The sequence below is a fragment of the Enterovibrio litoreus genome, from assembly GCF_045679545.1.
Taxonomy (GTDB): domain Bacteria; phylum Pseudomonadota; class Gammaproteobacteria; order Enterobacterales; family Vibrionaceae; genus Enterovibrio.
The window spans coordinates 3400317-3457987 of record NZ_CP166194.1; the positions used below are offsets into that span (position 1 = coordinate 3400317).

The following is a 57671-nucleotide window of genomic DNA, read 5'->3' on the forward strand; positions in this document are numbered from 1 at the left end:
CTGCGGGTCGTGCTGCTGACGGCATGATATACGTTAAAAGCTTGCTTAACGCTGAAGGCGTGCAGCTTATTGTTATGAACCTCGTGAAAAACTTCACGGGATTTGCCCCACTAGGTACCGTGCTGGTCGCCATGATGGGTGTGGCGGTTGCAGAGCATTCGGGTCTGCTTTCTGCCACGATGCGATCGATGGTGATGGGCGCATCTCGCCGCATGGTTACCTTGACCATCGTCTTTGCAGGTATCATCTCTAACACGGCTTCAGAGTTGGGCTATGTGGTTCTCATCCCACTCGCAGCAATGATCTTCCACTCTCTGGGTCGTCACCCACTGGCTGGTCTTGCGGCGGCGTTTGCGGGTGTTTCTGGTGGCTATTCTGCCAACCTGCTGCTTGGTACGGTTGATCCACTGTTATCAGGCATTACCGAAACCTCTGCGCAAATGATCGACCCAACATACACGGTTGGCCCTGAGGCGAACTGGTACTTTATGTTTGCGTCGACCTTCCTGATCACCATTTTGGGTGCCTTGGTTACTGAGAAAATTGTTGAGCCCAAATTGGGTGAATACGATCAATCAATGGCGGCAGAAGATTTCGAAGCCAAAGAAGCAGGCAGGGTCACTGACATTGAAAAACGCGGTATGCGTAACGCAGGTATTGCGGCACTTATCGTATCCGCCTTGCTTGCACTCACCATCGTGCCAGAATGGGGCATTCTGCGTAACCCTGAAACGGGCTTGGTTGCAGGCTCTCCGTTCCTAAAAGGCATTGTTGCCTTCATATTAGTGTTCTTTGCGGTTCCAGGTTACGTCTACGGTAAAACCGTCGGCACCATGAAGACTGACCGTGATGTGATTGACGCGATGGCGAAATCCATCAGTGCGATGGGTCTTTACATTGTACTGGTGTTCTTTGCTGCTCAATTCGTCGCACTGTTCAAATGGACCAACTTTGGTCAGGTGATTGCTGTTGGCGGTGCCGACTTCCTGCAAAACATCGGTCTAACCGGCCCAATGCTGTTCTTCGCCTTCATCATTATGTGCGGCATCATCAACCTGACTCTGGGTTCAGCGTCTGCACAATGGGCAGTCACCGCGCCTATTTTCGTTCCTATGCTGATGCTGGTTGGCTATGCACCAGAAACGATTCAAGCGGCTTATCGTATTGGTGATTCAGTCACAAACCTTATCACCCCAATGATGAGCTACTTCGGCCTAATCTTGGCGGTTGCGTCACGCTACAAGCGAGATTTGGGTATAGGTACGCTGATCGCCACCATGCTGCCTTACACGCTGGTATTCTTGCTCGGTTGGAGTATCTTTTTCTACCTGTGGGTATTCGTTGCGGGCATGCCAGTGGGTCCCGGCTCAGCCACCTACTTTAACTTCGGCCAGTAAATTCTGAGATATAAAGAGAAACAGCCAGCATTTGCTGGCTGTTTTTGTTTGTGACTATTTGACCTTCAACAACGCCTAACCTTTGGTCTAGATGCCTCATTCTCTCTGACGACGGGTGAGATTTCATCACACATACCCAAGCACTTCTGGTGTGTCGTGATATGCTAAATAAAAACCCCTAACCGGAATGTACATGTCAATTGAACGCCCTTTTTTATTTTCTCGTGAAGACGAGTTAGCCACCACCATGACGGAACAGATTGCGCCATTTTGGGCAACTCGCCAGCAAGGGCAGATTATTGGCCAAGATGGCCTGCGTCTGCATTGGTGCGCCTTCACTAAGCCTGAACACACCCGCGCTATCGTGGTGGTCAATGGCCGCATTGAAGCGACTGAAAAATATAAGGAAGTGTTTTTCGATTTATTCCACCAAGGCTACGATGTTTATAGCTATGACCACCGCGGTCAGGGACAGAGCCACCGCTTAGTGACTGGCAGTGATATCGGCCATGTGGTGGATTTTGAGCACTACGTTGACGATCTCGAAACCTTTGTCGATGAAGTCGTGACACAAAAGCCTCATCAACAACGCATGATTTTGGCGCATTCCATGGGCGGTGCGATCGCCACCCTCTATGCGGCAAGAAAGCCAGCAGCCATTGACGCGATAGCGTTAAGCGCGCCAATGTTTGGCATTAATCTTTCGTCAACACTACAAAAGGTCGCCAAACCGCTGTGCCAACTGCTGTCCAAATTTCAGCATCCTGCAGGCTATGCGCCTGGTCAGGTTCCTTATTGGCTCAAACCGTTTAAGCACAATTTGCTCACCCATTCAGAAGCACGCTATCAATGGTTCCGCGAACTGTATGAGGACAATCAAACACTCAAGGTCGGTGGCCCAAGCAGCCAATGGATATGGCAAAGCATATCCGCTGCCGCCCGCACCATTGAGGCTGCCAGAATCATCGATATGCCCATGCTGGTGATGCAAGCAGCACGTGATGAAGTGGTTTGTAACCACGCCATGTTCCGTTTTCACCGAGAGCGTCAGGCACTCAATCTGCCGATACAGTTTGATATTGTGCCGAATTCTCGCCATGAACTCTTGTTCGAAAAGGATGTGACACGCGACATTGCGCTCAATCTGGCCCTGTCGTTTTTCGAGCGTCTATCTACTGCTCCTCTCGAGCAAACGACGTAAGCGCGTAATTGTCAGAGAGAAGTGGATAGATTAGAAGACGTGTCGGTTATTTCATCGAAACAGGAAAAAATAACCGACGATTTGATCCCTTTTCTTTCTTCTGCGCTTAGATACACTGAGTGCGTATTGAATTCTCTTCTCTTCGACTTGAGGTACACATGTACAGAATCGTTGCGTCCGATCTCGACGGCACCTTACTGACACCAGACCATAGTATCGCCCCTTACACTCGTGACGTCTTACAACGCCTTCATCAAAAGGGCGAGCATTTTGTTTTCGCAACCGGTCGTCACCATATCGATGTGGCACACATTCGCCAGAGCGTCGGCATCCCTGCATTCATGATCACCTCAAACGGTGCACGCGTTCACGATGAAGATGACAACCTCATTTTCAGCCGCAATGTCGAACCAGAGGTAATCACTGAACTGGTCAACATGATGAAGGACGATGAAACCATCACGATTCATATCTATCGTGAGAACGATTGGTTGCTGAACCGCGTTGACGAAGATTTGGCGAAATACCACAAAGATTCAGGTTTCAGCTTTACGCTGTTTGACCCAGAAAACCCGCCACTTGAAGACGTAGCGAAAATCTTCTTCATTCGTCATGATCATGATTACCTGACTGCCTATGAAAAGAAATTCATCGATACCTTCGGCGATAAAGTCAGCGTGGCTTTTTCTACGCCATTTTGTCTTGAAGTCATGGCGGCTGGCGTATCAAAAGGCGAAGCATTAAAGGCGGTGGCGGAAATCAAAGGCTTCAGCCTTGATGAATGCATCGCGTTTGGCGATGGCATGAATGATGTGGAAATGTTGACTGCGGCAAAAAAAGGCTTGGTGATGGCGACAGCACATCCACGCGTAAAAGCAACGCTGCCGAACAACGAAGTGATTGGCAGCAACGCCGACGAAGCCGTGGCACGCTATCTGGAAACGCACTTACTGGAAAATCAGCATTAACGACATGTATTGCTTAAAAGCGATGGCAACAAGCGTGTGCTATAACTAGACACGTAAGATGCAGTACGGCAGCGATTCCCCCCGCTGCCGTTTTCTTTTCAGTCACGTGACCTAATTCGCCAATTTCACTGACGCCCCCAGGCTACCTTTTGCGTGCTTCCGACATCGATAGGATCTCGTTCCACTGCATGTCAGTGACGGGCATGATGCTGAGACGGCTTCCCTTCTTGACCAGTGGCATCTCTTCCAGCACCGGATTCGCTTTTATCCGCGCCAAGGACACATAATTCAAATGCTGTCGGTATTCGACATCCACCATTATCCATCGAGGGTTTTCCGGCGAGCTTTTGGGGTCGAAGTAAGGGCTTTCGGGATCAAACTGAAAATGATCGGGATACGCAGCCTTCACCACTTCAGCGATACCCACCACGCCTACATCCTTGCACGAAGAGTGGTAGATGAACGCGAGATCGCCAACCTTCATCCCATCACGCATCATATTTCGTGCCTGATAATTGCGCACACCTTCCCAGCACGAGACCTTTTGCTGTTTTAAGGTGTCTATAGAAAAAGTATCAGGCTCGGTTTTTAATAGCCAATACGCCATAATCGCCCCATTGGTGTGAATGTCATCATCATGGTTTTACCCTTTTAGCCCATGAAAGAGAAGAGGAATCTCCGTTGCCAATTCTAAATCGCAGCCTTCCAAAACTGCTCGGCCTCACTGTTTTTATTAGCCTGCTTTCTGCCTGCAGCCAATCACCATCTGGGCCCGTTGAACTGGGAAACTCCGATGATTTACAAAAACAATCACCGCCTCAATCGGCACCAACGCCAGTACCACAGCGCTTTATGCTGCGTGGTGAAGTGACCTTAGGGCATGATGTAAGCGCCATCTCGCCATGCGGCAGTAATAGCCAATACTGGCTGCAACTTGCCCCATCACTCAGCCAGCAAGGCTTAGCCTTAAGCGCGAGCCCATACAGCACCATTTATGGCGAAGTGATTGGTGAGTTTGTCGCGCCATCGTCAGACGGCTTCGCAGCCGACTACCCCGCCACCTTCAAAGTCACGCAACTCAACCTGATGTCTGCAGAAATTGATGGCTGCCAGCAACCCCGTGACCGCACAGTCGCATCAGGCACTGAGCCTTTCTGGGGGGTGTCTGTTGAAAACAATACACTTCAATTTGACCGCTTAGGGTATGACAGCGAACGCTTCACGCTCACAGCTCGAAACATTAGCCCAGAAGCACGAATGTATCAGACCGATGGCGCGACACTGACACTTCGCCCAGCACTTTGTAGCGATGGCATGAGTGACAGCATCTATGGCTGGACATCCACTTTCACCAAGGGCAAGCAATCATGGCAAGGCTGCGCAACGTTATCGGCAGATGACCCCACCCAAGAGTGGGTCGGTAATTATCAAGGAGTCACCACACTTGGTGATACTCGCCTAACAACCACGGTCACCCTGAACCCAGATCATTCTGCCACCACGCATTATCAGCAAGCCAATGAGCCAGAACTCATCGAAACGGGCATTTGGCAGCAAGTAAACGCCAATGCTGTGCAAGTCATGATGACTCGCCATCAAGGCCAGTACCTGGTGAGTGAGCGTCTGTTTGAGCGAAATGGACTGACCCTGACTGCTGACAAAGAGATCGTCAACGGCCGCGAATACAGTCTCGGCGCGCAAGGGTTAACCTTATCTTTGATGGTCGGCAGCGAAATTGACGCGACAAACATTTCGCATGGTGCTGAACGATTAGCGGCGCATGGCGTAGAAGGTTCAGCGGAATTCAACCCAAAAGTTGATGCGGCGCTGAAAGCGTATTTGGGTGATACCGCCACAGAAGCCGCTGGTACGCGGTATCGCTGGTTAAGCGAAGATCTCAACAACGATGGCGACAACGAATTACTGGTCTTGACCGACTGGTGCGGTAGCGGCGGTTGTACCTTGTTAGTGTTTGCTAACCAAGATGGCGATTGGCGCTTCAATAGCCGCATAACCTTAGTGCATTTGCCTTTCCAGATGGGTAACGCCACACACAATGGCTGGCGTGATTTGATTATGCCTGTCGGTGGCGGCGGCGCTAAAGCCGCCACCCATGTGCTTCACTTTGACGGCAACCGTTATCCCTCGAACCCTTCGGTTGCCCCCGAGGTTAGTCTGCCTGACGCTACCGACACCTACCTGTTCTCAGATGGCATTTATCCACAACAGGAAGGCATTACGCTTAACTAATTGAACGGCGAGGAATACACATTGCCAACTAAACCTGCGCCGTGTGAACATTGCGGCTTTCATTACAACTGCTTGTGCGACCAAACTCCGTCGTTAAACAGCAATGTGCGTATTGAACTATTAATGCACGAAACCGAAGCCGACCGCCCCACCAATACCGGTCGGCTGTTGGAAGCGGCATTGCCGCATTGTCGACGACACATCTGGCACCGAAAAACACCGCCCGCAGAATTGCTAACCTTACTGGCAGACCCTGCCGTTCAACCCTATTTGGTTTTTCCAAGCGAAACGGCACGCCAATTAAAAGAAGTGACAGCAGGTTACTCGTCAGCATCATACGAAGAGCCCTACGCGAGGCCTCTGCATTTCATCATTGTTGATGCAACGTGGCAGCAGGCGCGCAAGATGCTGCGCCAAAGCCCTTGGCTGGAAGACATCCCAACGGTGGCACTGCCCGAAGGGCTAACAACCACCTATTCACTGCGCCGCAATCAACCTACAGGATCACTCTGTACCTGTGAGGTGGGTATTGAAATTTTAAGGGCGTTAAATGAAGAAGAAAACGTTCACGCTATGTCTACGTATTTTGAAGAATTTATGCGCGCTTTCGAGGCAGATCGCCAACATATCACGACATCACATTAGCATGTATCAAACTTGCAAACTGCTGAGGCAAACCTTAATGTTACGCAACGGATATCGCATGAAGGACGCGCAAATATGACCGTGGTATCGATGGCCAATAACACGCCAATTGAACAGCAGATCACTATGCTGGAAGCACAATTTTCCCGAAAAAGCGCATTAACTCGGCAGGTTGCTGACATTGGCTATGCCGAGCGCATTGAAGATTTAACTCGCCTGCAGCGCGTGCTGAAAACCCATACCGACGCGTTAGTTGATGCATTGTCTCAAGATTATGGTCATCGCAGTCAAACCGATACCCTAATGGCAGACATCATGCCTTGCTTTCAGATGCTTCGTTATACCAAACGCAAGCTCAAGCGCTGGATGAAGCCTTCGCGCCGCTCTGCGGGCCTCTTGCTTGCCCCCGCCAAAGTTGAAATTCACTATCAACCCCTTGGCGTCGTCGGCATCATCGTGCCGTGGAACTTCCCTATCACCTTAAGCCTGATCCCCCTGATGACCGCCATCGCAGCGGGCAACCGCGTGATGCTCAAGATGAGTGAATTCACGCCACTCACCAATCAGGTTGTCAAAACCATGCTCAAAGAGGCGTTTTCTGAAGACAAAGTGAGTGTGATTGAAGGTGATGTCGCCGTGGCAACCGCGTTTACCAAACTGCCTTTCGATCACCTGCTGTTTACTGGCTCGACCGAAGTGGGTAAGAAAGTGATGGAAGCGGCTTCCGCAAACCTCACACCTGTCACGCTAGAATTGGGGGGAAAGTCCCCCGTTATCATCGCGCCTGATATTGCACCGGAAATCGCGGCTGAGCGCCTGCTATTTGGGAAGAACCTCAATGCTGGGCAAATCTGCGTCGCCCCTGACCACATTTTTGTTCATGAAGATAAACTGGATGATGTCGTCGAAGCGCTTCGCGTTCAATGGAAAGCCGCCTACCCCGCAGGTATTCAAAGCGATGATCGCACGGCCATTATCAATGACCGCCAATTCGCCAGACTCGAGTCTTTGATTGATGATGCACAAAAACGTGGCGTCACCGTTATCCCGCTGAGTGAAGAAGCCATCTTGCCAGCAACACGAAAAATGGCCCTGCATCTGGTGATCAACCCACCCGCAGACAGCGCTATCATGCAGCAAGAAATCTTCGGCCCCTTGCTACCCATCATCACATATCACGATGTGCAGGATGTGCTCTCGACCATTCGAAACATGCCGCGCCCATTAGCGTTGTACTTAATGTCCTTTGATGATGATTTCACGCGCCATGTCATCCGACACACTCACTCAGGCTCTCTCGCCATCAATGACACGATTATGCAAGTCGCCGTTGATGATGCGCCATTTGGCGGCGTGGGCCCATCTGGTTTAGGTCACTACCATGGCATCGAAGGCTTCCGCACTTTCAGCCATGCCAAAACCGTGTTCAGCCGAGGCAAACTCAACCCCGGCAAGCTAATGACACCGCCATATGGAAAATGGTGGCAAAAGATCATGTTCACGTTGTTTTTGCGGTAAGCCATCCTCGAACAGACACAAAAAATGGCGCTGCTATTCCGTGGCGCCTTTTTCAAAATCCCCAAAAATTAAAAATAACAAATCTCGCGACATAAAACAGGTGTGCGTTATTTTTTAAAATATATTCAAGAACGTGAAATAAAACGTAGGTGCAACGTCATAGAAGCATCAATAAGCAAGGGGCGCGATGATAAATTGAAGTGCTGATATTTTTAGAGGGTGATTTTAATCTAGAAAAGAGGTGTAAATAGAAGGCATGGAGCGAGAGCGATTTATTGCAGGCGAAAAAAAACGCAGATGGATAACCACCTGCGTCCTTCTTTCGAAATTACAGAGCTACTACGTTAGCAGCTTGTGGGCCTTTTTGGCCTTGCTCAACTTCGAAAGATACTTTTTGGCCTTCAGCCAGAGTTTTGAAGCCTTCAGAAGCGATAGCACGGAAGTGAACGAATACGTCAGCACCGCCGTTGTCTTGAGTAATAAAACCAAAACCTTTCTCTTCGTTAAACCACTTTACTAGACCAGTTGTTTTGTTAGACATGATGTGTCCCTTAAATATTAATTCATAAGAAATTTCGCAAAAATGCGATGCACTGAAAGCTTGAATTATTGAATGTTACGATGAAGCTAAGGGAAACACAGAGGGCACAACAATTGGAAGGCAAACTGAATTTTTACTTTTACTTTTACGTCTTTCATTAATAACCCTGTTCAACAGAGCGAGATGGATAATACCCCAACGCCCATTTTTGTAAAGGTTTATTTTTAACGTTTAGCGAATAAAATTTGCGCACCCAGACCGAGGCCGGCCACCTCCTAAAAATGGACGCAACAGACCTCGATTCAAGTCTTTAATTTACTTACGGCTAATCACACATTCTGCCCAGCAACCCAGCCGGAACTCCACGCCCACTGGAAGTTGTACCCCCCCAACCAGCCGGACACATCCATCACTTCACCGACAAAATAAAGCCCTGCAACTTTTTTGGCTTCCATGGTTTTAGATGAAAGCTCATCGGTATCCACGCCACCTAAAGTCACTTCCGCCGTGCGATAGCCTTCTGTGCCATTGGGTGCGATGTTCCATTGATGCAGGTAATCTGCCAGCGATGCGATTTCTTTTGGCGTAAGCTGCTTGAGCGGCTTGTCTTCCATATCACCGCGCGTGATCATGGCTTCGACCAGACGCTTTGGCAACAAGCGGGACAGGCTGTTTTTCAGGCTCTGCGCTGGATGCTTCTCACGCATTGCGTTGATGGTGTCTGTCAGATCTAAATCCGGCAACAAATTCACCGTGACTTTCTCACCCGGCACCCAGTATGAGCTTATCTGCAACACCACAGGGCCAGACAAGCCGCGATGGGTAAACAGAAGGTTCTCTTTGAAAGTGACTCCACTTTCTGAGGTGATGGTGACGGGAATGGCAATACCGGACAAATCAGCAAACGCGACTTTGTCTTTGTCGTGCAAGGTAAATGGCACCAGGCCTGCGGTGGTCGGTATGCGCTTCAAGCCAAACTGCTCTGCAACGTGATAACCAAATGGGGTTGCACCGAGTTTTGGCATCGACAGCCCACCCGTTGCTACCACCAATGACTGGCACGCTACCGTGTCGGTATCGAGTTTTAAGGTGAAGCCATCTTCAGTCTTCTCAATGTCGTGCACATCGCAGCGATAGCGTTGTTCGACATTGGGCATATCGCACTCTTTTAGCAGCATTTCTACGATATCTTTCGCCGAATCGATACAAAATAGCTGGCCATGTTCACGCTCTTCCCACGCAATGCCGTATTCGTTAATCATGGAAAAGAAATCCCACTGGCTGTATTGCGCTAGCGCGGACTTAGCAAAATGCGGATTGCCGCAGACAAAGTTAGATGCCGTCACGTCGTAGTTGGTGAAGTTGCAACGACCACCGCCGGAGATCAAGATCTTCCTCCCCGGTTTTTTGCCGTTATCGACCACCAGCACGGAACGACCGCGCTTACCCGCCTGCGCCGCACACATTAAGCCTGCTGCCCCTGCGCCAATGATCACCAAATCAACTTGTTTCATCTCTACACTCTACTGCTTGAATAACGAACTGCATGAAATAGGGCGGCATTGTAGCCGCCCTGATCCGCTTGAGCCAGTGTGTTTATGACTCAGTGCTTGTTCGATGCTGCTTGGATGGCCTCAGGCACGGGAATGGCTGTTTCGGTCATCTCACCTTTATCAAAGCTGATGGTGCGCGATGGGAACGCAAAGTCTGCGCCATGTGCATGAACAATCTCGACAATCTTTAACATCACATCCTGCTTCACTTCGTGATAGCGCGACCAATTAATGGTTTTGGTAAAGGTATAGATGAAGAAGTTGAGCGAAGAGTTGGCAAATGCATCGAAGTTCACCATCAAGGTCGAACGCTGCTCAATATCAGGATGGTTTTCCAGCATGGTTTTGACGTCTGCCACGATGGCCGCCATTTTGTCGGCATCTTTGTAACGAAGTCCTATGGTTTCTTTGATGCGGCGATGCTGCATGCGTGAAGGGTTCAGCACCACAATGCTACTAAACACCGAGTTCGGCACATACAGGGGGCGGCTTTCAAAGCTGCGGATCATGGTCATTCGCATACCGATGCGCTCTACCGTGCCTTCGATGTTGCGATCAGGAGAGCTAATCCAATCACCCACACTGAAAGGCCGATCGAAGTAAATCATCAACCCCCCGAAGAAGTTGGACAGTAAATCTTTAGCCGCTAAGCCGACAATAAGGCCACCAACACCACCAAAGGTGAGCAAGCCTGTCAGGCTAATACCAAAGGCTTGTAGCGCCGTTAATACGCCCACAACGGCCAACAGCAAACGCAGTATATGCCCCATTGCAGAAACGGTGGTTTGGTCGCGTGTATCGGATTTCATCAAATACGCTTCGATACGATTAACCAGCCGCAGCAATATCCAAAGGATAACGCCAAAAACAAGCACCCGACGTGACACCACCAGCCAGCTTTCACTGACTTTCGCCGTGGCTTCTAGCAGGCTGTCGAGGACATAACTCGACGGCCAAAGCCATATCAAGACACTAATGGGCGTGCTCACGGTTTGGAGTAAAATGGTGTCCCACTCGGTTTTTGTCTTTTGAGCAATCGCGACCAAACGCCCAAAGACGACGTGCCACACTAACCAGGCAAACGCGGCCATCGCCAGTAGTATGGCAATGTGTTCAACCCATTCCAAATTGATGCCTTCGGAACTCGAATGCCACCACGCCATGAATCGATCCACGTCGATCTCCCCCTTTCTGTCAGGTGTTTTAATGTCGGTGTATTGTTTATTGATGTTGAGGGTAACAAAAAAAACGCCGACATCAGTCAGCGTTTTCGTAGATATGACTTACTGATGAGCTAAAGACCTGCGAACGCCACAAAAAAGAGTGAAACAACCAAAGCGAGTACGAGGGCAGTCGATAGGATAAACAAGTGTCTGACTTTGTTGCACTTGGCAATAAAAGCCTCATCATGATGGTGAAGATATTCCTGACTTCGAATGTAATGATATAAGCGTTTTTGACGACTGATATCACCTTGGGAAGAAAAGAAATTATTGCCACGGTTCATCTGCTGATAAAGCAGTGGGTTGGCTTCTCGCATCATCACGAGTAGAACGCGAAGCGAACTCACATAGCGCAGGATATTCGCCAGCGTAACGAAAAAAATCGCGATAATTAATGCGTCTCCGCTCATGGTCTCATCTCCCTTGTTGCCTATGAGAAGCCTGAGCGAAGACGGAATACGCGTCTTAAGCCACAGGGCTATCCATCACAGAAGTGGGTGCTTGTTTGGCCATTTCTGCCAAATCTTTATCAATGAAGAAGAGGGCTTTTCCGTCTTCCCCTACCAGTTCAATCTTGTCGATAACGCTCTTGAAGAGTTTCTCTTCTTCGTGCTGTTCGGCGACATACCATTGCAAGAAGTTAAACGTAGAATAGTCCTGCGTGGTAAACGCGACGTGTGCCAAATGATTAATTTTCTCAGTAATGAGTTGTTCGTGTTTGTATGTTTCACGAAATACTTCACCAAGTGATTCGAAATGGTGACGCGGCGCTTCAATCGTGCCCAATATTGGCATCGCTCCTGTCTCACTCACGTAAGTGAACAGACGCTGCATATGCTCCATTTCTTCTTGTGCATGCTTACGCATAAACTGCGCAGCACCTTCAAATCCTTTGTCCTCACACCACGCGCTCATCTGTAAGTATAGGTTTGATGAAAAAAACTCCAAATTAATCTGCGCATTCAGTTGCTCGATCATCGGTTTTGCTAGCATGCTCTGTGTCCTTTTTATTCAATCTAATAGGCATTCTGTCTGTCGAGAGAGTGCATTTCAACCCCCTCTAACAATCTGAGAGGACAAGTTCACTTGGCACACACCTGCATTGAGATCTCTGCAACAGTCTTGGTTTGGAGACGATGGTAGTTTTTGATTAGTTTTCATTGCAAGCATACTTGGAATTGCCTGCAACCCTGATTTTTACGAGAAAGATTGCGTAGTAAACGCTACTCATCACTAATATTGATCATGTAGGCAGTACACAGCGTGCAAATTAGGAGTTAAGCCATGGGCTATAAACACATTTTGGTGGCAGTCGATCTTTCTGCAGACAGCGAAGCACTAGTTCAAAAAGGCGCTGCGCTGGCTAAACCCCTTGGAGCCAAACTGTCGCTGATCCATATCGACGTTAACTATGCGCAGCTTTATACCGGCCTCATTGATGTCAATCTGGTGGAGACACGCAACCATATTATTGATGAAGCTCAGTCGCAATTGAACACACTGGCAAAACACGTGGACGTGCCTGTCACGCATTCGCTGGTCGCCAGCGGTGATTTGGCCGAGGAAATCACCGAATCTATTGGTCATTTCGGCATTGATCTCGTCATTTGCGGTCATCATCAGGATTTTTGGAGTGCACTGGTTTCGTCCGCCAAACAACTGATCAATAAAACCCCTGTCGATATGCTGATGGTGCCGCTGCCGAGCTGATCGCACGCGCCCAACACGCTGCTCCGTCCAGATCGCCGCTCCCTGCCTATTGCCGTAATTTCCGGTACACTTTGCGGCAATTAGTTACCAAATAGGGATTTTTATGGGTTACCTCGCGTTTATTACCCTCTTGTGGGCATTTTCTTTTAGCTTAATTGGCGTTTACCTAGCCGGGCAGGTAGATGCCTGGTTTTCAGTCGTCACCCGCGTAGCGTTGGCGGCGGTCGTTTTTTTGCCATTCTTACGTCTTAAAGGCGTACCGCGCCCACTCATGCTTAAGCTAATGGCTATCGGTGGCGTTCAGCTTGGTCTGATGTATTGCTTCTACTATCAATCCTTTTTGTATCTCTCTGTACCAGAAGTGCTGCTGTTTACCGTGTTTACGCCCATCTATGTCACGCTAACGTATGACTTACTGCATCGCCGTTTCTCACCTTGGTACCTGATGACCGCAGCACTGGCCGTGCTTGGCGCTGTGGTGATTAAATTCGCGTCGGTAAACCCGAACTTTATGTTGGGTTTCTTGATTGTCCAAGGAGCAAACCTCTGTTTTGCCATCGGACAAGTCAGCTACAAAGTGGTAATGGAGCGAACGGAGACAGACGTGCCGCAACATACGGTATTTGGTCTATTTTACCTTGGCGCATTGTGTGTGGCTTTGCCTGCCTTTCTGCTGCTCGGCAACACGGACAAACTGCCTACCACATCATTGCAATGGGGCATTTTGATTTATCTTGGTACTGTGGCATCAGGCTTGGGCTATTTCCTTTGGAACAAAGGCGCAACACTGGTCAATGCGGGTGCACTGGCGGTGATGAACAATGCGTTGGTACCGGCAGGAATTGTGGTCAACGTGCTTATCTGGAATCGCGATGCAGACTTAGGGACACTAGCAATGGGTGGCGCAGTGATTTTGGCCTCGCTCTGGCTCAATGAAACCTGGGTGAAAAAGAAAATTGCGGCATCCGCGCACGCATAACCCTCTGCACTCTTTTTCTTTTGATACAAAAACACCGCCAACAGGCGGTGTTTTTGTATTCGGTTTGGCTGTGCTTAGTCGGCGCAGTGAATACTCGCCCCAAGCTACTGCCTATCAGGTTTACAGAAAGGCAAACGCATCTGCAAAAAGGTGGTCACGTTCTGCGCCTCGTTCGGTGCAGAACATCTCACGTGCTGCACCTGCCATTTCAAAGCGACCTGCAATGTACACGTCGTACGCCGACAGCGAGATGAAGTCTTCCATCACGGCTTGCAGCACATTGCCTTCTTTGCCGCTCCAACCTTCAAGTGTGTTTTCCACCACAGGAATGTAAGTCAGTTGGCTGTTTTTCAATGCGAGCGCTTCCATTTCATCATTGGCATAAAGCTGGCTGATATCACGCCCGCCCCAATATAGGAAAATCGGCTGATTGAAACCTTGGCTCAAACAATGGTCCAGCATGCTGCGCACGTAAGAAAATCCTGTACCACCCGCAATCAAAATCAATGGGCGTTGACGCTCCTCGCGAAGCCATGCATCCCCATGCGGCGCTTCAATCACAAAGGATTGTTCGCCTTTTGCGAGTGCCTCTTGTGCTGCTTTCACCACATCCATAGCGTAAGCGTTTTCTTCTGCCGCACCAATGTGCAGTTCAAGCTCGTGACCGTTTTGACGGCATGGGCTGCTGGCAATCGAGAACGGGCGCTTGTCTTTCTCGCCCATCACCGCGAGCAGGTATTGACCCGCTTTGTAGCTCACAGGATGCTCAGGCTTTAATAAGATTCGATAGGTGTTATTGGTCAGTGACGACACTGACGTTACTTCACATTTAATAGTCATCGCTTTCCTCAAAACTAACCACCAGATCACTGCTGGGAATGGCCTGGCAGGCAAATATCCAACCTTGCTCTTTTTCTTGTTCGGTGAGCATAGGCTCAAGATGATAACGCACATCACCTTCTATCAACCTGCAAAGGCATGTTGCACAAGCACCGATCTGACAACGGTTAGGAAATGCTATTCCTGCGCTGAGCGCGCCTTGTAATAGTGTTTGGTGTGCAGCAACCTCAAACTCGGCTCCTGCTGGCATTAGGTTTACTTTATACACGGATTAAATACCCAATTTTTCCCACATGCTGTCGACGTTGGCGACAATTTGCGGATCTTTGGCTATCGGTGTCCCCCACTCTCGGGTGGATTCTCCCGGCCATTTATTGGTGGCATCTAACCCCATTTTAGACCCCTGCTCTGCAACTGGCGACGCATCTTGGCAATCGCGGGTCGAGGCTGAAGGCGCGAACAGGGTATCACGAGCCGGATCCATGCGGGTGGTTATTGCCCAAATTACGTCGTTCCAGTCGCGTACGTTGACGTCGCCGTCATCAAACACCATCACAAACTTGAGGTCGGTAATCGGCCCGAATAATGACCAAATCCCTTCCATGACGCGGGGTCCATGGCCAGCTGAATCTTTTTTGATGGTTACCAATGCCATGCGACTCGCATTGGCCTCAAGCGGCAAATAGAGTTCGACGATTTCTGGAAACTGTTCGCGCACTGCGCTGATTGCCGCTTCCAGTGCAACGGGATCGGGCACTGAATCATTCTGTGCGGGATAGTTAGTGGTTTCGGCTTCCCATTTAATGGTGGCATCTATACCCATTTTGGAGCCTAACCCCACGACAGGGGATGCAAAATCGAGTGAATCAATGGGGGTGTTTTCGATAAGCAGCGTATCTCGCATCGGATCCATGCGAGTCGTCATGGCTTGAATAACACTGTGCCAATCACGTGTATCCACGTCTTCATCCACCACGATGACGTATTTGGTGTACATGAACTGACGCAGGAAAGACCACACGCCCATCATCACGCGCTTGGCATGTCCTGGGTATTGCTTCTTCATGCTGACCACGGCCATGCGATACGAACAGCCTTCCGGCGGCAGATAGAAATCCACAATCTCGGGAAATTGCTTTTGCAAAATCGGCACGAACACTTCGTTGAGTGCGACACCCAGCACGGCAGGTTCATCCGGTGGACGCCCTGTATAGGTGCTGTGATAAATCGGTTTTTGACGCATGGTAATGTGCGTCACAGTAAACACATGATGACGCTCAACTTCGTTGTAATAGCCAGTGTGATCGCCATATGGCCCTTCGTCAGCAAACTCATTCGGGTCGATATACCCTTCCATCACAATTTCTGCGCTGGCAGGTACATCTAAATCATTGCTGATGCTTTTGACGACTTGGGTCTTACTGCCACGAAGCAAACCCGCAAATGCGTATTCAGACAAAGTATCGGGCACGGGTGTGACCGCACCAAGAATCGTCGCAGGATCTGCACCATAGGCTACCGACACCGGAAAGGGTTTGTCTGGGTGCGCTTCCATCCATTCACGCAAGTCCAGCGCGCCACCTCGGTGTGCCAACCAACGCATGATCACCTTGTTTTTACCGATTTTCTGCTGACGATAAATACCGAGGTTCTGACGCTTTTTGTTCGGCCCACGGGTAATGGTTAACCCCCAAGTCAGCAGCGGCGCTACATCATCCGGCCAGCAACTCATCACCGGAATTTTATCCAGATCGACATCGTCACCTTGCCACACGATGTCCTGACACGGCGCTTTGCGCAGTTTTTTGGCTGGCATGTTTAACACTTGTCGAAACACAGGCAGCTTGTCCAAGGCATCTTTAAAGCCCTTTGGCGGCTCAGGCTCTTTTAGATAAGCCAACAATTTACCGACTTCACGCAGCGCAGTGACATCTTCTCGCCCCATGCCCATGGCGACACGTTTAGGCGTACCAAACAAGTTTGCCAAAACAGGAATATCGTAACCGACCGGGTTTTCGAACAATAATGCTGGGCCGCCGTCACGCAGGACGCGATCCGCGATTTCTGTCATTTCTTGGTTTGGGTCGACAGGATGAGAGATGCGTTTTAGTTCACCGACAGATTCCAGATAGTCGATAAACGCGCGTAAATCAGTAAATTTCATAGCCTTCCCGGATGAGATGTGAGGGGTTGATTATAACGAGATGTGTCACGGGTAACACGTGTGAAAAAATAGAAACGAGGGACGTATCCGTTAGCTTTTGACGCTATCCAATCCGTTCTTAATATTACGACGAGTCACGCCCGACACTTGTTGCTGCAGTTGCTCTAACCAGGCACTGTGTCCCTGTTCAGCAAGCAAAGCCGCAACAGACTTACCACGTTGGCGATCGCCAATCTGCTTTAGCAAAAACGACTTCACATCGTCAGGAAGCGGATGCAAGCCCGTCAGTTGTCGAATCGCTGTCTCGGCCAATACGGGGTTAACCGTCGCAGCGATCATCTGATTAATCTGTTGCTGGCCAACAGGCGGTGAATCCATTTTGTGTAACGCTGCCAAACTAAAGCTATCCGTGCGGCGGAGCCAGAGCAAATTATACAGTGCATTGCTGCCCGTTTGATTGGCTAGCGCGGCCAAAACTGCATTGTCTGGACTCCATACCATGCTCTTGTCTGCAAGATACAGCGCTTCAAGTTTACTGAGCGCCTGCGGTGACAGGCCAGGAATCAAGCCCACTAATGCCTCTCGACGCAAGGTGTAATCATTGGAGGAGAACGACAACCAAGTCGCCAACGACAGTTGATCGTAATTGAGCAGTCTATTCGCCTCGTCGCCCAATAATTTTATCTTCCAGCGATTGAGTACCCACTTCGCTTCACCCGCATAGTTAAAAGCAGGCATGGTCACCCAGTAGCCATTACCCTGACTTTTCACTAAGTATTTAGGCTGTTGATGGCTAATGGTGACAAGAAACTTTTCGATCTCTGGCGTCATGTTGGAAAAGGTAATCGCTCGGCGAGCTAGTACCGTCAATGCTTCTTCGCGCGACAATTCCGGCAAAACAGCCAGATAGCTTTCAAGCTGTGGGATCTGATTGGCATCAAACAAAGAAGTTGCATGGAGAATAGAGGATACGGTCTTGGGATCGGCGATATGCGACGCCACGTCATCAGGCGATATCGTGATGGCTCGCGATACAGCGCCAAAGAGGGTGAAGAACAATATGATTAGTAAAGCGAGTGAACGTTTCATCCCAGAAATCCTGCGCCAGTACATCCCAATCCACTGGCTAAATAATATGCCAGCTCAATTCTGAGGCTCATTCTCATATTTAGCAACTGATAAGCGCTTGGCCGTGTCTTTTTACAGGCAAAAAAAAGCACCGCCAGGCGGTGCTTTTCTCTTTCAGCGTAATGCGCGTTACGATTTCTGACGACGCATTGCTTCAAAGAATTCTTCGTTAGTCTTGGTCATAGAAAGCTTATCGAGCAGGAATTCCATCGCATCGCTTTCACCCATTGGGTGAACAATCTTACGCAGAATCCACATTTTCTGCAGCTCGTCAGGCTTGGTCAGAAGCTCTTCACGACGCGTACCTGAACGCGTAAAGTCGATAGCAGGGAAGACACGCTTCTCTGCAATCTTACGAGATAGGTGCAGTTCCATGTTACCTGTACCCTTAAATTCTTCGTAGATAACTTCATCCATCTTAGAACCGGTATCCACCAGCGCTGTCGCAATGATGGTCAGGCTGCCGCCCTCTTCAACATTACGTGCCGCACCGAAGAAACGCTTCGGACGGTGCAATGCGTTGGCATCCACACCACCAGTCAATACTTTGCCTGAGCTTGGTACCACGGTGTTGTATGCACGAGCCAGACGCGTAATGGAATCCAGCAGGATAACCACGTCTTTTTTGTGCTCAACAAGGCGTTTAGCCTTCTCGATAACCATTTCAGCAACCTGAACGTGGCGACTCGCAGGCTCATCAAAGGTAGAAGCTATTACTTCGCCTTTTACCAAGCGCTGCATTTCGGTCACTTCTTCCGGACGTTCGTCAATCAGAAGTACCATTAGCTCACACTCAGGGTGGTTGTGGGCAATGCTCTGTGCAATGTTCTGCAGCAAAATGGTTTTACCCGCTTTTGGCGGAGCAACAATCAAACCACGTTGACCTTTACCGATTGGCGATGCCAGATCCAGCACACGCGCTGTAATGTCTTCGGTAGAGCCGTTACCACGCTCCATCACCATACGCTCGTTGGCGTGCAGTGGCGTCAGGTTTTCAAACAGGATCTTGTTGCGGGCATTATCAGGTCGGTCATGGTTAACTTCGTTCACTTTCAACAGTGCGAAGTAACGCTCGCCATCTTTAGGCGGACGGATTTTGCCAGAGATGGTATCACCCGTTCGCAGGTTAAAACGGCGAATTTGGCTTGGTGAAACATAGATATCATCTGGGCCAGCAAGATAAGAGCAGTCTGCACTGCGCAGGAAGCCGAAGCCGTCCTGAAGGATCTCCAGCACGCCATTTCCAAAAATATCTTCGCCGCTTTTCGCGTGTTGCTTCAAGATCGCGAAGATGATGTCTTGTTTACGAAGGCGGGCGAGGTTTTCAAGGCCCATGCTTTCGCCTAGGGCGACTAGCTCAGAAACGGCCTGATTCTTCAGTTCGGTAAGATTCATAGTGGTAGGTGTCTTGTCAGTCAAATTTGAGGTCTGAATTAGTTTGGGTTTGGGAATCACAGGGTGTGATCGAGAGATGAACAGATGTACACTTTACGTGCAATAAGTTAGCACCTGATCGGGGAACTGTCTAGCTGATAGAAACAAATAAGCCGTGTCCAGAGCGGTTCACGGCTTATTTGTCACATTATAGGTTTGCGTCTAGGAACTCTTTCAGCTGAGTTTTAGACAGCGCGCCAACCTTAGTTGCCGCCACGCCGCCGTCTTTAAACAGCAGCAATGTTGGAATACCGCGAATACCAAACTTAGGTGGTGTACCCGCGTTCTGGTCGATATTCAGTTTACCAATAGTGACTTTCCCTTCGTACTCTTCAGCGATCTCGTCAAGAATCGGCGCGATCATTTTACAAGGACCACACCACTCCGCCCAGAAATCGACCAGTACAGGGCCAGCAGCATTGATAACATCTGCGTCGAAGCTGTCGTCTGTTAGCTGTAAAATCTTGTCGCTCATCTTTCACTCCAATGATTACTTTTTGTCACTGGTGATATACCAACCAGTAAATCATCACACTATTTGAATGTATTCACTATCGTATTGCAAGCCTAAGCTGATATTCTATGCGGATGAAAATGACGCATCTCACAGAGCAAAAATTTGCCGACTTCGGACTTCATCCCGATGTCATCAAAGGTTTGGAAGAAAAAGGGTTTCATAATTGTACCCCTATCCAAGCTTTGGCATTGCCGGTCCTGCTCACCGGCCGAGACATTGCAGGACAGGCCCAAACGGGCACAGGTAAGACACTGGCATTCCTGACTGCGACTTTCCATCACTTGCTAACAACGGAGGCGCCTGCCGACCGCAAGAAAAACTGCCCGCGAGCCATTATTATGGCACCGACGCGCGAACTTGCGATCCAGATCTATAATGATGCTGCCCCGTTGCTGGCCTCAACCTCACTCACCGCAGGCCTAGCTTACGGTGGTGAAGCCTACGACAAACAGAAAGAAGTACTGGAAAACGGCGTTGATATTCTTATCGGCACCTGTGGCCGTATTATCGACTTCTACAAACAGCGCGTGATCGACCTGAACGCCATTCAAGCTGTCGTGCTTGATGAAGCTGATCGCATGTTCGATCTTGGCTTTATCAAAGACATCCGCTTCTTGTTCCGTCGCATGCCACCGCCTGCTGAACGTCAAAACATGCTGTTCTCTGCCACCCTTTCTTACCGTGTGCAGGAGTTGGCCTTTGAACACATGACCGACCCAGAACATGTGGTGGTTGAACCGGACCAAAAAACCGGACATCGCATTCAAGAAGAACTGTTCCACCCATCAAACGATGACAAGATGCGCTTGCTGCAAACGCTGATTGAAGAAGATTGGCCAGAACGCGCCATTGTGTTTGCAAACACCAAGCACCGTTGTGAGCAGATTTGGGGCCACTTGGCTGCTGATGGTCTGCGTGCAGGCTTGCTAACCGGTGATGTTCCGCAGAAAAAACGCATGAAGATCTTGGAAGACTTCACCAAAGGAGATGTCGATATTCTGGTTGCAACCGACGTTGCTGCCCGTGGTCTGCATATTCCTCAGGTAACGCATGTGTTTAACTACGATCTGCCTGATGACAGCGAAGATTACGTACACCGCATCGGTCGTACTGGTCGTGCTGGTGCCAGCGGCCACTCTATCAGCTTCGCTTGTGAAGAGTACGCAGTTAACTTGCCAGGTATCGAAACTTACATCGAGCACGCCATTCCAGTGTCCGATTACAATCAAGATGCCCTGCTGACCGATCTGCCACCGCCAATTCGCTTGCAGCGTCCGCGTCAGGTTAACAGCCGTCGCAACACGTCTAACAGCAAGCCTGGTTCACAACCACGCGGCCGCGGTCGTCGTCGTCCGACACCAAATAAAGCGTAAATCACTCAGGGGTAACACAGCATGGATATCGCGCGTTCGCCCCTGTACGCTGCCATTGACCTAGGTTCAAACAGCTTCCATATGCTGGTTGTTCGCGAAGTTCAAGGCAGCGTGCAAACGCTGGCAAAAATCAAACGCAAAGTTCGCCTCGCCGCAGGCTTGGACAAACACCTAAACCTCAGTGACGATGCCATGCAGCGTGGCTGGGACTGCCTTTCCCTTTTTGCAGAACGCCTGCAAGATATCGACACCTCCAACATACGTATTGTTGCCACTGCCGCTTTGCGCAGTGCAAAAAATGCCGATGTGTTCATCACCAAAGCCAATCAAATTCTCGGTCACCCCATCACAGTGATCACGGGCGAAGAGGAAGCCTGCACCATTTATCAAGGTGTCGCGCATACTTCTGGTGGCAAAGGTAAACGACTGGTGGTTGATATCGGCGGTGCGAGCACGGAGCTTATCATTGGCGAAGGCTTTGATGCTGCCGCATTGACCAGCCTCGACATGGGTTGCGTGACTTGGCTTGAACAGTACTTCAAAGATCGTGCATTAACCGACTCCAGCTTTACTCGCGCCATTGACGGCGCAAAACAGGTGCTGGCCCCAATTGTTGAGCGCTATCGCTCACTCGGCTGGGATGTCTGCGTTGGTGCGAGCGGAACGGTTCAAGCGCTACAAGAAATCATGATTGCGCAAGGCATGGATGAGGTGATCACCCTTGCCAAACTACACCGGTTGCGAAAACAAGCCATCGGCTTTGGTCAGGTTGAAGAGCTAGACATTGATGGTTTGACGTTAGAGCGCGCCTTGGTCTTCCCAAGCGGCCTGTCGATTCTGATTGCGGTCTTTGAGCAGTTTGACATTGATTCGATGACACTAGCAGGTGGTGCGCTGCGCGAGGGCTTAGTGTATGGCATGATGGATACGATGCAGCAGCAAGATATTCGCTTGCGTACCATTCAAAGCATACAGTCTCGCTATCAGCTAGATCGCGCACAAGCCGACAACGTCGCCAACATGTCACTGAATCTACTCAGCCAATGTGGTGATGAATGGATAGCAGAGCCTGTTGCTGAAGAGATGCTGAGATCTGTTGCCGAACTCTATGAGATTGGCATGAGTATCGGTTTCAAAAAAGATGGCGAACATGCTGCCTATTTGATTAAAAACCTCGACCTACCCGGTTTTACTCAAGCACAAAAACAACTGCTAGCAGGATTACTGCGCCAATACCGTGAACAACTGCAACCTGTCGGTTCACAAAGCGCCGTGTCTGCAACCAGTGCTAACCGCATTCTGCGCGTGCTGCGATTGGCCGTTATTCTCTGCCACCGTCGCGACAGCAATGCCCTACCGCCGGTGACGTTGAATGCCAACAGTGACGAGCTAACACTGACCCTTCCCGTGAATTGGCTTGCCAACAACCCTTTGATGGCCGCCGAACTGGCACTAGAAGCACAGCGCCAAAGCGACCAACATTGGCCTCTGACCATTTCGTAAGATTATGTTCAGGCACAAAAAAGCACGGCCATTAGCCGTGCTTTTTATTATTATCGCGCAATAAATTAAAGCGTTAGCACCATCTGTGCAGACACACCATAATTATTGTCCTCGCCGTAAAATGCACCTAAGTCAAAACCAAATGCGCCGAACGGTTTGAAACCAAGACCCGCAGTCACAGTATCTTGTGCATAATCTGTCATGCTCATGCTATAACCCGCGCGAACCTGCGCCCAATCCCACGCATTCAATTCAGCGCCAAAACGCGCGAACTGTGTTTCGTGCTCCACTTCTTTGAAGTAGCGGGTTTTCGAAATATCGTAATCCGCAGCAACGGTTAAAAAACGGCTGTTAAATGCAATACCTGCGGTGTATTTAGGCTCCACCAAGAAGGTAGCCTGAGAGCCATAACTGGCATTTGTTTCAAGCTCTTGTGCAAACATGTTCTTGGCTGCAAAGCCTACCGTCAGATAATCCGTAGGCATATAGCTAAGACCCATATCTGCGTTGAATACCGTTTTCTCTTGGTACTCAGAGCCCAGATCAAAATCATCATCTTCGAAGCCAGCCACTGTGTTCTTGTAGTTTACAGCCACGATGTGCTGAGCTTTCGGCGTCACACCCACCGACAGACGCTGGCCAGCAAACGGAAGCTCAAATGCACGTGCCAGTGCAACACCCACGTCGACGGTGCCCCCGATCATGCCTTGCACGGTTGACTGCATGTTCTCTGTGTCTGGCGTACCCACCAAGTCGCTGTCTGCCACATCAGTCATTGCTATCGTTGCAACGTTAGCATTTGCAAACATGTTCACACTTAAGTGGCGATTAGGAATGGCGACAGCTAAACCGATATTAGTGTCCACATTAAGACTGCCATTGTCCAAAGCACGCAGAGCGTCGCGCCATTCTTGTTGAAGAGCAGCGTCTTGCGAGTTGTATTCCAACTCCTCATCAATCTGTTGGAAGTGATCAATCTTGCTGTAAAGATCATCGCTATCATGCGCCCCCAGATTTAGGCTCAGCAGCAAGCCAAAATCATCCGAACCGGTGTAGTGAACTGCTTGTGCCGGGTTGTGAAAAGGTGCCATTAGATAATTGGACGATGCGACCCCCGTACCACCCATTGCTGTTGAGCGTGCATCAGCAGCACCGAATGCCATTGCTTGAGAAGAAACCGCAGCCAAGGTAACGGCCAAAGAGATACTTGTCTTTTTCATTTTTCTTATTTTAAAACCTTTCCGTTATGCAACATATTATTCCAAATTGACCACCGATCATGGATATATGAGATTTCATACAAAACACTTATATCCAAACCTAAAGCCCGAGCATATTCCCATCAAAAATGTCAGAGCGATATCATTAATTCGTTAAAATATAATAAAAAAATGAACCGACATCACCAATTCAAGCAAAATCAAATAGATGGTCATTCATGTTGTATCTACAAAAATATGCATTTACACAACAACAACAGACAAGCATAATTCGCTGACTTTTCACTCTAAACAACATTTTGTAAATATGGAATCGACTATGTTTCGAACGAAGCATGCAGCATTGGCTGTAGCAATTTCTTCTGTGCTGACACTATCAGCATGTGGTGGCAGTGATGACAGCGGGACCCCTGGCGGTGGCAACGTGGGTGGTGGCGGTGATGGCGGCATTCCTCAAGTCGGCGGAGTGATTATTACCGCGATGGACGGTTACCTCCATAAGGCTTTGCTGTGTGCTGATGACAACAATAACGGCACGTGTGAAGCGAACGAAGTCATCCGGGATACAAACAGCAACGTTCTGCTGACCGATGAAAACGGCCACATTGATGCCGAGATCAGCCAAACAGATGAAAAGCGTCTTGAAACTTCAGCACGCCTGATCACGACCATTCAGTCGCTGGATGCAGACTCTGAGATCCTCACAGAAGACAAAGACCTACCTGGCCAAGCAATGAAAGCTGTCACCCTGCGTGCACCAGCAGGCTCTGAAATCGCAAGCCCAATTACAGACTTGGTTGTGTCTAAGATGCAATCAACTGAGACCACTGAAGGCCTTTCAAAAGAGGACGCAGAGAAAGCAGTGGTTGCTTCTCTGGGTGGCCTAAGCGATAACGGTGAGATCTCTAAAGACATTCTTTATAGTGACTACATTATTGCAAAAGAAACTGGTGATGACGCGAGTAAAGAGCTGGCTGCGAAGATTCACAAAACCGCGCAAATCCTAACTGAAACTAAAGCAAACGCATCTTCAGACGCAGCCTTTGATGCGCAGTTGGATCAGGTTGTTGATGCAACTGTTGATGAAACCGCGACGATGGCGCCAGAAGATCTGGCAGACAAAACCTACAAGCCGTACGTGCCTATTGTTGAAGAGCCAACTGAGCCACCAGTGATCGTGACCAACTTCGCGGTTAAGTTCGACGCTGACAACGTTGCCACCCTTGCAAGCCAAGTCCAAGCGCTAGAAGGTGTTTATGGTGACGTCGACAAGTGGGGTCAAGATACAGTAATCGATGTAGTGATTGCCAATCTGATTATCGATAAAGACAATCAACCGAACACTGTCTCTATCGCGAACGATACTTACCTTCGAAAAGCAAATCTTGCGGTCATTCTATCGAACGACACGCTGACTATTTCTCGTGTGAATCCTGAAGCACATGTTGCAAAAGGTATCTACAAGATTCAACTGGCTACCAACGACCTGAACAGCAATGGCGACGTAGTTTCAGACCAAGTGATCGCAACGACCACGCTAGATCTGACTGTGGATAGCTACAACTACGCGCCGACACTGAACCAAGACATTGCCGATGCAGTAGCGAAAGAAGTTAAAGCAGTAGAGCTTGAGCAACATGCCGCTGTAAATGCATCGTTTGACGTTGCTGAACTGTTTTCTGACAAGAACGGGGACGTACTAAAGTTCAGCGCTAAATCTACTATTCCTGGTATTGAGGCTTCGGTTAACGGGACAACCGTTTTCCTTTCTGGTGCACCAGCCATTGCGTCGGCAGATGGCAAACTTGTCGTATCGGCGAGCGACGGTGTGAACAAGCCAATTGAGTACTCATTCTCTTTCTCACCAGTAACACCTGTAATCGCCAATGCTCTGCGCGACCTGCTGGTTGGGGAAAACAAAACTTGGTACCGTTGGAATGGTGAAAGTGAGGAAATCACAACACCTGAAGGCAATGCCACTTGGCGTAACTACGCAAACTGCATGGCAATAAAGTTTGTCGAAGGTGAAAACAAGAACTCAGGTATCACTCTGCTTGCTGAAGGTGAACAATGCCCTTCAGAGTCAAGCACCTTCAAGCAAGATGGCACTTGGGAAGCCAATGCAGAAGGCCACCTAATTTGGGCAATCCCAGGTGAAGGTGACGCTACTCTAACTGGCTTTGTGAAGCCTCACGCAAATGATGAACGTCAACCACGTATCACCGTATTTGAACGCGAAAAGCTCGTTGAAGTAACACAGGGAACCAACGGTAAGGCGGTGCTAAACGCTACCACCTTTGACAGCGGTTTTACCTTGTTTACAGACCAATTGTCTGCAAACAACTACTGGAACGACAGTGATGGTTCAGTTTGGCTAGGCAAGGACGTTTCTATTTCTGCCACTTCTCGCCACGGTCAATTCACCACAAGCGAAACACAAGACCACATTGATGTTGATCTATTTTTCGACAACATGAGTTGTGAAGAGCTAGGTTTCAAAGCCGACCCAAACAACACACAATTCAATGGCTATGTTCCTGCAAACCTGCGTGCAGACTACTTCCGCTTAATGGGTGAAGGTACGAACGGCCAATGGTTTGACTATGGTGTGAAAGAAGGTATGAAACAACCGTATGCTTTCCAAAACACCGATAGTGACGGTACAAATTATTGCGCAGTGAATCTAGATGTAAGTAACGACTATGAGCATTCAACTAGCTTCCAAGCAGGTCAAGCACTTACCATTTATGTCTCAGATAAAGCCAACACAGGTGATGAAGAGTTCATTATAAACACCTTTATCGACCGTGATTTCAGCATTGAACCAAAGTACGACCTGATCATCGATGCGCAAGGTATCTACTTCGTTGACGGCATGACCGTGGGTTACGTATCAGAGTTCAATGGAGAAATCATCGAAGAGTTTTCTGACTACACTTCTGCAGGCTGGACTGACTGGGCTACCTTTGAAGGCGAGCAGAAAATCACAGCTTACCAAGCAACGAACGGCAATCATGCTTACCAGTTCTGGAATAAGGGTGATGGCAGTAACAGCGATGAGTCTTTCACGATCTGGGCTGACACTGCCGGAACCATGAGCATGAAAGATGCAGGCAGCGATGAAGTATGGACACAGAAGTACTTCACCAACGAAGCTGAAGCTAAAAAAGCGGTTGAAACTGTTGCTGCGCAATCAATCAATTTTGTGGGCTCTACGTGGCGCGAAACCTTTGTAACCGGTGGAGAGTCTTCGGAATATTCTGATTACACTTATACAGTTGATGGCTATACCATCACCTCATCACCAGCGGCAGAGTATGATGGCTTCTACACTTGGGAGGAATCTCCGCTACAAGATCTGCCTTGTCTTTACACAGGCAATCATACATGTAGCTACGATGAGCTGAACAAGAGCTACCCATGGGAAGGTACTTGGGTGAAGTGGGAGTGGGATCCAATTACCGACGCAAGCAAAATGTGGCGTCATAAAGACAACCACGAGTCGGAGTGGGTTCGTCTGAAGTAATTTCACACGCTGAATACAAAAAAGGCGACCAATCGGTCGCCTTTCTTCTTTCTAAACACTTTGCTTTAGAAGCTCCAAAGCAACTGTACACCGGCACTGTAGTGAATAGTGTCACCTTCTGGCACCACGGCACTGTAGCGCTTATCATTTATTGTGATCACCACATTGTCGCTTTCCAAACGGGTTTCGTAAGTTGCGGTGACAAATCCGCCAATGCTCACGCCAGGATAAACGCGATACGCTGCGCCTGCCTCAAGTAGGCCACGGTAGCCAGTTTCGTAGAAGGTTTGATCTTCTAACCCTGGAGCCGTATTTGTGGTATAGCTCCATACCGGGACGCCCAGCAGTGCACGAAAGTTATATTGCCAAGGACTCGCGTTGTGCAGCGTCCCTGTGTTGTAAGCCACGCCCATATCTAAAAAGATATCTGTCGATGTTTCTTCCCATGTATTGGCGAAGAACTCATGCTGACCTTCAGGGATCTCACGATAACTTTCTTTGCCATAACGCTTGTGAGTTTGATAACTAAATGCAGGACCTGCCACAACACGCCATTCGGGGGTCATTTTGTAGTGAAGCAATGCGTTAGTTGATGCACGCAGGTACTGGTATTTATTGGTCTGCATCAAACCATTGGCGTCATACCAATCTTCCTGCGCATCCCCAGGAGAAAAGGTCGCTAATGCTTCTAGAGAGAAATCAAACATCTCGTTCACATAGTAGAGGCCGCCAGTGTTAATAACGGGGCTCATCACACTCACGGAAGAACTAATGCCGGGATGTTGCTCATCGTATGTAACGTGCTCAAAACCTGCACGGAAATAGGAATAACCCCCTTTCGCTTCTTTCTCGCTAGCCATTGCTGAGGAAGAAAATACACCGGTTACCACAAGCGCCACTGCTGACGCCAATACCGTCTTTTTCATTGTTGTAATATCCAACTATCTTATTATTTATAATGGGTAATTTTCAAAAGTGCGGCATTATACAAACTTGAGCGAATATTGATTTAGCAGGCATAAAAAAAGCACGCTAATTGCGTGCTTTTTCATATCATTTGGTTAGTTAAACGCCAATTCCACTGTGGCGTAAAAACGCATCGGGTGATGGCTCGCGTCCACGGAAGCGTTTGAACAATTCCATCGGCTCTTCACTGCCGCCACGCTCAAGAATATTTTCCAAGAACGATGCGCCAGTTTCGGTATTGAAAATACCTTCTTCTTCGAAGCGACTGAACGCATCTGACGACAACACTTCTGCCCACAGGTAGCTGTAATAGCCCGCGCTGTAACCGCCCGCGAAGATGTGGCTGAATGAATGCGGGAAGCGATTCCACTCAGGTGATGGCACCACAGACACACGGCTTTTCACTTCTGCCAGTGTTTCCAGCACTTTCGCCCCTTCTTCTGGGTCGTAACGCGTGAACAAAGTGAAGTCAAACAGCGCGAATTCAAGTTGGCGCAGGATAAACATGGCCGATTGGAAATTCTTCGCTGCCAGCATTTTATCTAGCATCTCTTTTGGCAGCGGCTCACCGGTTTCATAGTGACCAGAAATAAACGCCAACGCGTCTTCCTGCCAGCACCAGTTCTCTAAAAACTGACTTGGCAACTCTACTGCATCCCAAGGTACGCCGCTAATTCCGGACACAGACGGCACGTCCACTTGGGTCAGCATATGATGAATGCCATGACCGAACTCGTGGAACAAGGTGACGACTTCATCGTGCGTGAATAACGCTGGCTTACCGCCAATCGGTTTGTTGAAGTTACAGGTGAGGTAAGCAACCGGCGTTTGTAACTCACCGGATTGGGTAATGCGACGACCACGGCAATCATCCATCCATGCGCCGCCGCGCTTGTGTTCACGGGCGTATAAATCAAGGTAGAAACTGCCGCGCAGTTCGCCTTTGCCATCGAAGATATCGTAAAATGATACTGACTCGTGCCACACATCCACGCCTTCACGACGCTTAACATCCATACCAAAGACGCGTTTTAGCACTTCAAACAGCCCTGCCACCACTTTGCTTTCTGGAAAATAAGGACGAAGTTCTTCATCTGAAATGCTGTATTGATGTTGCTTTAGCTTTTCCGAGTAGTAGGCGACATCCCATGGCTCTAGTGTGTCCACACCATAGGTGTCTTGGGCAAATTGCTTGAGTGCATCGAAATCTTGCTGACCTTGAGGACGCGCTTTTTCCACCAGCTCATTTAGGAAAGTCAGCACCTGATCCGTTGATGCCGCCATCTTGGTGGCCAGTGACAACTCACTGTAGCTTGCGAAACCCAACAGGCGAGCAATTTCATTTTTTAGTAATAGCGTTTCACTGATCAGATCCGTGTTGTCCCATTTACCTGCATTCGGGCCACGATCAGAGGCGCGCGTGGTGTAGGCTTGGTACATTTCTGCGCGCAGTTCACGGTTGTCGCAATAGGTCATGACGGGCAGATACGAAGGAATATCCAATGTCAGCAGGTAGCCGTCCAACTCTTTTGCTTCGGCCTGTGCTTGTGCCGCCGCAAGTGCAGATTCAGGCATACCCGCCAGGTCACTCACATCAGTGATGTGTTTGCTCCACCCCATGGTGGCATCGAGTACATTATTGGAAAACGTTGAAGAGAGTTCAGAAAGACGCTTACTGATCTCACCGAAACGATGCTGCTCTTTCTGTGGCAAGGCAATGCCCGATAACTCGAAATCACGCAACGCATCTGTCACGGTTTTTTGCTGTGCCACTGACAAGGAATCAAAATCATCGCGCGCTTTAATCGCTTTATAAGCGTCGTATAACGGCTTGTGCTGGCCTACCCAAGTTGAGTAATCCGACAGGATAGGCAGACACGCTTCATACGCCTCGCGTAATTCAGGACTGTTCACGACACCATTCATATGGCCTACCGGTGACCAAATGCGGCTCAGCCTGTCATCACTTTCTGCCAGCGGCTCACAGATGTTTCCCCAGCTTGGATCAGTATTGTTTTCCAGCACGGCTTCAATGGCGGCACGACAATCCGCAATAGCCTGCTCTACAGCAGGTTGAATATGCTCTGGCTTGATGTCAGAAAACGGCGGCAAATCGGTAAACGATAGCAACGGGTTGGACATGATCAGTTCCTTTATCTCTCTTCTCTAATGCACTAGTTATGAAGGCAAATGAACGGGTTTTCAATGCTGATGCTGCATCCAATCTCGCAATAAGCGATAATGCTCTCTACTTTTGTCCGTTTTCACTCAGGTCTATCATGCTCAGTTATCGTCATAGCTTCCACGCAGGCAATCATGCCGATGTGGTTAAACACATTGTTCAGAGCCTTATCATTGAGTCGCTGAAGCAAAAAGATAAAGCCTTTGTGTATCACGATACGCATAGCGGTGCAGGTCGTTACGATCTCGCCGATGAACATGCAGAAAAGACCGGCGAATACAAAGAAGGGATTGGCCAAATTTGGCAATGCGACGATGTCCCGGAAGCGTTAGCGCCATATTTGGATGTCATTCGCAGCTTGAATGATGGCGAGTCACTTCGCTACTACCCAGGTTCACCAAAAGTGGGCAGAACATTGCTGCGTGACCAAGACCGCGCGATGTTTACTGAGCTTCATCCGACAGATTTTCCGCTGCTACTTCAAGAGTTTCGTGGCGATCGCCAGGTGAAAATGTTCAAAGAGGATGGCTACGCACGTTTGAAAGCCAGCCTTCCACCGAAAGAGCGTCGTGGCGTCGTGTTGATTGACCCACCTTACGAGCTAAAACACGAATACCAAGACGTGGTTGATGCGATTGAAGCTAGCGTTGCACGCTGGGCAACAGGTACCTACGCAATTTGGTATCCGGTGGTGTATCGTAAAAATGTCGACCTCATTACCCAAGGTTTAGAAAAACTCGGTATTCGCAAGATCCTGCAAATCGAATTGGGTGTCGCACCGGATTCAGAAGAGCGCGGTATGACGGCGTCAGGCATGATTGTGATCAACCCGCCTTGGACGCTTGAAGCGCAGATGAAAGAAATTCTACCGTGGCTGCAAAGCAAAATTGCGCCCGCGACAGGTCATCAGTTTGTAGACTGGATTGTACCTGAGTAAAAATCAGCCCCCATCGGGTCTGTTGCTATTGGGAAATATTGGATTACCGCTATCAGTGCGGAAATAAGAATAATCACATGGAGAATAAAATGGCCAAGCATTTTGATTACATCTGTATCGGTGGTGGTAGTGGTGGTATTGCATCGGCTAACCGTGCGGCAATGTATGGTGCAAAGGTAGCAATTGTTGAAGCGCGCCACTTAGGTGGCACCTGTGTAAACGTAGGCTGTGTGCCAAAGAAAGTAATGTGGCACGGCGCTCAGGTTGCTGAAGCGATCAAACTGTATGGCCCTGACTACGGCTTCGACACCACGGTAAACAAATTCGATTGGGCAAAACTGGTCGAAAACCGTGAAGCTTATATTGGACGCATTCATACTTCTTACGAAAACGTGCTTGGCAAAAACAACATCGAAGTCATCAATGGCTTCGCCAAGTTCGTTGATGCGAAAACCGTGGAAGTGAACGGCGAGCACTACACCGCTGACAACATCCTGATTGCAGTGGGTGGAGAGCCAACCATTCCGAACGTTCCCGGCGCCGAGCATGGTATCGACTCAAACGGCTTCTTTGAACTGAACGAGCAACCAAAGCGCGTTGCCGTCGTTGGCGCTGGATACATCGCGGTTGAAATTGCAGGTGTATTAAACGCACTCGGCACCGAAACGCACCTGTTCGTTCGTAAAGAATCTCCGCTGCGCACTTTCGACCCAATGATCATTGATACCTTAGTGGAAGTGATGGAAGCAGAAGGCCCAAGCCTTCATACACATTCAACGCCAAAAGAAGTCGTGAAAGAAGCCGATGGCTCTGTGACACTTCATTTTGAAAACGGTACGTCACACAATACCGACGTGTTGATCTGGGCGATTGGTCGTCACCCGACCACCAGCAAAATCAACCTGGAAGCGACTGGCGTTGAAACCAATGCTCACGGCTACATCAAAGTGGATGAGTTCCAAAACACCAATGTGGCTGGCATCTACTGTGTGGGTGACATCATGGAAGGTGGCGTTGAGCTAACCCCTGTTGCGGTTAAAGCAGGCCGTCAACTTTCTGAGCGCCTGTTCAATGGCAAAACTAACGCCAAGATGGATTACACCCTGATCCCAACCGTGGTATTCAGCCACCCACCTATCGGCACCATTGGCCTGACTGAGCAAGAGGCGAAAGCACAGTACGGCGAAGAAAACGTGAAGGTTTACACGTCTGGTTTTACAGCCATGTACACCGCTGTGACCCAACACCGCCAGCCATGTCGCATGAAGCTAATCTGCGCAGGTGAAGAAGAAACGGTTGTTGGCCTTCACGGCATCGGTTTCGCGGTTGACGAAATGATCCAAGGCTTTGGCGTTGCGATGAAGATGGGCGCAACAAAAGCGGATTTCGACAGCGTGGTGGCTATTCACCCAACGGGGTCAGAAGAGTTCGTGACCATGAGATAAGAAACTGTTTTATATAACAAAAAGCGACCTCATGGTCGCTTTTTTGTTTCCGTCATCAACAGCCGTTATCCCATCACTCACACAACACATTCAACGTTAGCGTGTCTGAAATGGCCACAAACGCCATGTCCAATTTAATATCGTAAACGTTACCGCTGTTTAACCAATATGGAATGGTCGCTGGGAACTGCTCTCTAGCACCTTGTCGCGCGACAGCGCGGCGAATGGCGGACTCTGATGCCAACCTCTTTCCCGATTGCGTACAGGCCTTTTTAGCGTCCAAATAGGTGGCACGCCACCAATCTCGTTGGTGGATGGAGTAACGCGCGTCATTGCCTTTGGGTTTTGGCGTCCAAAGACCAACAACTGGGTCGAGTTTACGCACTGTCGCTCCCTTGCTCAGGGTTTGCTTTGGCTTTTTGGTTGATTGCTGGGCTTGGGTAGACTGAGAAGAAGACTTCTCTGGGTAATCTATCTGACGGATAAACGCGTCTGATGTTACGGTTTCTTGACGAATTTTATCGCGAATGGCAACGGCACTTGTGAACGCTTGATAGGGACCAATCAGGCATCGAAAGCCTTTCTCTTCTGGCTTTAAAACCCAATCTGCGCTGTTGGCTATGTGCTTTTCAATACCTTGCCGGAAAGCTGCGCTTGGCAGGTTATCCAAAATGCCGCATTGCACCCAAAAAGCACCACCTTTTGGTGATGGCTTCTTGCTCCACAGCCCTTCACCTATGGGGCACTGAGCTGAGACTATACCAATGCCTTGCTCATCCCTCACCGTCTGACACTCCGTCATCGCGAAGGTGTTTGTGGCGAAGAATAGGCCCATCAGGAATAAGGTACGCGTCATTCCTTTCACTACCACATCAACTTCAATGGCAGATCTGTTTGTCTTACACCCATGCATACCTTCATACCGCTCGTATCATTACACGTTATTGATTCAACCGCACATTGTAGAGGGGAGGGTGAAAAACGAGAGATTTGATGATGGTTTCTACAGCAGATTTCACAACATACCAATATGACAACGAGACAAGCCGCAAAGAGAGCTTGCCCGTTGTATGGTTACTCACACAAAACAAGCAACGCAGATTCTTTTGACAGCGGCATTGACACCATCATTATCGAATCAAAAGCATGCTGTTCGGCAACCCAAAAAGGTAAACGGGTGGGCAATTGGGATTTGTGCGCTGTGCTCATCGATATTGATCTTAGTGTTGATTCGGACACCAGTTTCATTCGATCATTTTCGCAAGCGGATGTCGCCTCTTTCAAAGACGCTCGCCACCAAATGCGCTTGTCGTCAGTGTAACGCTTTTCGCCATCTCTAGGTTTCGGGCTTCTTAAGCCCAATAATTCAAAGTAATCACGCTTAAGAGCGACAATGGGCGCTGATACTTTCCCGTTGCCCTTACCTTTGATACTCATTTTGGTGGAAGGGTTGCCTGTGGCCTTTGCTGGGGTATTAACCGCCATAAGGGCATTCCGAATAAAAGCACTCGACAGCGCTGACTGTTTTCTCAGTTCGTCACGCGCACTCAAGGCGGTTGAATATTGTACAAACGGCCCAACAAGACAGCGATACTGACTGCCCTCTTTGCGAAAAACCAACGCTTCTTTGTTAGCAAGGCCCTTCATTTTTTGGGCAAACCCAGAGTCTGGTAGGCTACTTAACAGCCCACATTGCACCCAGAACATTCCCGATGAATTCTCTGGTGCTTTCCCCCACAAGCCTTGTCCAATAGGACACGTTTCCTGCACCACATTCCAATCACCTTGTCGCGATGAGGCGCAATCTGTCTCCGCAGACTGAACCGTCGTTGACGTTGAAAGCAGTAATATGAGCACACCCAACAAGTGTAACAATCGTATTTGCATTGCCCTTCTCCATTGAGGAGTATTTTTATTGTTCAGATAGTTAGCGTAGTTTGAAATTGTGCTATCGACGAGTCAACTTCATCGCTGCAAAAGAAAAACATCCGCTAAATAAACAACACCCCTCCGTTTTCATACAAATAGGATTAAGTAGGCGATCATCATTTTGGAAAGGAAAGCGCGTGAAACCCAACAAGAGAGTGTGAGTAACTCGTTATTGTTATTGTAGCCTCCAGTCGTTTTTGAACAGCAAAAATGGCTAAATGGTTTCGTCAATGTCGGCTAGCCAACTCATCTCGATTCAAAATACGTATTTCCCGCTGCGGATAAGGAATTTCAATACCGTTTCTTTGTAAAGTTTCAAGAATGATTAACAGTAAATCCCCCCCAACGCGATTTCGCCCGTCATCAATACCTTCCATCCAAAATTCGACAAACATATTGATACCCGAATCACCAAAGCTATCGATTTCACAATCTGGCCGCATTTCAAGCGCGACATCCTCACCCGCAATCACCTGCGGATGTGCAGCCACGGCTTCTTTAATCAGTTCCACCATGCTTCGAACATCGGTGTTATAGCCCACACTGAAATCAACCCGATAACGTTGATGTTTGTCTTTATGGGTCCAGTTGGTGAACATGGACGATATGAATTTTTCATTGGGAACGACGATATCTTTGCCGTCGTAGGTCTCCAATGTGGTTGAACGCATGTCCATTTGACGAACCATACCCCGTGTTCCGTCATCCATTTCGACGTAATCGCCAATGGTCAACGAGCGGTCGAAAAGAATAATCAATCCTGATATGAAATTTGACGCTATTGACTGAAGACCAAAACCAATACCCACGCCAATAGCACCGCCCAATACGGCGAACGCAGTCAGATCGATACCCATTGTTTGCAATAGAACCAATGAAATAAGCACAAACAAACCGATCTCAAACATTTTGACCATGAGCTCTTTGGTTCGAAGATCAAACTTTTGCTGGCGGCGAATGATCACTTTTCCCGTACTGTTTGATGCATTGCCTAACCAAAGCAATAACGCCCCCATCAACAAGGTTCGAGTCAAGTCATAGACGGAAACGTGGATGTTCCCTACTGAAATAGCAACCGAATCGACAACATTGATGACATCATCTAACCCATTGATCAGGTACAAAAAGAGCAATGGCATGCCAATCCAACGAAGCGCTTTGTTGGCAGCAGTGCTGGCTACGGCCACGTTGATGAATGAATAAAAGAGTAACAAGGTTGCCGTTGCAACAGCGAGATGCATCACCCAACTACTTTCGAAATAAAGACGGCTCACGGCAATAGAGAAATGAAGCAGCAGAATGGCACAAATGGGATATACCAATTGACCACAGCGATAGATCAATGAGCGAAGTGGGTATTTTTCTGGCTTAGCTGGAGGTGTATTAAATACCTTGAACGATGCAACTATTTTGCGTGACACAAGAAATGCCACGAGATAGATCATAACAATGACAAAAAGCTGTTCGTAGGTAGATTCGCTGTTTATGACGACCTGAGCCGTCTCAAATACGCTCTGCTTTAATGTCAACAATGCACTTGCATCCATGTTTCATCTCCAACTTACAAAAACCAATAGGCACCACCAATGCTTCACAGACTGGCATGACAACAATCAATCAGTAAAGGCAACGAACAAGCTCATTCAGTACATCGACGACACTCTCTCATTGTGATTGATATTGAAATTGATGCGCATCAAATTTGGTCGAGAAGGTGACGTTTCGCATTATTGTTACGGGCTTGAGGCTCTCACTACACGCAATAACGAGGCGATGACAAAAAAAAAGAGGTAACCCGGTTACCTCTTTTCTCATATAGCCATTCAATTAACGAGCAGGTCGACTAACCTTTATAAATTTTCGGATTGAAGACATCTCTTAACCAGTCGCCAAGAAGGTTTATCACCAATACCAGCAGAACAAGAACGATGCCGGGGAATGCGGTTATCCACCAAGAACCCGAGAAGATATAGTTGAAGCCTATGCTGATCAAGGAACCCAATGAGGGTTTATCAACCGGCATGCCTAACCCCAAGAATGAGAGCGCGGCTTCGGACATGATGGCATTGGCGACCTGCACGGTAGAAATAACCAGAATCGGCGATAAACAGTTTGGCAGAATATGTCTAAACATAATGCGCGGTGCGCGAAAACCCATCACCTGCGCCGCTTCAACATACTCTTTTTTCTTTTCAGCAAGTACGCTAGCCCGCACAGTACGTGCATATTGGGGCCATTCAGCAAAACCGATAATGACGACCAGCATTAAGATGGCGTATTCACTGTAAAAGTCGCTACCAAAGCTGGCTTTAAAAATCGCCGATACGATGATCGCCACCATCATGGTCGAAAACGAGAGCTGCACGTCGGCAATGCGCATTAACAGGCTATCAATGCGTCCACCAAAATAGCCAGCACTCAGCCCTATCACGATGCCAAGGAATAACTGCAGTGCAACGGCTCCCAAGCCAATCATCAGTGAAATACGTAGGCCGTACATGATGGTAGAGAGAATATCTCGCCCTTGGTTGTCCGTACCTAATGCGAAGCGTTCATCACCGTACTCCATCCATGTAGGAGGAAGCTCTGAATCCATGATATCAATCGACGACAAATCATATGGATCGGCCGGCGACAGGACAGGAGCGAATATGGCCACCAGCATAAACAACACGAATGCCGTAAAGCTAGTAATGGCGACTTTGTCTCGCTTGAAGTAGTAAAAGAAATCCGAGGCTAAAAACTGTTGCCAGCGAGAAGGCGCTTTCGGGGTCATCGTGCTCATACTTACGCTCCTTTGCCGGTTAGGTTAACGGTTGGATTGATTAAGCCGTACAGTAAATCAACCAAGGTATTGGTCACCACAAACAGTAAGCCAACAAAAATAACGTACGCAGTAATAAGCGGCGTATCAACGCGGTTAATGGCTTCAAGGAACAAAAATCCGGTACCCGGCCACTGGAACACGGTTTCGGTCAAAATGGTGTAGGCCACCATGGTGCCTATCTGCACACCGCCAACGGTGACAACTGGCAGCATGGTATTTTTTAAAGCGTGCTGGTATTGCACCTTACGCTCAGGCAACCCTTTCGCACGCGCAAATTTCACATACTCTGTACTGAGCGCTTCGAGCATTTCTGAACGCACAAGGCGAATAAACAGGGGAAGCATAATGGAAGAGAGAGAAACAGCCGGCAATACGAGGTGAGAAATACCATCAGCAGTAAAGAAACCAGATTCCCAGCCAAACCAGTTAGCCGTATCGCCTCGCCCGTATGAAGGCAGCCAATTTAATTCAATCGCAAACACGTACATCAACATGATTGCGGTCAGGAACACTGGCACAGAAATACCAATGATACTGAAGCCCATAATGAGCTTGGTAAGAAAACTGTTAGGGTGAATCGCGGAATAGACCCCGAGTGGTATCGAGACCACGACGATGATAATAGCCGCAGCAACCACCAATTCTAACGTCGCCACCAGCTTATCGAGGATCACATCGACAACCGGGCGCTTATAGAAATAGGAAGTTCCCAAATCCCCTTCAAGGGCATTCGAGACAAAACGGCCATATTTAACAAAAAAGGGATCATTGAGGCCGAGTTCATCGCGTAACTCGTTTCGCTCTGCTTCAGAGACAGACTGCCCAACCAGCTCCCGAAGAGGGTCACCTAGATTGTCCTGGATGGAAAACGCCACCAGGCTGATCACAAACATCACTACCAGTGCCTGAAACAGGCGCTTAACCAAAAACGTAAACATTCATCGCCCCGTAAACAACAAACTGGCTCCGGAAAAACCCGGAGCCAAAAACACTACGATTACCGATTACTTTTCAGAGACGACCAAATCGCCGAAGTAAGGGAAGTTCATCGCATTGACGATAGGCTGAATATCAACGTTAGACTTTGCCGCCCACGCCTGATTTTGCCAGTGTAGAGGGACAAACGCGGCTTCGTTATAAAGCGTCGTTTCTACCGCTTTTAGCATTTCAGCCCGCTTGGTTGGGTCAGTTTCAACGTTTGCCGCTTCAACCAATTTGTCGACTTCGCTGTTTGAGTAGTGACCACAGTTGTATTGACCTTTACCCGTATCAGCATTGCGCGTCATGGTCAGGAACTCAGTGAAGTTAGCTGAATCTTCAGTGTCTGAGTGCCAGCCGATCATTTGCATGCCCGCTTCACACTTGTCGAATTCAGGCCAGTATTGCGCTTTTGGCATGGTTTGAAGGTCAACTTTAATGTCGATCTTCGACAACATTGCCGCGACTGCTTGCGCAATTTTTTCATCGTTCACATAACGGTTGTTTGGCGCAATCATAGTGATGGTAAAACCATCGCCATAACCTGCTTCTTCCATCAAAGATTTGGCTTTTTTCAAATCATAGCGAGGTTTAAGATCGGGGTTATGACCGGCATAACCTGCTGGACTTTGCTGTGCCGCAGTGGTGGCGAAGCCTTTCATGATCTTTTGAGCGATGCCTTCATTATTAACGGCATAGGCAATGGCCTGACGAACTCGTGGGTCACGTAGCGGCTCAGACACTTTTTGGTTCAATTGGAACGTAATGATACGCGTACCCGGTAGTGTCACCAGATCGACACCCTTGGCGCTCTCAACACGTTTATGGTCGTTTGGAGAAACCGGTGCGATCATATCAACGTCGCCAGATAACAGCGCAGCAACACGGGTTGCGTCTTCTTTGATAGGGACAAGCGTTAGTTTGTCGACATTACCTGGGCTTTCTTTATCCCAGTAATCGCCAAAGCGATCAAATTCGACCTTCACGCCCTGCTCGCGAGATGACACAACGAAAGGACCGGTGCCTGAAACATTGGTAGAAGCAAAGGTAGAACCGCTTTTTTGGATTTGCGATTTGTCCGCACCACTTTCGGTTGTGCCAGAGTAGAAATCTGCATCCATTGGGAATACATACGTCATGGTTTGCAACACAAGCGGGTATGGACCATCAGTGATGAAATCTACTGTGTAGTCATCCACTTTTTTCACTTCCGCGATTGGCGTAAAGATACCTTTGAAATCAGGTGATGATTTCAAACGCTCAATCGTCCAAACCACATCATCAGCGGTAAAATCATTACCAGAATGGAATTTCACCCCTTCGCGCAGCTTGAATCGTACGGTTTTGTCGTCGAGACGCTCCCAGCTAGAAGCCAAACGTGGCTCAAATTGCAGGTCCTGTGTCCAGCGAACGAGAGGATCAAAGACCATGTGTGACATCTGCAGGGTACCGCCTGACAGTTGCTCATGGGGATCTAACGATACAGGATCTGCATCATAAGCAACGGTAATATCTGCGGCTGATGCAGCAAAGCTCAAGCCCGCTGCCATCAACGCAATGGCGATTTTGCTCTTCATGGTTTTCATTGCATGACTCCTTATGCTGGGAGCGAACTCCCGATCTGTTGTGTATTTGCAAAGCGCTAGGTCTCGCAAAGTTAAACCGATAACGGACACAACCATCCTTTCCACTATCGGCATTAAATTATTGTGGTGAGGCAGCAGCCTCTAACGCACTCATCCCCTTAAATTCAGGCATAAGAGATATCAGCTTTTTGCTGTACGGGTCCTGAGGTGACGTAAACAAGTCTTCCGTCTTGGCGACCTCAAGCAAAGTGCCTTTTTGCATCACGCCGATGCGATCGCACATTTGACGGATCACAGGTAAATCATGGCTGATGAACAACATGGTTAAATTCAGCTCTTGCTGGAGATCTTTCAGCAAATTCAAAATCTGAGCCTGAACGGACACATCCAAAGCTGACGTCGGCTCATCACAAATCAACAAGCGAGGGCGCGTTGCCAGAGCGCGCGCGATAGAAATACGCTGGCGCTGACCACCGGAGAATTCATGTGGATATTTGATGCCGCTAGCCCGACCTAACCCAACATGGTCAAGCAGGTCACCCACAATCATTCGGATTTGGCTTTCGCTCTCGGCAAGACGGTGAAAACGGATTGGCTCAGCAATGATATCTTGCACTTTCATGCGAGGGTTCATGGATGAGTACGGGTTTTGAAACACCATTTGCATCTGTCGACGAATCGGGCGACGTTGCGCTTCACTTTTCAGCGCCGTCAGGTCGATACCTTCGAAGGTAACTTTGCCTGAATTGGGCGGATACAAACCGGCAATCACACGCGCAATGGTCGACTTGCCTGAACCCGACTCACCAACAAGGCCAAAGGTCTCGCCTTCATGTACATCAAAGCTGACGTCGTTCGATGCCTGCACATATTCACGGCGGCTTTCAAAGAAAGAATCTTTAGTGACAAAACGAAGGTTCACGTTTTCCACACTAAGCAACGGGCCCGTGTAGGCACGCTCATCCTGACTTTGACCCAGCCAATGGGTTTTCACATCCAGCGGCTTCATGTCGACCGCTTCTTCGATATAGCTGACCAGCGGAAAGCGATCGAGCTTAATGTCTGAGCGAGGTACAGCGGAAATCAAGCTTCTTGTATAAGGGTGCTCAGGGGTGTTCAACACCTTGGCGGTTTCGCCAAATTCGACCAAATCACCGCGATACATCACGGCGATTTTATCCGTGACATTAGAAACAACACCCATGTCATGGGTTACGAGCATGCAACCCACATTCTTTTTGACGCAAAGCTCACGGATAAGATTGAGGATTTGATCTTGAATCGACACATCCAATGCCGTTGTCGGCTCATCTGCGATGATTAAATCAGGCTCTCCTGCAAGCGCAATCGCGATAACCACGCGCTGACGCATGCCACCTGAGAATTGGTGTGGGTATTGTTTAATGCGTACATTGGCATCCGGGATCCCAACTTGTTCCATTAAAGACACCGCACGATCTTTTGCTTCGTCTTCACTCAAGCCAAGATTCGTGGTGATGGTTTCGACAAGTTGCCTTTCAACCGTGAACAACGGATTCAATGACGTCATCGGATCTTGGAAGATAAACCCGATTCGCGCGCCGCGGTAATGGCGCATTTTTTCTGGCGAAAGACCTGAGATCAACTCACCTTCCAGATAAACCTCACCACTAGCGACGTGCCCTGGCGGGCTCAAAAGATCGATAACGGCGTTACCCACCGTTGACTTGCCAGCGCCGGACTCACCCACAACGCCCACAATTTCGCCACGCTCGATAGAAAAAGAGAGATTTTTAACCGCAGCAAATATGCCGTGACGAGACGGATACTCAATACGAAGATTTTTTACTTCAAGCAATGCCATTGACCAGACCCTTGATACTGCACAATTCCGTGCCTGTCTGAAAACAATCCCTGTTTACATCAACAAAACAAGACCAATTTAACGCCCTACAATCTGTCAAATGTTTCACGAAAAATCAACAAACTAACACTTATTACTAAATATATGACGCTTAATCGAATAAATATTCATCAAAGCATCGATTAACAGAATCGACATGCTTACTGAAAGTTGGATGCTAGTGCTTAAAAAGTATGTGCATTAGATATGAACAGGAAAAAATAGAAGAAGTACGCGATCGTTTAACTATTCAGCTAAGAACTGCGATGCTGTAACAAAAGGTAGGGAATTCTAACCTTTCACAGCGTTTATTTAGTGAGATCTGTGAGGACGCGCAGTCAAAGCGAGGGAATACGATAAGAATATTTTAGCGATGTGTTAACAAAAATCAGAAAGCAGATACGAAAAAGCCCGCTCTATTGAACGGGCTTAATCTGAATGTGGTCGGTGAAGAGGGATTCGAGCGGGGCGGCCTTCCGTACCCGACCCATCATGCTCCAGCATGACCCTAAAATATTTTTCAAATCTACAGATACGAAAAAGCCCGCTCTATTGAGCGGGCTTAATCTGAATGTGGTCGGTGAAGAGGGATTCGAACCCCCGACCCTCTGGTCCCAAACCAGATGCGCTACCAAACTGCGCTATTCACCGAGTGGGGTGGCTAACGGGACTTGAACCCGCGACAACTGGAATCACAATCCAGGACTCTACCAACTGAGCTATAGCCACCACATTATTTTTTTGCCAATTTTTGCTGTATCCGGATTGGCGCACCCGACAGGATTCGAACCTGCGACCTTTGGCTCCGGAGGCCAACGCTCTATCCAGCTGAGCTACGGGCGCTTGTCCCTGTCGGCGGAGTCGCATATTACGGATATCGCCCCTTGCCGTCTAGCACTTTTTTTAATTTTTTTTCCGACCGCTCTGTTTTTGTTCGATCGGAATAAAAACCGCGCTAACAGGCGTAATCATAACGGTTTAACGCAACAATCTAAAGCGCTATAATCACTTAGTGTTTACACGGAGTTAACCTCATCGCGGCATAGCTTCGTCGTCAGTTTTATCACAAATGCTTAAAAGATCGACCCAGTTAGACGATCAATACCCTAAAGTTGTGATAAAAATAACTAACAGCATAAAAAACGCCCGAAATATTCGGAGCCAAAAACATATTGGGAGTGAAACCGTGAGCGCAAAGGGAATTTTTTTACGTCGTTTAGCAGTGTCAGCTATCACCGCGCTGTCATTGATGGGCGCAGCGAATGCCGCTGACATGTCTGAAGAAGCCATTGCCGAGCGAATCGCACCGGTAGGCTCTGTCTATTTAGAAGGTGAAGCACCTGTTGATACAGCAGCCGCACCTACCGGCCCTCGCACTGGCGATGCCGTTTATAACACTTACTGTATGGCTTGCCATGCGACCGGTGCTGCTGGCGCGCCATTAGCTGGTGATGCTGCAGCTTGGGAGCCTCGCTTAGCGCAAGGTCGTGATGTTCTGAATAACCACGCCATCAACGGCTTTAACGGCATGCCTGCTCGTGGTACGTGTATGGATTGTTCAGACGAAGAGATCGTTGCTGCTATCGACCACATGCTGGCGCTGTAATACGATTTAATCGACGACAAAGGCGACCTGATGGTCGCCTTTGTGTTTTGTAACGCGGTGTCGCTTCAATCTTTGTTCAACATCGCACGAAGGTTTGCGATGGCTGCAGTTCCTTTCGCCATTCGCTCCTCCTGAGTCTGGGGCTTTTTCTTTTCTTCCCACTCCACGTCATCGTAGGGCAATTCTTCCAAGAAGCGACTCGGCAGCGGTTTTATCAGTTCACCATATTGTCGACGCTCTTTACAAAGCGTGAACGTCATTTCTTTCTGCGCTCGAGTGATACCCACGTACGCGAGCCGACGCTCTTCCTCGACGTTGTCTTCATCAATACTCGATTGGTGCGGCAATAAGCCCTCTTCCATGCCTATTAAGAAGACGTACGGAAACTCTAGACCTTTCGAGGCGTGTAACGTCATAAGCTGCACTTGGTCAGCATCGTCGTTGTCTTCGCCACGTTCCATCATGTCTCGTAATGTCAAACGCTGAACCACTTCTCGCAGTGTTTTTGGCTCATTGTCGTAGTTATCACCTTCGAGATCAGCCACAATCCAACTGTACAAGTCGGAGACATTCTTCATCGCCATCTCTGCAGCTTTCGGGCTAGACGAGCTTTCATACAGCCAATCTTCGTAGTGTGAATCACGCACGAGCGAACGCACGGCATCCACGGCATCGCCGCGCTCAAACTGATCAGACAGTTCGACAATCCAGCGCGTAAATCGCTCCAGAGACTCTAAACCCCGCCCATTGAGGTGCTGCTGCAGACCAATTTCAAAGCTGGCGGCAAATAAACTTTTTCCGCGCATGTTGGCGTAAGTTCCCAGCTTTTCTAACGTAACAGGGCCTATTTCACGACGCGGTGTATTCACTATCCTTAGGAAGGCGTTGTCATCATCTTGATTGGTCAGCAGGCGCAAATACGCCATGATGTCTTTGATTTCAGCGCGTGCAAAGAAAGAGGTTCCGCCAGAGATTTTGTAGGGGATCCGGTTTTGCATCAGCGCTTTTTCAAATAGGCGGGACTGATGGTTGCCGCGATACAAAATCGCATAGTCTTTGTAATCAGTGCGGTTCATGTATCGATGCGCAATGATTTCCCCCACCACTCGCTCTGCTTCATGATCTTCATTGTTGGCTTTGAGCACTTTTAGCATTTCGCCATCTGGCAATGTCGAGAACAACGTTTTCTCAAACACATGCGGGTTATTGGCAATCAAGATATTTGCCGAGCGCAAAATACGGCTGGTTGAACGGTAGTTCTGCTCAAGTTTGATCACTTTGAGACTTGGGAAATCCTGACTCAACATCAACAGGTTTTTAGGCTGCGCACCGCGCCAGCTATAAATGGATTGGTCATCATCCCCAACCACAGTAAAACGCGCACGCTCCCCCACCAGCATTTTCACCAATTGATATTGGCTGGTGTTGGTATCTTGATATTCATCCACCAGCAAATAACGAATCTTACTCTGCCAGCGCTCTCTCACCTCTTGGTTGGTTTTCAGCAAGATCACTGGCATCAAGATCAGATCATCAAAATCCAATGCGTTGTAAGCCTTCATCTGCTTTTGATACATGGTGTAGCAGTGCGCGAACAATTGATCACGCTCTCCCATCGCAACGGATTCAGCCTGCTGCGGCGTGAGCATGTCGTTTTTCCAATTGGAGATGGTATGCAGCAATTGCTTGAGTAAATCTTTATCGCCCTCTAGCTCATCTTCCGTCAGCTCTTTTAACAGTGCCATTTGATCTTGGTCGTCAAACAAAGAGAAACCAGCTTTCAACCCCAAGCTTTTATATTCACGGCGAATGATGTTGAGTCCGAGAGTGTGAAACGTAGAGACGGTTAAGCCACGCGATTCTTGCTTACCAAGTGTTTGACCAACACGTTCTTTCATCTCACGCGCCGCTTTGTTGGTAAACGTCACCGCTGCGATATGGCGTGCTTTGTAGTCGCACTGTTGTACGAGGTACGCAATTTTGTTGGTGATAACGCGTGTCTTCCCTGAGCCAGCGCCTGCCAATACCAAGCACGGTCCGGACACGTGGTGGACGGCGTCATTTTGGGCTGGGTTCAGTTTCATGGTGTCCTCGATGATTTAGGCAATAGTTAGCACGTGTATTGTATACCCAGCAATCTCAAGATGCTTGTTCAGTGAAAATTTGTTTAGGTATCCCAGAAACACTCGTCGATATCGTTTTGAATAAAAAATTCAATAAATTCAATGCCGACTTTATCTTGCACCACGCATCAAAAAACATACAATGAATGAACGTTCATTCATTGAGAGCGCTGTGTTATGTCTGATAAGAAAACACAGATCCTAGAAGCAACGGAACATTTACTCGCAAAACACGGTTTCGACCGCCTCTCTATGCAGATGGTGGCAAAAGAAGCGGGTGTCGCCGCGGGAACAATTTACCGTTATTTTTCGGACAAAGAAGATTTGTTAAGCCAGCTAAGGAGCCATGTTGTTCGCCAATGCGCGGCCAAGATGCTCGGAGGCTTCAGTCATAACATGTCTTTGAAACAACAATTTGTCACGCTGTGGTTAAACGCTTGGCGATTAACGATCAGCCGTGATGACAACGCGATTAACCGAGAACAGTTTGACAGTCTGCCTTACCAAAATAATGGCGAGCAGAGAGCAACAGAAAGAGAGGCTTTTTCTGCTGTTCATCAGTTTTTCCAACTTGGGATCGCAGATGGAACGTTTAAACCCCTTTCCACCGACGTGCTGTCCGGCATAGGTCTTGAACCGGCAATTTGTTTGGCACGGAAACAGGTGAAAGGGATTATATCCCTTGACGAATCAGCACTCGATAGCGTGATCAACGCTTGCTGGGACGCAATTTGCCTTCATAAAGAATCGGAGCAATCTACATGAAGAAATGGTTAATTATGCTAGCCATTGTGGCGGCTATGGCCGCGCCAGTCCTCTATAAACTCAGTGACAACCTAGCTAAATACGAAGCCTTTAAGAACATGCCAGAAGCAGAGTTCCCAGTGACTGTTGCTGAAATGGTATCGACGGATTGGGTACCAACCATCCAAGCAATCGGCTTTATCGAGCCGAATCAAGGTGTCACGCTGACCAGCGAAGTGAGCGGTGTTATCGAAACTATCAATTTCGAATCCGGTCAAACCGTGAAAACGGGTGATGTTCTGCTGGCGCTCGATTCTAAAGTGGAAGTAGCAAACCTTAAGAGTACCCAAGCTCGTTTGCCTGCAGCTGAAGCTAAATACAAACGCTACCAAGGATTGTTCCGTAAAGGGTCAATTTCCAAAGAAGCGTTGGACGAAGCAGAAGCGAATTTCCGTTCACTTCAAGCGGATGTAGAAAGCCTCAACGCTTCTATCGACCGTCGCACTATCGATGCGCCATTCGATGGCATTGTCGGCCTGCGTAACGTATTCCTTGGACAATACTTGCAACCTGGCAATGAAATTGTGCGCCTAGAAGACACCTCTATCATGCGCCTTCGCTTTACTGTTCCTCAGACAGACATTGCGAAAATCAAGCTGGGTCAACAGATCGACATTTCTGTCGATGCGTATCCTGACACCCCGTTCACCGGGAAAATCAGCGCGATTGAACCTGCGGTTAACTACCAAAGCGGCTTGATCCAAGTACAGGCTGACATTCCAAACAACCACGGTCAGCTGCGCTCAGGTATGTTTGCTCGTGCCAACATCATCTTGCCAACCTTCGAGAATCAAATCGTTGTGGCGCAAACCGCCATCAATTTCACGCTTTACGGTGAGAATGTGTATGTACTTCGTGAAGAAGACGGTGAAATGCGCGCGTATCAGCAAGTGGTAAAAGTTGGTGAGCGTAAAGGTCACATTGCACAAGTGCTTGATGGCTTGAAAGCTGGAGACAAAGTGGTGACGTCTGGTCAAGTTCGCTTGAGTAACGGCGCTAAGGTGAATGTTGTAGAAAGCGATGCCCTAAACCCACCGGCTGAGCTGCCACAACTGTAAGAGGCCGCCATGAAATTCACTGATATTTTCATAAAGCGTCCGGTGCTAGCGATATCGATCAGTTTTCTGATCGCTTTGCTGGGCCTGCAATCGATGTTCAAGATGCAGGTGCGTGAATATCCGGACATGACCAATACTGTGGTCACCATTTCCACCAGTTACTACGGTGCGAGTGCTGATCTCATTCAGGGCTTTATTACCACGCCGCTTGAGCAAGCGGTCGCGCAAGCCGACAACATCGACTTCATGACGTCTGAGTCTGTCTTGGGCTCGTCGACAATTACGGCGTACATGAAGCTCAACACCGACCCGAATGCCGCCCTTGCCGATATATTGGCGAAGGTGAATTCGGTTCGTGCGCAGCTACCTGGCGAATCAGAGGACCCATCGGTATCGATGTCGACGGGCTCGACGACAGCGGTGATGTATATCGGCTTTACGTCTGAAGAGCTCGACTCAAGCCAAATTACTGACTATCTAGAGCGTGTGACTAAACCACAGCTATTTACAGTCAGCGGTGTTGCAAGTATTGACCTATACGGTGGTCTGAAATACGCCCTACGCGTTTGGCTAGACCCTGCGAAGATGGCGGCTTTCAACCTTACCGCAACCGATGTGATGGGCGTGCTAAACGCCAACAACTTCCAATCTGCGACGGGTCAGTCAATTGGTACCTATATGGTATACAACGGCTCGGCAGATACGCAGGTTTCGGATACGGAAGAACTTAAACGTCTTGTTGTCGCTACTCAGAATGGTCAAGTGCTTCGCCTTGGTGATATTGCTGACGTCTCATTAGAGAAGAGTCACGATGTCTACCGCGCAACAGCAAATGGCTCTGAGGCGGTTGTTGCAGCAATCAACGCGGCCCCAACAGCCAACCCAATCAACATTGCCGCTGATGTTCTCAAGAAGCTTCCTGATCTTAAGCGCAACATGCCAAGCAACATCAAGATGAACATCCTTTATGATTCGACCGTTGCCATTAACGAATCGATTTATGAAGTTGTAAAAACCATCATCGAAGCAGCATTGATTGTATTGGTGGTGATTACCTTGTTCTTGGGTTCATTCCGAGCGGTATTGATCCCTATCATCACCATCCCACTTTCTTTGATTGGTGTGGCCATGATGATGGAGCTATTCGGTTTCTCGTTAAACTTGATGACGCTACTGGCGATGGTATTGGCCATCGGTCTGGTGGTCGATGATGCGATCGTCGTTTTGGAGAACGTTGACCGGCATATCAAGCTCGGTGAACCGCCTTTCCGCGCAGCGATCATTGGTACGCGAGAAATTGCGGTGCCTGTTATTTCGATGACACTGACTCTGGCGGCAGTATATGCCCCTATCGCTCTAATGGGTGGTATCACCGGTTCGCTATTCAAAGAGTTCGCGTTGACGCTTGCTGGTGCGGTATTTGTCTCTGGTATCATCGCATTAACGTTATCTCCGATGATGTGTTCGAAGATGCTCAAGGCCAATGAGCAACCAAGCAAATTCGAAGCGAAGGTCCATCATTTCCTTGATGCGATGACTGAACGCTACGCCACAATGCTGAAAGGCGTGATGGGCATGCGTCCAGTGATCATTACTTTCGCTGTGATTGTATTCGCAAGCTTACCAATGCTGTTCAAATTGATACCAAGCGAACTGGCACCAGCTGAAGACAAAGGTGTATTGGTAATGATGGGTACAGCGCCGTCTACGGCCAACCTTGATTACATTCAAAACACCATGGCAGAAGTGAACCAGAAACTGGCTGAACAACCTGAAGTGGCGTTCTCTCAAGTGTTCTCTGGTGTGCCTAAATCAAATCAGGCGTTTGGTATTGCCTCACTCGTTCCATGGAGTGAGCGTGAAGCCAGTCAGGCTGATGTCGTGCAGCGTATGGGTATAGAAGTGAAGGACATTCCTGGAATGGCTGTCACTGCCTTCCAGATGCCTGAACTACCAGGTGCCTCTTCAGGCTTGCCTATTCAATTTGTTATTACCACGCCGAACAACTTCGAAAGCTTGTTCCAAGTTGCGTCTGATATCTTGGCTGAAGTGAAGAGCAACCCTCAGTTTGTTTACTCAGACATGGATTTGAACTTCGATTCTGCGACGATGAAAATCAACATCGACAAAGACAAGGCTGGTGCTTATGGCGTAACCATGCAGGACATCGGTATTACTTTGGGCACCATGATGGCGGACGGTTATGTTAACCGTATCGACCTTGATGGTCGTTCATACGAGGTGATTCCGCAGGTTGCACGTAAGTTCCGCCAAAACCCAGAGTCGGTCGAAGGTTACTACGTCCGTTCAGCAAACGGTGATGCCGTGCCTTTGGGATCGCTCATTACTATCGATGTGATTGCAGAGCCACGTGCACTGCCTCACTTCAACCAGCTTAACTCTGCCACGATCAGCGTTGCGGCGGCTGGCATGCCAATGGGTGATGTGATCAACTGGTTTGAAAACGTCGCGGCAGAAAAACTGCCTGCTGGCTATCAGCATGATTACTTAGGTGAGTCTCGTCAGTTCGTGACGGAAGGTAGCGCACTTGTCGGTACCTTCATGCTGGCTTTGGCCGTTATCTTCTTGGTTCTGGCGATTCAGTTTGAGTCATTACGTGACCCGCTGGTGATCTTGGTGTCTGTTCCGTTGGCTATTTGTGGCGCATTGATTGCGTTGGCATCTGGCGCGGCGACCATGAACATCTACTCGCAGGTTGGTTTGATTACTTTGATTGGTCTAATTACTAAGCACGGTATTTTGATCTGTGAAGTCGCCAAAGAAGAACAGCTCCACAATGGTCTGAGCAAGATGGACGCGGTAATGGAAGCGGCGAAAGTCCGCCTACGACCGATCTTGATGACAACCGCAGCGATGATCGCGGGTCTTATTCCACTGATGTACGCAACAGGTGCTGGTGCAGCTCAACGCTTCAGTATCGGTATTGTTATCGTCGCAGGTCTGGCGATTGGTACGCTGTTTACCTTGTTCGTGCTACCTGTCATCTATTCTTACCTTGCTAGCCGCCATGAGCCGCTACCTGAGTTTGAAGAAGACTTGAAGGCATAAGCCAGCAAACATTAATGTACTGATGCCGATGTGAATCTTCGCATCAAAATATAGGGTCTCTGAATGAGACCCTTTTTGTATTTTCACGTATAGAAAAGCATCGCCATCCGACAAATGTACAAAAGACAGTTTCGACAAAAGCAGTCGTGTTGCTTAGAATAACGGCATCAAATAAGGAGTAACGCATGTTCGATCCCAAAAAGCTGGAGCAAATCGCCAAGCAAATCCATGAGTCAATGCCAAAGCCAGTAAAGGATCTGGGCAATGACGTTGAACAAAAAGTACGTGAAGTGATTCAAGGGCAACTCGCTAAACTAGATGTAGTGAGTCGAGAAGAGTTTGATGTGCAAACCCAAGTCCTCCTTCGCACTCGCCAAAAGCTAAGTGAAATGGAGCAGAAGTTGGCGGAGTTCGAGCAGAAGTTAAACGAGAAATCTGACGCTTAATCATTGCGGTTCAATGAGTCGTTTTTCAAGCAAAACCAGAATTAAAAAACCCGGCTTTCGCCGGGTTTTTCGTATTCAATTCGTCAGTGCGAAATGATTAGTCACCAACCGCAATGCGCTTCATGTCAGTCATGTAGCCACGTAGCTCTTGACCAATCCACTCTACAGGGTGGTTGCGTAGCGCGTCGTTAACAGCAATTAAGGTTGCGTTGTCAGCGTCGTTGCCTACATCACCAAGACCTTTACCGATAACGTCAGTACCAACACCAGGCATGAACTTCTCACGAAGCAGTGGTGTTGCGACGTTTGCGAACAGGTAGTTACCGTATTCAGCTGTATCAGAGATTACCACGTTCATTTCGTACAGACGCTTACGTGCAACGGTGTTTGCAATCAATGGAAGCTCGTGCAGTGACTCGTAGTATGCAGACTCTTCAATGATGCCTGATGCAGTCATTGCTTCAAACGCCAGCTCAACACCCGCGCGAACCATTGCAACCATCAAGATGCCGTTGTCGAAGTATTCTTGCTCAGCAATCTTAACGTCAGACTCAGGGTAGTTTTCAAATGCTGTTTCAGCAGTCTCTGCGCGCCATCCTAGCAGCTCTGCATCATCGTTTGCCCAGTCAGCCATCATGGTTGATGAGAAGTGGCCAGAAATGATGTCATCCATGTGTTTGTTGTAAAGAGGACGCATCAGATCTTTCAGATCTTCTGACAATTCAAACGCTTTAATTTTCGCAGGGTTAGAGAGGCGATCCATCATGTGCGTGATACCACCAAACTTAAGCGCTTCGGTGATCGTCTCCCAACCGAACTGAAGTAACTTACCAGCATAACCAGGCTCGATGCCGTCAGCAATCATCTTCTCGTAACATACGATAGAACCAGCTTGTAGCATGCCACATAGGATGGTTTGCTCACCCATTAGGTCGGATTTCACTTCTGCAACAAAAGATGACTCAAGAACACCAGCGCGGTGACCACCAGTCGCAGCAGCCCAAGCTTTTGCAATCTCGTGACCTTCACCTTGTGGATCGTTTTCTGGGTGAACGGCCATCAGTGTTGGTACGCCGAATCCACGCTTATATTCTTCGCGCACTTCAGTACCAGGACACTTTGGTGCAACCATAACAACAGTGATGTCTTTACGGATTTCCATGCCTTCTTCAACGATATTGAAGCCATGAGAATAGCCCAGTGCAGCGCCTTGTTTCATCAAAGGCATCACCGCGCTTACAACGCTAGTGTGCTGCTTATCAGGCGTCAGGTTCACAACCAAATCCGCTTGTGGGATGAGATTTTCGTAAGTATCAACGTTGAAGCCGTTTTCTTTTGCATTTTTGTAAGATTGACGCTGTTCATCAATCGCTGCTTGGCGAAGTGCATAAGACACGTCTAAACCAGAGTCGCGCATGTTCAAACCTTGGTTAAGGCCTTGTGCGCCACAGCCAACAATAACCACTTTTTTACCTTTAAGGTAATCAGCTTCGTTAGCAAATTCCGCCTTGTCCATAAAGCGGCAAACACCCAACTGAGCCAATTGCTCGCGTAAGTTTAAGGTATTGAAATAGTTAGACATGTCGAATACTCCGTAAGAAAAATCTGTCCTTGAGCGATGAAGTGAGACTCTCTGCTTCATCGAATTGGGTTCATAATAGAACAGGCATCAGATTGCTCAAAGTGATATATTCACAACATGTAATTGCATTTTTTGCAACATAAGAGAGCAATCATGGACGTCAGGCATCTCCAGTTTTTTATTCACCTTTGTGATAGCAAGAACTTCTCCAAAACAGCGGCGGCAATGCATATCAGCCCGTCGGCGCTGAGCCGTCAGATTCAAAAGCTAGAGCAAGAAGCGAATCAACAGCTATTTCTGCGTGACAACCGAAGTGTCGAGCTGACATTGGCGGGCAAAAAACTTCTTCCGATTGCACTCAAAATTCTCACTGAATGGCAACAATACCAAAGTCTATTCAATGGCTCAGATAACGAGCTTCAAGGTGAAATACGGCTATTTTGTTCTGTGACAGCCAGCTACAGCCATTTGCCTGAGCTGCTTTCAGAATTCAGACTTCGTCATCCTTTAATTGAACTGAAAGTCTCAACAGGAGACCCTGCACAAGCAATAGATAAGATCCTTTCAAGCGATGCTGACATTGCGATATCGGCAAAACCCGAACAGCTACCCAATAAAATTGCATTTGAAGCGATCAGTGAAATACCTTTGTCCGTTATCGCGCCGGCAGGGATCAGCAGCTTTGCCGATTCACTTCAGAGCGATACACCAGACTGGTCATCCATCCCATTTATCGTTCCCGAAGCGGGCACAGCAAGAGAGCGCGCCAACACTTGGTTCAAAACGATGAAGATTAAGCCAAATATTTATGCTCAGGTTTCTGGCCATGAAGCCATAGTCAGTATGGTTGCATTGGGCTGTGGCGTGGGTATTGCACCCGATGTGGTGATCAATAATAGCCCTGTGCGAGAGAAGATCAATCGCCTTAGATTAGCGCCCATCAAGCCTTTTGAGCTTGGTGTGTGCTGCTTACGCTCGCAACTCGACAATCCATTGGTAAAGGCGCTTTGGGATGTTGCTGAAAGCAAAGCGATCTCACGTTAGCTCTCTTCATTCGGGTTACGATATTGGCTTCGATTTTTGTGAGATCATTCGATAACATCTAAACAATAAAAGCCTCACTATTGCTAGTGAGGCTTTTAAATAAATGGTGAAGTGACCGGACTCAACGCGCACGGCAAGTGGGGCAACCTCCCGGACGCGACCTAAAGTGCGAAGCACTTTTCTGGGGCGCAGATAGCAAAAAACCTCAACATTTCTGCTGAGGTTTCTTTAATAAGTGGCGGAGCGGACGGGACTCGAACCCGCGACCCCCGGCGTGACAGGCCGGTATTCTAACCAACTGAACTACCGCTCCACACGGTGATAAACACTTTGGTGTCTATCCGATACACGCCGTTCAACGCGCGAATCTAAACTTTTTGCCTTCATCTTTATCTTAAAAAGATGAAAACGAATTTGAAGCCTGGCGATGTCCTACTCTCACATGGGGAGACCCCACACTACCATCGGCGCTATTACGTTTCACTACTGAGTTCGGCATGGGATCAGGTGGGTCCATAATGCTATGGTCGCCAAGCAAATTTTGTTGTGTCCCTCGCTTGCGCGAAAAACAAAAATCTGAAGAAAATCTGACTAGCCTATCTCTCAATACACATTCAATGTTCTTATCTGAGTCCGCTAAAACCCCTTGGGTGTTGTATGGTTAAGCCTCACGGGCAATTAGTATCAGTTAGCTCAACGCCTCGCAGCGCTTACACACCTGACCTATCTACGTCGTAGTCTCCAACAACCCTTTAGGACACTTATAGTGTCAGGGATGACTCATCTCGAGGCTTGCTTCGCGCTTAGATGCTTTCAGCGCTTATCAATTCCGAACTTAGCTACCGGGCAATGCCACTGGCGTGACAACCCGAACACCAGAGGTTCGTCCACTCCGGTCCTCTCGTACTAGGAGCAGCCCCTCTCAATCATCCAACGCCCACGGCAGATAGGGACCGAACTGTCTCACGACGTTCTAAACCCAGCTCGCGTACCACTTTAAATGGCGAACAGCCATACCCTTGGGACCGACTTCAGCCCCAGGATGTGATGAGCCGACATCGAGGTGCCAAACACCGCCGTCGATATGAACTCTTGGGCGGTATCAGCCTGTTATCCCCGGAGTACCTTTTATCCGTTGAGCGATGGCCCTTCCATTCAGAACCACCGGATCACTATGACCTACTTTCGTACCTGCTCGAATTGTCATTCTCGCAGTCAAGCGGGCTTATGCCATTGCACTAACCTCACGATGTCCGACCGTGATTAGCCCACCTTCGTGCTCCTCCGTTACTCTTTGGGAGGAGACCGCCCCAGTCAAACTACCCACCAGGCACTGTCCGCAACCCCGATTAGGGGCCAACGTTAGAACATCAAGCATACAAGGGTGGTATTTCAAGATTGCCTCCACACATACTGGCGTACGTGCTTCTAAGGCTCCCACCTATCCTACACATGTAGGGTCAATGTTCAGTGCCAAGCTGTAGTAAAGGTTCACGGGGTCTTTCCGTCTAGCCGCGGGTACACAGCATCTTCACTGCGATTTCAATTTCACTGAGTCTCGGGTGGAGACAGCGTGGCCATCATTACGCCATTCGTGCAGGTCGGAACTTACCCGACAAGGAATTTCGCTACCTTAGGACCGTTATAGTTACGGCCGCCGTTTACCGGGGCTTCGATCAAGAGCTTCTCCGAAGATAACCCCATCAATTAACCTTCCGGCACCGGGCAGGCGTCACACCGTATACGTCATCTTTCGATTTTGCACAGTGCTATGTTTTTAATAAACAGTTGCAGCCACCTGGTATCTGCGACTGCCTCTAGCTCCATCCGCAAGGGACTTCACCGGAGGCAGCGTACCTTCTCCCGAAGTTACGGTACCATTTTGCCTAGTTCCTTCACCCGAGTTCTCTCAAGCGCCTTGGTATTCTCTACCCGACCACCTGTGTCGGTTTGGGGTACGATTGCTTATAACCTGAAGCTTAGAGGCTTTTCCCGGAAGCATGGCATCAATGACTTCATCACCGTAGTGACTCGACATCGTGTCTCAGTGTTAACAGCGTCCCGGATTTACCTAAGACACCCACCTACGCACTTGAACTTGGACAACCGTCGCCAAGCTCACCTAGCCTTCTCCGTCCCCCCATCGCAGTTATAAGCAGTACGGGAATATTAACCCGTTTCCCATCGACTACGCCTTTCGGCCTCGCCTTAGGGGTCGACTTACCCTGCCCCGATTAACGTTGGACAGGAACCCTTGGTCTTCCGGCGAGGAGGTTTTTCACCCCCTTTATCGTTACTCATGTCAGCATTCGCACTTCTGATACCTCCAGCAAACCTTACAGTTCACCTTCAACGGCTTACAGAACGCTCCCCTACCCAACAACTCCGAAGAGTTGATGCCGCAGCTTCGGTGTATCGCTTAGCCCCGTTACATCTTCCGCGCAGGCCGACTCGACCAGTGAGCTATTACGCTTTCTTTAAATGATGGCTGCTTCTAAGCCAACATCCTGGCTGTCTGAGCCTTCCCACATCGTTTCCCACTTAGCGATAACTTTGGGACCTTAGCTGGCGGTCTGGGTTGTTTCCCTCTCCACGACGGACGTTAGCACCCGCCGTGTGTCTCCCGGATAGTACTTACTGGTATTCGGAGTTTGCAAAGGGTTGGTAAGTCGGGATGACCCCCTAGCCTTAACAGTGCTCTACCCCCAGTAGTATTCGTCCGAGGCGCTACCTAAATAGCTTTCGGGGAGAACCAGCTATCTCCGAGTTTGATTGGCCTTTCACCCCTAGCCACAAGTCATCCGCTAATTTTTCAACATTAGTCGGTTCGGTCCTCCAATTGATGTTACTCAATCTTCAACCTGCCCATGGCTAGATCACTCGGTTTCGGGTCTACTCCTAGCAACTCATTCGCCCAGTTAAGACTCGGTTTCCCTACGGCTCCCCTATTCGGTTAACCTTGCTACTAAAAGTAAGTCGCTGACCCATTATACAAAAGGTACGCAGTCACCCCACGAAGAGGCTCCCACTGCTTGTACGTACACGGTTTCAGGTTCTATTTCACTCCCCTCACAGGGGTTCTTTTCGCCTTTCCCTCACGGTACTGGTTCACTATCGGTCAGTCAGGAGTATTTAGCCTTGGAGGATGGTCCCCCCATGTTCAGACAGGATACCACGTGTCCCGTCCTACTCGTTTTCACGATAAAAGCATTGTCGTGTACGGGGCTATCACCCTGTATCGCTACCCTTTCCAGGGTATTCCACTAACACTTAAACCGCTTAAGGGCTAATCCGGGGTCGCTCGCCGCTACTGCCGGAATCTCAATTGATTTCTTTTCCTTCGGGTACTTAGATGTTTCAGTTCCCCGAGTTCGCCTCATACAGCTATGTATTCACTGCATGATACGTGCTTATGCACGTGGGTTTCCCCATTCGGAAATCGTAGACTCAAGTGGCTGTTACTGCCTTATCTACGCTTATCGCAAGTTACTACGTCCTTCATCGCCTCTGACTGCCA

General features: G+C 48.7%; 42 protein-coding genes, 4 tRNA genes, 2 rRNA genes and 1 pseudogene (2 of these 49 cut by a window edge). 19 read left to right on the plus strand and 30 right to left on the minus strand.

What is annotated here, in order from left to right:
* From AB8599_RS15300 to AB8599_RS15310, 3 genes are all read left to right on the plus strand, one after another.
* Positions 1 to 1397, plus strand: the 3' portion of a protein-coding gene (locus AB8599_RS15300; protein ID WP_407331721.1) for an AbgT family transporter. It extends 205 nt beyond the left edge of the window; 1397 of the gene's 1602 nt are visible here — the last part of the coding sequence; its start codon lies off the left edge, out of view; it ends in the stop codon at positions 1395 to 1397.
* Positions 1398 to 1590: 193 nt separating this feature from the next.
* The gene (locus AB8599_RS15305) at positions 1591 to 2598 is read left to right on the plus strand and encodes an alpha/beta fold hydrolase (protein WP_407331722.1); all 1008 of its coding nucleotides are present in this window, start codon (positions 1591 to 1593) and stop codon (positions 2596 to 2598) included.
* Between the two features lie 158 nt (positions 2599 to 2756).
* Entirely contained in the window at positions 2757 to 3566 is an 810-nt protein-coding gene (locus AB8599_RS15310; protein ID WP_407331723.1) for a Cof-type HAD-IIB family hydrolase, read from the plus strand.
* A gap of 142 nt (positions 3567 to 3708) precedes the next feature.
* Here AB8599_RS15310 and AB8599_RS15315 read toward each other — a convergent pair whose 3' ends face one another.
* Positions 3709 to 4173, minus strand: a complete 465-nt coding sequence (locus tag AB8599_RS15315; RefSeq protein WP_407331724.1) for an EVE domain-containing protein — start codon at positions 4171 to 4173, stop codon at positions 3709 to 3711.
* A gap of 74 nt (positions 4174 to 4247) precedes the next feature.
* On the opposite strand from AB8599_RS15315, the gene AB8599_RS15320 reads away from it, so the two are divergent.
* The 3 genes from AB8599_RS15320 to AB8599_RS15330 all read left to right on the plus strand — a co-directional run bounded on the left by AB8599_RS15320 (position 4248) and on the right by AB8599_RS15330 (position 7979).
* A complete protein-coding gene (locus AB8599_RS15320) occupies positions 4248 to 5816 on the plus strand; it encodes a COG3650 family protein (protein WP_407331725.1) in 1569 nt (522 codons plus the stop codon).
* Between the two features lie 21 nt (positions 5817 to 5837).
* On the plus strand, positions 5838 to 6461 hold the full coding sequence (locus tag AB8599_RS15325; RefSeq protein ID WP_407331726.1) for a tRNA-uridine aminocarboxypropyltransferase: 624 nt from the start codon (positions 5838 to 5840) through the stop codon (positions 6459 to 6461).
* Between the two features lie 75 nt (positions 6462 to 6536).
* Positions 6537 to 7979 (plus strand): coniferyl aldehyde dehydrogenase, encoded by a 1443-nt coding sequence (locus tag AB8599_RS15330; protein WP_407331727.1) that lies wholly within the window; start codon positions 6537 to 6539, stop codon positions 7977 to 7979.
* Positions 7980 to 8307: 328 nt separating this feature from the next.
* On the opposite strand, the gene AB8599_RS15335 is transcribed toward AB8599_RS15330, so the two are convergent.
* The 5 genes from AB8599_RS15335 to ftnA all read right to left on the minus strand — a co-directional run bounded on the left by AB8599_RS15335 (position 8308) and on the right by ftnA (position 12289).
* Positions 8308 to 8520, minus strand: a complete 213-nt coding sequence (locus AB8599_RS15335) for a cold-shock protein (RefSeq protein WP_016960596.1) — start codon at positions 8518 to 8520, stop codon at positions 8308 to 8310.
* 329 nt (positions 8521 to 8849) lie between these two features.
* On the minus strand, positions 8850 to 10034 hold the full coding sequence (locus AB8599_RS15340) for an NAD(P)/FAD-dependent oxidoreductase (protein WP_407331728.1): 1185 nt from the start codon (positions 10032 to 10034) through the stop codon (positions 8850 to 8852).
* Between the two features lie 89 nt (positions 10035 to 10123).
* Positions 10124 to 11236: a mechanosensitive ion channel family protein gene (locus AB8599_RS15345; RefSeq protein ID WP_407333241.1), complete on the minus strand. Its 1113-nt coding sequence runs from the start codon at positions 11234 to 11236 to the stop codon at positions 10124 to 10126.
* A 131-nt stretch (positions 11237 to 11367) separates the two neighbouring features.
* Positions 11368 to 11706, minus strand: coding sequence for a universal stress protein UspB (gene uspB / locus AB8599_RS15350; RefSeq protein WP_407331729.1), 339 nt, complete (start codon positions 11704 to 11706; stop codon positions 11368 to 11370).
* Positions 11707 to 11761: 55 nt separating this feature from the next.
* Positions 11762 to 12289, minus strand: a complete 528-nt coding sequence (gene ftnA / locus AB8599_RS15355; RefSeq protein ID WP_407331730.1) for a non-heme ferritin — start codon at positions 12287 to 12289, stop codon at positions 11762 to 11764.
* A gap of 291 nt (positions 12290 to 12580) precedes the next feature.
* Between ftnA and AB8599_RS15360 the strand changes: the two genes are divergently transcribed.
* Positions 12581 to 13006 carry a universal stress protein gene (locus AB8599_RS15360; protein ID WP_407331731.1) on the plus strand — a complete coding sequence of 142 codons (426 nt, stop codon included), beginning with the start codon at positions 12581 to 12583 and terminating at the stop codon, positions 13004 to 13006.
* Positions 13007 to 13109: 103 nt separating this feature from the next.
* Complete coding sequence (locus AB8599_RS15365) at positions 13110 to 13985, plus strand: carboxylate/amino acid/amine transporter (protein WP_407331732.1); 876 nt, start codon at positions 13110 to 13112, stop codon at positions 13983 to 13985.
* A 120-nt stretch (positions 13986 to 14105) separates the two neighbouring features.
* Here the strand turns inward: AB8599_RS15365 and fre are convergent, their stop codons facing one another.
* From fre to trxA, 6 genes are all read right to left on the minus strand, one after another.
* Complete coding sequence (gene fre, locus AB8599_RS15370) at positions 14106 to 14825, minus strand: NAD(P)H-flavin reductase (protein ID WP_407331733.1); 720 nt, start codon at positions 14823 to 14825, stop codon at positions 14106 to 14108.
* Positions 14815 to 15075, minus strand: coding sequence for a 2Fe-2S iron-sulfur cluster-binding protein (locus AB8599_RS15375; RefSeq protein WP_407331734.1), 261 nt, complete (start codon positions 15073 to 15075; stop codon positions 14815 to 14817). The genes fre and AB8599_RS15375 overlap by 11 nt, the downstream gene beginning before the upstream one ends.
* Positions 15076 to 15096: 21 nt before the next feature.
* Positions 15097 to 16989: a 4-hydroxy-3-polyprenylbenzoate decarboxylase gene (gene ubiD / locus AB8599_RS15380; protein ID WP_407331735.1), complete on the minus strand. Its 1893-nt coding sequence runs from the start codon at positions 16987 to 16989 to the stop codon at positions 15097 to 15099.
* Between the two features lie 90 nt (positions 16990 to 17079).
* Positions 17080 to 18078 (minus strand): hypothetical protein, encoded by a 999-nt coding sequence (locus AB8599_RS15385; protein WP_407331736.1) that lies wholly within the window; start codon positions 18076 to 18078, stop codon positions 17080 to 17082.
* Between the two features lie 168 nt (positions 18079 to 18246).
* Positions 18247 to 19512 carry a transcription termination factor Rho gene (rho, locus tag AB8599_RS15390; RefSeq protein ID WP_407331737.1) on the minus strand — a complete coding sequence of 422 codons (1266 nt, stop codon included), beginning with the start codon at positions 19510 to 19512 and terminating at the stop codon, positions 18247 to 18249.
* Positions 19513 to 19699: 187 nt separating this feature from the next.
* Positions 19700 to 20026: a thioredoxin TrxA gene (trxA, locus tag AB8599_RS15395; protein ID WP_002535469.1), complete on the minus strand. Its 327-nt coding sequence runs from the start codon at positions 20024 to 20026 to the stop codon at positions 19700 to 19702.
* 113 nt (positions 20027 to 20139) lie between these two features.
* Here trxA and rhlB point away from each other — a divergent pair, with 113 nt between their 5' ends.
* Both rhlB and gppA read left to right on the plus strand, forming a co-directional pair.
* Positions 20140 to 21441: an ATP-dependent RNA helicase RhlB gene (rhlB, locus tag AB8599_RS15400; RefSeq protein ID WP_407333242.1), complete on the plus strand. Its 1302-nt coding sequence runs from the start codon at positions 20140 to 20142 to the stop codon at positions 21439 to 21441.
* A gap of 21 nt (positions 21442 to 21462) precedes the next feature.
* Positions 21463 to 22944, plus strand: coding sequence for a guanosine-5'-triphosphate,3'-diphosphate diphosphatase (gene gppA, locus AB8599_RS15405; RefSeq protein WP_407331738.1), 1482 nt, complete (start codon positions 21463 to 21465; stop codon positions 22942 to 22944).
* 65 nt (positions 22945 to 23009) lie between these two features.
* Here gppA and traF read toward each other — a convergent pair whose 3' ends face one another.
* Complete coding sequence (gene traF / locus AB8599_RS15410; RefSeq protein WP_407331739.1) at positions 23010 to 24164, minus strand: conjugal transfer protein TraF; 1155 nt, start codon at positions 24162 to 24164, stop codon at positions 23010 to 23012.
* Between the two features lie 319 nt (positions 24165 to 24483).
* On the opposite strand from traF, the gene AB8599_RS15415 reads away from it, so the two are divergent.
* A complete protein-coding gene (locus AB8599_RS15415) occupies positions 24484 to 27690 on the plus strand; it encodes a hypothetical protein (RefSeq protein WP_407331740.1) in 3207 nt (1068 codons plus the stop codon).
* 65 nt (positions 27691 to 27755) lie between these two features.
* Here the strand turns inward: AB8599_RS15415 and AB8599_RS15420 are convergent, their stop codons facing one another.
* Together AB8599_RS15420 and prlC are read right to left on the minus strand one after the other, a co-directional pair.
* Positions 27756 to 28616, minus strand: a complete 861-nt coding sequence (locus AB8599_RS15420) for a hypothetical protein (RefSeq protein ID WP_407331741.1) — start codon at positions 28614 to 28616, stop codon at positions 27756 to 27758.
* Positions 28617 to 28755: 139 nt separating this feature from the next.
* Positions 28756 to 30798 carry an oligopeptidase A gene (gene prlC, locus AB8599_RS15425; RefSeq protein WP_407331742.1) on the minus strand — a complete coding sequence of 681 codons (2043 nt, stop codon included), beginning with the start codon at positions 30796 to 30798 and terminating at the stop codon, positions 28756 to 28758.
* 137 nt (positions 30799 to 30935) lie between these two features.
* Between prlC and AB8599_RS15430 the strand changes: the two genes are divergently transcribed.
* Together AB8599_RS15430 and gorA are read left to right on the plus strand one after the other, a co-directional pair.
* Positions 30936 to 31775, plus strand: coding sequence for a 23S rRNA (adenine(2030)-N(6))-methyltransferase RlmJ (locus AB8599_RS15430; protein ID WP_407331743.1), 840 nt, complete (start codon positions 30936 to 30938; stop codon positions 31773 to 31775).
* Positions 31776 to 31864: 89 nt separating this feature from the next.
* Positions 31865 to 33220, plus strand: coding sequence for a glutathione-disulfide reductase (gorA, locus tag AB8599_RS15435; RefSeq protein WP_407331744.1), 1356 nt, complete (start codon positions 31865 to 31867; stop codon positions 33218 to 33220).
* A 73-nt stretch (positions 33221 to 33293) separates the two neighbouring features.
* On the opposite strand, the gene AB8599_RS15440 is transcribed toward gorA, so the two are convergent.
* The 10 genes from AB8599_RS15440 to AB8599_RS15485 all read right to left on the minus strand — a co-directional run bounded on the left by AB8599_RS15440 (position 33294) and on the right by AB8599_RS15485 (position 43265).
* A complete protein-coding gene (locus tag AB8599_RS15440; RefSeq protein ID WP_407331745.1) occupies positions 33294 to 34076 on the minus strand; it encodes an SPOR domain-containing protein in 783 nt (260 codons plus the stop codon).
* 218 nt (positions 34077 to 34294) lie between these two features.
* Complete coding sequence (locus AB8599_RS15445; protein WP_407331746.1) at positions 34295 to 35107, minus strand: SPOR domain-containing protein; 813 nt, start codon at positions 35105 to 35107, stop codon at positions 34295 to 34297.
* A 269-nt stretch (positions 35108 to 35376) separates the two neighbouring features.
* Positions 35377 to 36696, minus strand: coding sequence for a mechanosensitive ion channel family protein (locus AB8599_RS15450; protein WP_407331747.1), 1320 nt, complete (start codon positions 36694 to 36696; stop codon positions 35377 to 35379).
* Between the two features lie 296 nt (positions 36697 to 36992).
* Positions 36993 to 37934, minus strand: a complete 942-nt coding sequence (locus AB8599_RS15455; RefSeq protein WP_407331748.1) for an ABC transporter permease — start codon at positions 37932 to 37934, stop codon at positions 36993 to 36995.
* Positions 37935 to 37936: 2 nt separating this feature from the next.
* On the minus strand, positions 37937 to 38914 hold the full coding sequence (locus tag AB8599_RS15460; protein ID WP_407331749.1) for an ABC transporter permease: 978 nt from the start codon (positions 38912 to 38914) through the stop codon (positions 37937 to 37939).
* 66 nt (positions 38915 to 38980) lie between these two features.
* On the minus strand, positions 38981 to 40540 hold the full coding sequence (locus tag AB8599_RS15465; protein ID WP_407331750.1) for an ABC transporter substrate-binding protein: 1560 nt from the start codon (positions 40538 to 40540) through the stop codon (positions 38981 to 38983).
* A 118-nt stretch (positions 40541 to 40658) separates the two neighbouring features.
* Complete coding sequence (locus AB8599_RS15470) at positions 40659 to 42383, minus strand: dipeptide ABC transporter ATP-binding protein (RefSeq protein WP_407331751.1); 1725 nt, start codon at positions 42381 to 42383, stop codon at positions 40659 to 40661.
* 613 nt (positions 42384 to 42996) lie between these two features.
* A tRNA-Pro gene (locus AB8599_RS15475) sits at positions 42997 to 43073 on the minus strand.
* A 2-nt stretch (positions 43074 to 43075) separates the two neighbouring features.
* Positions 43076 to 43151, minus strand: a tRNA-His gene (locus tag AB8599_RS15480).
* Between the two features lie 37 nt (positions 43152 to 43188).
* Positions 43189 to 43265, minus strand: a tRNA-Arg gene (locus AB8599_RS15485).
* 343 nt (positions 43266 to 43608) lie between these two features.
* Between AB8599_RS15485 and AB8599_RS15490 the strand changes: the two genes are divergently transcribed.
* Positions 43609 to 44028: a c-type cytochrome gene (locus AB8599_RS15490; protein ID WP_407331752.1), complete on the plus strand. Its 420-nt coding sequence runs from the start codon at positions 43609 to 43611 to the stop codon at positions 44026 to 44028.
* A 65-nt stretch (positions 44029 to 44093) separates the two neighbouring features.
* On the opposite strand, the gene rep is transcribed toward AB8599_RS15490, so the two are convergent.
* The gene (gene rep, locus AB8599_RS15495) at positions 44094 to 46112 is read right to left on the minus strand and encodes a DNA helicase Rep (RefSeq protein WP_407331753.1); all 2019 of its coding nucleotides are present in this window, start codon (positions 46110 to 46112) and stop codon (positions 44094 to 44096) included.
* A gap of 216 nt (positions 46113 to 46328) precedes the next feature.
* Between rep and AB8599_RS15500 the strand changes: the two genes are divergently transcribed.
* From AB8599_RS15500 to ubiK, 4 genes and pseudogenes are all read left to right on the plus strand, one after another.
* Positions 46329 to 46916: a TetR/AcrR family transcriptional regulator gene (locus AB8599_RS15500; RefSeq protein ID WP_407331754.1), complete on the plus strand. Its 588-nt coding sequence runs from the start codon at positions 46329 to 46331 to the stop codon at positions 46914 to 46916.
* Between the two features lie 92 nt (positions 46917 to 47008).
* A pseudogene (locus AB8599_RS15505) lies at positions 47009 to 48013 on the plus strand (efflux RND transporter periplasmic adaptor subunit); the annotation flags it as partial.
* Positions 48014 to 48022: 9 nt separating this feature from the next.
* Positions 48023 to 51082 (plus strand): multidrug efflux RND transporter permease subunit, encoded by a 3060-nt coding sequence (locus tag AB8599_RS15510; protein ID WP_407331755.1) that lies wholly within the window; start codon positions 48023 to 48025, stop codon positions 51080 to 51082.
* 185 nt (positions 51083 to 51267) lie between these two features.
* Positions 51268 to 51528 (plus strand): ubiquinone biosynthesis accessory factor UbiK, encoded by a 261-nt coding sequence (gene ubiK / locus AB8599_RS15515; protein ID WP_028025735.1) that lies wholly within the window; start codon positions 51268 to 51270, stop codon positions 51526 to 51528.
* 97 nt (positions 51529 to 51625) lie between these two features.
* Here ubiK and ilvC read toward each other — a convergent pair whose 3' ends face one another.
* The gene (gene ilvC / locus AB8599_RS15520) at positions 51626 to 53110 is read right to left on the minus strand and encodes a ketol-acid reductoisomerase (RefSeq protein ID WP_407331756.1); all 1485 of its coding nucleotides are present in this window, start codon (positions 53108 to 53110) and stop codon (positions 51626 to 51628) included.
* 153 nt (positions 53111 to 53263) lie between these two features.
* On the opposite strand from ilvC, the gene ilvY reads away from it, so the two are divergent.
* Positions 53264 to 54154 carry an HTH-type transcriptional activator IlvY gene (gene ilvY / locus AB8599_RS15525; RefSeq protein WP_407331757.1) on the plus strand — a complete coding sequence of 297 codons (891 nt, stop codon included), beginning with the start codon at positions 53264 to 53266 and terminating at the stop codon, positions 54152 to 54154.
* 236 nt (positions 54155 to 54390) lie between these two features.
* On the opposite strand, the gene AB8599_RS15530 is transcribed toward ilvY, so the two are convergent.
* From AB8599_RS15530 to AB8599_RS15540, 3 genes are all read right to left on the minus strand, one after another.
* Positions 54391 to 54467 (minus strand) — tRNA-Asp (locus AB8599_RS15530).
* Between the two features lie 106 nt (positions 54468 to 54573).
* A 5S ribosomal RNA gene (gene rrf, locus AB8599_RS15535) occupies positions 54574 to 54689 on the minus strand.
* Positions 54690 to 54811: 122 nt separating this feature from the next.
* A 23S ribosomal RNA gene (locus tag AB8599_RS15540) occupies positions 54812 to 57671 on the minus strand; it runs 33 nt beyond the window's last position.

Bases quoted from the DNA above. Each gene is read 5' to 3' on its own strand.
- AB8599_RS15305 (WP_407331722.1), top strand. From the start codon at position 1,591: ATGTCAATTGAACGCCCTTTTTTATTTTCTCGTGAAGACGAGTTAGCC.
- AB8599_RS15310 (WP_407331723.1), top strand. From the start codon at position 2,757: ATGTACAGAATCGTTGCGTCCGATCTCGACGGCACCTTACTGACACCA.
- AB8599_RS15315 (WP_407331724.1), bottom strand. From the start codon at position 4,173: ATGGCGTATTGGCTATTAAAAACCGAGCCTGATACTTTTTCTATAGAC.
- AB8599_RS15330 (WP_407331727.1), top strand. From the start codon at position 6,537: ATGACCGTGGTATCGATGGCCAATAACACGCCAATTGAACAGCAGATC.
- AB8599_RS15335 (WP_016960596.1), bottom strand. From the start codon at position 8,520: ATGTCTAACAAAACAACTGGTCTAGTAAAGTGGTTTAACGAAGAGAAA.
- AB8599_RS15340 (WP_407331728.1), bottom strand. From the start codon at position 10,034: ATGAAACAAGTTGATTTGGTGATCATTGGCGCAGGGGCAGCAGGCTTA.
- AB8599_RS15345 (WP_407333241.1), bottom strand. From the start codon at position 11,236: ATGGCGTGGTGGCATTCGAGTTCCGAAGGCATCAATTTGGAATGGGTT.
- uspB (WP_407331729.1), bottom strand. From the start codon at position 11,706: ATGAGCGGAGACGCATTAATTATCGCGATTTTTTTCGTTACGCTGGCG.
- ftnA (WP_407331730.1), bottom strand. From the start codon at position 12,289: ATGCTAGCAAAACCGATGATCGAGCAACTGAATGCGCAGATTAATTTG.
- AB8599_RS15360 (WP_407331731.1), top strand. From the start codon at position 12,581: ATGGGCTATAAACACATTTTGGTGGCAGTCGATCTTTCTGCAGACAGC.
- AB8599_RS15365 (WP_407331732.1), top strand. From the start codon at position 13,110: ATGGGTTACCTCGCGTTTATTACCCTCTTGTGGGCATTTTCTTTTAGC.
- fre (WP_407331733.1), bottom strand. From the start codon at position 14,825: ATGACTATTAAATGTGAAGTAACGTCAGTGTCGTCACTGACCAATAAC.
- AB8599_RS15375 (WP_407331734.1), bottom strand. From the start codon at position 15,075: ATGCCAGCAGGAGCCGAGTTTGAGGTTGCTGCACACCAAACACTATTA.
- ubiD (WP_407331735.1), bottom strand. From the start codon at position 16,989: ATGAAATTTACTGATTTACGCGCGTTTATCGACTATCTGGAATCTGTC.
- AB8599_RS15385 (WP_407331736.1), bottom strand. From the start codon at position 18,078: ATGAAACGTTCACTCGCTTTACTAATCATATTGTTCTTCACCCTCTTT.
- rho (WP_407331737.1), bottom strand. From the start codon at position 19,512: ATGAATCTTACCGAACTGAAGAATCAGGCCGTTTCTGAGCTAGTCGCC.
- trxA (WP_002535469.1), bottom strand. From the start codon at position 20,026: ATGAGCGACAAGATTTTACAGCTAACAGACGACAGCTTCGACGCAGAT.
- rhlB (WP_407333242.1), top strand. From the start codon at position 20,140: ATGAAAATGACGCATCTCACAGAGCAAAAATTTGCCGACTTCGGACTT.
- gppA (WP_407331738.1), top strand. From the start codon at position 21,463: ATGGATATCGCGCGTTCGCCCCTGTACGCTGCCATTGACCTAGGTTCA.
- traF (WP_407331739.1), bottom strand. From the start codon at position 24,164: ATGAAAAAGACAAGTATCTCTTTGGCCGTTACCTTGGCTGCGGTTTCT.
- AB8599_RS15415 (WP_407331740.1), top strand. From the start codon at position 24,484: ATGTTTCGAACGAAGCATGCAGCATTGGCTGTAGCAATTTCTTCTGTG.
- AB8599_RS15420 (WP_407331741.1), bottom strand. From the start codon at position 28,616: ATGAAAAAGACGGTATTGGCGTCAGCAGTGGCGCTTGTGGTAACCGGT.
- prlC (WP_407331742.1), bottom strand. From the start codon at position 30,798: ATGTCCAACCCGTTGCTATCGTTTACCGATTTGCCGCCGTTTTCTGAC.
- AB8599_RS15430 (WP_407331743.1), top strand. From the start codon at position 30,936: ATGCTCAGTTATCGTCATAGCTTCCACGCAGGCAATCATGCCGATGTG.
- gorA (WP_407331744.1), top strand. From the start codon at position 31,865: ATGGCCAAGCATTTTGATTACATCTGTATCGGTGGTGGTAGTGGTGGT.
- AB8599_RS15440 (WP_407331745.1), bottom strand. From the start codon at position 34,076: ATGACGCGTACCTTATTCCTGATGGGCCTATTCTTCGCCACAAACACC.
- AB8599_RS15445 (WP_407331746.1), bottom strand. From the start codon at position 35,107: ATGCAAATACGATTGTTACACTTGTTGGGTGTGCTCATATTACTGCTT.
- AB8599_RS15450 (WP_407331747.1), bottom strand. From the start codon at position 36,696: ATGGATGCAAGTGCATTGTTGACATTAAAGCAGAGCGTATTTGAGACG.
- AB8599_RS15455 (WP_407331748.1), bottom strand. From the start codon at position 37,934: ATGAGCACGATGACCCCGAAAGCGCCTTCTCGCTGGCAACAGTTTTTA.
- AB8599_RS15460 (WP_407331749.1), bottom strand. From the start codon at position 38,914: ATGTTTACGTTTTTGGTTAAGCGCCTGTTTCAGGCACTGGTAGTGATG.
- AB8599_RS15465 (WP_407331750.1), bottom strand. From the start codon at position 40,540: ATGAAAACCATGAAGAGCAAAATCGCCATTGCGTTGATGGCAGCGGGC.
- AB8599_RS15470 (WP_407331751.1), bottom strand. From the start codon at position 42,383: ATGGCATTGCTTGAAGTAAAAAATCTTCGTATTGAGTATCCGTCTCGT.
- rep (WP_407331753.1), bottom strand. From the start codon at position 46,112: ATGAAACTGAACCCAGCCCAAAATGACGCCGTCCACCACGTGTCCGGA.
- AB8599_RS15500 (WP_407331754.1), top strand. From the start codon at position 46,329: ATGTCTGATAAGAAAACACAGATCCTAGAAGCAACGGAACATTTACTC.
- AB8599_RS15510 (WP_407331755.1), top strand. From the start codon at position 48,023: ATGAAATTCACTGATATTTTCATAAAGCGTCCGGTGCTAGCGATATCG.
- ubiK (WP_028025735.1), top strand. From the start codon at position 51,268: ATGTTCGATCCCAAAAAGCTGGAGCAAATCGCCAAGCAAATCCATGAG.
- ilvC (WP_407331756.1), bottom strand. From the start codon at position 53,110: ATGTCTAACTATTTCAATACCTTAAACTTACGCGAGCAATTGGCTCAG.
- ilvY (WP_407331757.1), top strand. From the start codon at position 53,264: ATGGACGTCAGGCATCTCCAGTTTTTTATTCACCTTTGTGATAGCAAG.